The 41,139-nt window shown below is 66.7% G+C and carries 38 protein-coding genes, 1 other RNA gene and 3 pseudogenes (1 of these 42 cut by a window edge); 9 read left to right on the forward strand and 33 right to left on the reverse strand.

Translation table 11 applies throughout. The annotated features are described in order from the left end of the window. From AB0959_RS39270 to AB0959_RS39335, 14 genes are all read right to left on the reverse strand, one after another. Positions 1-178, reverse strand: partial view of a hypothetical protein gene (locus tag AB0959_RS39270; RefSeq protein ID WP_366831573.1) — the 5' portion only. The gene continues 191 nt to the left of window position 1, outside the view; 178 of the gene's 369 nt are visible here — the first part of the coding sequence; its start codon is at positions 176-178; its stop codon lies off the left edge, out of view. A gap of 295 nt (positions 179-473) precedes the next feature. Continuing rightward, positions 474-1,334, reverse strand: a complete 861-nt coding sequence (locus AB0959_RS39275) for a phosphoadenosine phosphosulfate reductase family protein (RefSeq protein ID WP_366831574.1) — start codon at positions 1,332-1,334, stop codon at positions 474-476. A gap of 113 nt (positions 1,335-1,447) precedes the next feature. Beyond that, on the reverse strand, positions 1,448-2,056 hold the full coding sequence (locus AB0959_RS39280) for a hypothetical protein (RefSeq protein WP_366831575.1): 609 nt from the start codon (positions 2,054-2,056) through the stop codon (positions 1,448-1,450). Positions 2,057-2,160: 104 nt separating this feature from the next. After that, on the reverse strand, positions 2,161-3,564 hold the full coding sequence (locus AB0959_RS39285; RefSeq protein WP_366831609.1) for a DNA cytosine methyltransferase: 1,404 nt from the start codon (positions 3,562-3,564) through the stop codon (positions 2,161-2,163). Between the two features lie 104 nt (positions 3,565-3,668). After that, positions 3,669-4,013: a hypothetical protein gene (locus tag AB0959_RS39290; RefSeq protein WP_366831576.1), complete on the reverse strand. Its 345-nt coding sequence runs from the start codon at positions 4,011-4,013 to the stop codon at positions 3,669-3,671. An 82-nt stretch (positions 4,014-4,095) separates the two neighbouring features. Then, positions 4,096-4,932, reverse strand: coding sequence for a hypothetical protein (locus tag AB0959_RS39295; protein WP_366831577.1), 837 nt, complete (start codon positions 4,930-4,932; stop codon positions 4,096-4,098). Between the two features lie 562 nt (positions 4,933-5,494). Beyond that, entirely contained in the window at positions 5,495-6,475 is a 981-nt protein-coding gene (locus AB0959_RS39300; protein ID WP_366831578.1) for a hypothetical protein, read from the reverse strand. Between the two features lie 115 nt (positions 6,476-6,590). Beyond that, the gene (locus AB0959_RS39305) at positions 6,591-7,049 is read right to left on the reverse strand and encodes a hypothetical protein (protein WP_366831579.1); all 459 of its coding nucleotides are present in this window, start codon (positions 7,047-7,049) and stop codon (positions 6,591-6,593) included. A 444-nt stretch (positions 7,050-7,493) separates the two neighbouring features. Further along, positions 7,494-8,204: a TIGR02391 family protein gene (locus AB0959_RS39310; protein WP_366831580.1), complete on the reverse strand. Its 711-nt coding sequence runs from the start codon at positions 8,202-8,204 to the stop codon at positions 7,494-7,496. Positions 8,205-8,234: 30 nt separating this feature from the next. Beyond that, positions 8,235-10,565 carry a site-specific integrase gene (locus AB0959_RS39315; RefSeq protein WP_366831581.1) on the reverse strand — a complete coding sequence of 777 codons (2,331 nt, stop codon included), beginning with the start codon at positions 10,563-10,565 and terminating at the stop codon, positions 8,235-8,237. A 136-nt stretch (positions 10,566-10,701) separates the two neighbouring features. After that, positions 10,702-11,727, reverse strand: coding sequence for a site-specific integrase (locus AB0959_RS39320; protein ID WP_366831582.1), 1,026 nt, complete (start codon positions 11,725-11,727; stop codon positions 10,702-10,704). Positions 11,728-11,922: 195 nt separating this feature from the next. Continuing rightward, a complete protein-coding gene (locus tag AB0959_RS39325) occupies positions 11,923-12,273 on the reverse strand; it encodes a hypothetical protein (protein ID WP_366831583.1) in 351 nt (116 codons plus the stop codon). A 412-nt stretch (positions 12,274-12,685) separates the two neighbouring features. After that, positions 12,686-13,456, reverse strand: coding sequence for a hypothetical protein (locus AB0959_RS39330; protein ID WP_366831584.1), 771 nt, complete (start codon positions 13,454-13,456; stop codon positions 12,686-12,688). Between the two features lie 151 nt (positions 13,457-13,607). Continuing rightward, positions 13,608-13,937, reverse strand: a complete 330-nt coding sequence (locus AB0959_RS39335; RefSeq protein WP_366831585.1) for a hypothetical protein — start codon at positions 13,935-13,937, stop codon at positions 13,608-13,610. A gap of 1,471 nt (positions 13,938-15,408) precedes the next feature. Between AB0959_RS39335 and AB0959_RS39340 the strand changes: the two genes are divergently transcribed. Beyond that, entirely contained in the window at positions 15,409-16,572 is a 1,164-nt protein-coding gene (locus AB0959_RS39340) for a hypothetical protein (RefSeq protein WP_366831586.1), read from the forward strand. A gap of 513 nt (positions 16,573-17,085) precedes the next feature. On the opposite strand, the gene AB0959_RS39345 is transcribed toward AB0959_RS39340, so the two are convergent. The 8 genes from AB0959_RS39345 to AB0959_RS39380 form a co-directional block, all read right to left on the reverse strand. Further along, entirely contained in the window at positions 17,086-18,069 is a 984-nt protein-coding gene (locus tag AB0959_RS39345) for an alpha/beta hydrolase (protein WP_366831587.1), read from the reverse strand. A gap of 35 nt (positions 18,070-18,104) precedes the next feature. Continuing rightward, complete coding sequence (locus tag AB0959_RS39350; protein WP_366831588.1) at positions 18,105-18,695, reverse strand: hypothetical protein; 591 nt, start codon at positions 18,693-18,695, stop codon at positions 18,105-18,107. A 265-nt stretch (positions 18,696-18,960) separates the two neighbouring features. After that, the gene (locus AB0959_RS39355; protein WP_366831589.1) at positions 18,961-19,584 is read right to left on the reverse strand and encodes a GNAT family protein; all 624 of its coding nucleotides are present in this window, start codon (positions 19,582-19,584) and stop codon (positions 18,961-18,963) included. Next, on the reverse strand, positions 19,581-19,706 hold the full coding sequence (locus AB0959_RS39360) for a hypothetical protein (RefSeq protein ID WP_366831590.1): 126 nt from the start codon (positions 19,704-19,706) through the stop codon (positions 19,581-19,583). The genes AB0959_RS39355 and AB0959_RS39360 overlap by 4 nt, the downstream gene beginning before the upstream one ends. Before the next feature lie 234 nt (positions 19,707-19,940). Then, a complete protein-coding gene (locus AB0959_RS39365; RefSeq protein WP_366831610.1) occupies positions 19,941-21,047 on the reverse strand; it encodes an MFS transporter in 1,107 nt (368 codons plus the stop codon). A gap of 380 nt (positions 21,048-21,427) precedes the next feature. After that, positions 21,428-22,576: a 2-deoxy-scyllo-inosose synthase gene (locus AB0959_RS39370; protein ID WP_366831591.1), complete on the reverse strand. Its 1,149-nt coding sequence runs from the start codon at positions 22,574-22,576 to the stop codon at positions 21,428-21,430. Positions 22,577-23,251: 675 nt separating this feature from the next. Next, positions 23,252-23,452 carry an SH3 domain-containing protein gene (locus AB0959_RS39375; protein WP_366831592.1) on the reverse strand — a complete coding sequence of 67 codons (201 nt, stop codon included), beginning with the start codon at positions 23,450-23,452 and terminating at the stop codon, positions 23,252-23,254. A 501-nt stretch (positions 23,453-23,953) separates the two neighbouring features. After that, positions 23,954-24,298, reverse strand: a complete 345-nt coding sequence (locus tag AB0959_RS39380) for an SH3 domain-containing protein (RefSeq protein WP_366831593.1) — start codon at positions 24,296-24,298, stop codon at positions 23,954-23,956. A gap of 314 nt (positions 24,299-24,612) precedes the next feature. Here AB0959_RS39380 and rnpB point away from each other — a divergent pair. Then, an RNA gene (gene rnpB / locus AB0959_RS39385) (RNase P RNA component class A) lies at positions 24,613-25,010 on the forward strand. Positions 25,011-25,076: 66 nt separating this feature from the next. Here the strand turns inward: rnpB and AB0959_RS39390 are convergent. The 4 genes from AB0959_RS39390 to AB0959_RS39405 form a co-directional block, all read right to left on the reverse strand. Further along, a complete protein-coding gene (locus AB0959_RS39390) occupies positions 25,077-25,616 on the reverse strand; it encodes a hypothetical protein (protein WP_366831594.1) in 540 nt (179 codons plus the stop codon). Between the two features lie 21 nt (positions 25,617-25,637). After that, complete coding sequence (locus tag AB0959_RS39395; RefSeq protein ID WP_366831595.1) at positions 25,638-25,994, reverse strand: hypothetical protein; 357 nt, start codon at positions 25,992-25,994, stop codon at positions 25,638-25,640. Positions 25,995-26,100: 106 nt separating this feature from the next. Then, positions 26,101-26,940, reverse strand: a complete 840-nt coding sequence (locus tag AB0959_RS39400; RefSeq protein WP_366831596.1) for an IclR family transcriptional regulator C-terminal domain-containing protein — start codon at positions 26,938-26,940, stop codon at positions 26,101-26,103. 143 nt (positions 26,941-27,083) lie between these two features. Then, positions 27,084-27,980, reverse strand: coding sequence for a zinc-binding dehydrogenase (locus tag AB0959_RS39405; protein WP_366831597.1), 897 nt, complete (start codon positions 27,978-27,980; stop codon positions 27,084-27,086). A gap of 766 nt (positions 27,981-28,746) precedes the next feature. Here AB0959_RS39405 and AB0959_RS39410 point away from each other — a divergent pair. After that, positions 28,747-28,881 (forward strand): hypothetical protein, encoded by a 135-nt coding sequence (locus tag AB0959_RS39410; protein WP_366831598.1) that lies wholly within the window; start codon positions 28,747-28,749, stop codon positions 28,879-28,881. 34 nt (positions 28,882-28,915) lie between these two features. Here the strand turns inward: AB0959_RS39410 and AB0959_RS39415 are convergent, their stop codons facing one another. Continuing rightward, positions 28,916-29,674: a hypothetical protein gene (locus tag AB0959_RS39415; RefSeq protein ID WP_366831599.1), complete on the reverse strand. Its 759-nt coding sequence runs from the start codon at positions 29,672-29,674 to the stop codon at positions 28,916-28,918. 563 nt (positions 29,675-30,237) lie between these two features. Here AB0959_RS39415 and AB0959_RS39420 point away from each other — a divergent pair. From AB0959_RS39420 to AB0959_RS39435, 4 genes and pseudogenes are all read left to right on the forward strand, one after another. Then, complete coding sequence (locus tag AB0959_RS39420) at positions 30,238-30,597, forward strand: hypothetical protein (RefSeq protein WP_366831600.1); 360 nt, start codon at positions 30,238-30,240, stop codon at positions 30,595-30,597. A gap of 667 nt (positions 30,598-31,264) precedes the next feature. Then, entirely contained in the window at positions 31,265-31,897 is a 633-nt protein-coding gene (locus AB0959_RS39425) for an MFS transporter (protein ID WP_366831601.1), read from the forward strand. Between the two features lie 57 nt (positions 31,898-31,954). Beyond that, positions 31,955-32,211, forward strand: a pseudogene (locus tag AB0959_RS39430) (IS256 family transposase); the annotation flags it as partial. After that, positions 32,209-32,400, forward strand: a pseudogene (locus tag AB0959_RS39435) (hypothetical protein); the annotation flags it as partial. The pseudogenes AB0959_RS39430 and AB0959_RS39435, both read left to right, overlap by 3 nt. Before the next feature lie 103 nt (positions 32,401-32,503). On the opposite strand, the gene AB0959_RS39440 reads toward AB0959_RS39435, so the two are convergent. Genes AB0959_RS39440 through AB0959_RS39450 form a run of 3 tightly spaced genes read right to left on the reverse strand, consistent with a single transcriptional unit; the run spans position 32,504 to position 35,582 of the window. Continuing rightward, on the reverse strand, positions 32,504-33,904 hold the full coding sequence (locus AB0959_RS39440; protein ID WP_366831602.1) for a helix-turn-helix domain-containing protein: 1,401 nt from the start codon (positions 33,902-33,904) through the stop codon (positions 32,504-32,506). A gap of 41 nt (positions 33,905-33,945) precedes the next feature. After that, positions 33,946-34,740 (reverse strand): SAM-dependent methyltransferase, encoded by a 795-nt coding sequence (locus tag AB0959_RS39445; RefSeq protein ID WP_366831603.1) that lies wholly within the window; start codon positions 34,738-34,740, stop codon positions 33,946-33,948. After that, entirely contained in the window at positions 34,737-35,582 is an 846-nt protein-coding gene (locus tag AB0959_RS39450) for a helix-turn-helix transcriptional regulator (protein ID WP_366831604.1), read from the reverse strand. The genes AB0959_RS39445 and AB0959_RS39450 overlap by 4 nt, the downstream gene beginning before the upstream one ends. Before the next feature lie 1,236 nt (positions 35,583-36,818). Between AB0959_RS39450 and AB0959_RS39455 the strand changes: the two genes are divergently transcribed. Beyond that, a complete protein-coding gene (locus AB0959_RS39455) occupies positions 36,819-37,223 on the forward strand; it encodes an HAD family hydrolase (protein WP_366831605.1) in 405 nt (134 codons plus the stop codon). A gap of 548 nt (positions 37,224-37,771) precedes the next feature. On the opposite strand, the gene AB0959_RS39460 is transcribed toward AB0959_RS39455, so the two are convergent. Next, on the reverse strand, positions 37,772-38,635 hold the full coding sequence (locus AB0959_RS39460) for a transposase (protein ID WP_366831606.1): 864 nt from the start codon (positions 38,633-38,635) through the stop codon (positions 37,772-37,774). Between AB0959_RS39460 and AB0959_RS39465 the strand changes: the two genes are divergently transcribed. Beyond that, positions 38,618-38,761, forward strand: a complete 144-nt coding sequence (locus AB0959_RS39465) for a hypothetical protein (protein WP_366831607.1) — start codon at positions 38,618-38,620, stop codon at positions 38,759-38,761. The genes AB0959_RS39460 and AB0959_RS39465 overlap by 18 nt on opposite strands. Positions 38,762-39,125: 364 nt before the next feature. Here AB0959_RS39465 and AB0959_RS39470 read toward each other — a convergent pair whose 3' ends face one another. Together AB0959_RS39470 and AB0959_RS39475 are read right to left on the reverse strand one after the other, a co-directional pair. Further along, positions 39,126-40,583, reverse strand: a complete 1,458-nt coding sequence (locus AB0959_RS39470) for an MFS transporter (RefSeq protein ID WP_366831608.1) — start codon at positions 40,581-40,583, stop codon at positions 39,126-39,128. Between the two features lie 476 nt (positions 40,584-41,059). Then, positions 41,060-41,139, reverse strand: a pseudogene (locus AB0959_RS39475) (DUF5324 family protein); the annotation flags it as partial.

Genomic DNA, 41,139 nt, shown 5'->3' on the forward strand with positions numbered 1-41,139 from the left:
CGGGCGCCGCGGCCCAGCCCTGCGCGACGTTGCCCTCCCCGTCGATCTTCGTGCCGTCCTCGCCGACCCAGCGGAGGGCGTAGGCCAGATGAGCGTGCCCGCGCTCCGCCGGCGTCGACTTGATCAGCGTGGAGTAATCGGTGGGCGCCTCGATGTCGAGAGGTCCAGTGAAGTCCATGGGTGGCTGCCTTTCACGGTTGCGGGTTCGGTGCCGGAGCGCGGTTTGCCCTTCCGCACTCCGGCCGGGAATCGAGACAGTCGGCCCGGACGGCTTGAGAAAGACGAGAGGCCGCCTCCGGACACCGTGGCCCCGTCTCGACATAGGTAAATCTATTCTTCTGTCGAGTTGGGGTCAACGGTGTTTCGGCTCTCTGGATCCCCGAACTGGCGGTCTTTTTTTGGGGCTTTCGGGTATCTGTCCTGGCCGGCCGGAACCAGGGTGTTTCCGAAGCCGGGTGGATCCCGCGGGCCGGTCAGCTTCGGGCGAGTTCGATGATCTGCTTCAGAGTGAGGTTCTTCTTGAACGGCTTGACCAGACGCTTCTCGGCGTCGGCCCACTCCGCGAAGATCTCCGGGTTGATCCGCGCAGACGCGATCAGGTCGGCCCGCTTGGCCAGCGGGCAGGCACGGCAGCTGAGCCGCCCCACGTGCTCGTAGGCGGGATGCCACGGGATGCCGTGCTCGCGGTGCGCCTTCCAGACTTCGTCCGTCTTGAGGTGGTGGACCGGAAGCCACGTCGTGACGTCACGCAGCGTCTTCGCCGTCATACGGTGCTGCTCGATGACCGGTTTCCTGGCGCGGGCCCGGGACTCCTCGGCCCGCATGCCCATCGCATACCCGGCCCGGATGGGACGGCCGAGCCGCAGCTCGGCGGCGACCTCGTCGGCGTAATCGCGGCCGACGGCCGTCTTCAAATCCGAGGTACAGAATCGCGCAAAAAAGCCTGGCCAGTTGCCGTGATCCATGATCCGGTCCCACAAGGACGGCCACCGCCGACTGCGGCGGACGACGAACGGCACGCCGTACAGGTCGGCATGGCTGCGGGCCACTTCGAGCGCGCCGGGCCACTCGATCAGGTGCCCCTTCGGCGTACGGCCGAGATCACAGTGCAACACCCTGACCTTGTGCAACTGACCAGCCTGGTCGGCCTGTGTGCAGACCTCGTGCACGAGGACACCGCTGTCCTTTCCGCCGCTGTCGCCGACGATCACGACGTCGTTGCGGTCCCAGTCGAACTCGGCGGCCGACGTGGGCGGGGGCGGCGGGGCGAAGAGTTCGAGCTGCGCGCCGCATGCGCTGCCGCACGGCGGGGCGGTGATGAGGTTTTTCGGCATGGGAATCTCCCGGGTTGAGGTGTTGGGTGGGGCTGTCCGGATCGCGGGCAGCAAGGTGGTCAGTCCGGCTGCCCTGGCCGCGCCGATGCGCGCCGCCGGGGCAGCCGGCTGAATCAGCGGAGCGGGATGCGGTCCGCGTACGCGGTGATGACCGCGTGCGCCGCCGCCTCGCTGAGGCGCAGGATCTCCAGGTTGCACACGGCGGTCATGTCCGGGCCGGACAGCTCCAGGAGGGCGATCCCCTCTACCTGCCAGCGCCCGGACAACTCCGAGGTGTAGATCGGCGTGTCGGACGCCTCCTCGTCGTAGCCGGGCAGCGGGCGGCTGTCGACCGCGCCTAGCAGACCTGCGGTCTGCTCGTCCAGCCACCGGGCGGCGTCGCCCTCGAAGTCGGTCGGGTCATGGAAGGTGGCCAACATGCTGTCCGGGGCGCTGCCGACGGCAGCGAGGACGGTGGGTGCCAGGGTGAGCGGCAGGAGCTTGAACCGGAGGCTGTGGCCGTTGCGGTAGTAGGTGTTGGACCACCTGACGGAGGTGGCTCCGTGGGTGAACGTGACGTCCACCCACGGGGACTCAGTGGGGCGGGAACGGGTCACCTGGGGGCGGATGCCCTGGGTGAGCAGGAGCCGGATTGCCATCTGGGCGGTGCGGGTTTGCTGGATGGTGCGGGCGGTATGAGCGATGCGTTCGCGGGCGTCGTGCTGGGGGTCTGAGAAGGCCATGCGGCGCTCCCTCGGCTTGTGGGCGCCGGGCCCGGTTTGCCCTCCGGGCCCGGCTGAAAGGGGAAGTGTGCGGTGGGGCCGCCTCCGGGACGGCCCCACGGGGTTTACAGAACGGCGGCCACGCGCTCGCCCAGCCACTGGGCGACGTTGCAGCTCACCGCGTTTCCGGCCTGGACTGTCCTAGCGGCGTCACTGGTGCCCGTGACGATGTAGTCGGGCGGGAACCTTTGGGCGTTCATCTGCTCGCGCCACTTGAGCATCCGGAAGTGACAGTCCTCGATCCGTGCCGCCTGCCGCAGAAGTCCGGCCGAGTCGTGCGTGGAGAGGGTGTGCAGCGGCTCGGACGTCGGCTTGGCTTTCGCGCCCTTCCGGTACGGGATGACCAGCCCGTGGTGATTGCCGCCCGCCATGACCGCGGACAGCGGCCGGTTGATCTTCCGCGCCTTGCCGTGGTTGCGCAGCTCGATAACGAACGGCGGAGCCGCGAGATCAGGGGAAGACGTGGCGTACGGGTGGACCCCGGGCGGGAGGAGCAGCCCTTCCCCGATCTTCGCGCACCGGGACGGAAGCGGGGCCGTGTCCGGCCGGAATGCCCTGCCTTCGTGTCCGCTGTGGTTCAGGGTCACCACCGAGGGGGCCTCGGGGAACATCTCCAGCCCCGCCTCAATGCGAGCAACGGTGCTCTCGGCCAGCGGCTCAAGCCCGTGCTCGGCACGTTCTGCGATGCGAATGCCTTCGTCGTCCCAGTTGATGATGGAGGACGCGGGCTGGACGTACGGCTCCACGACCCCGTGGCCGCAGGGGCACGTGTAGTCGTACTGCACGCCGTACTTGCCGACTCCGCTCCTCCGGGGCTTCTGGCCCTTGCGGGGCTTACGGGGCCTACGCCAGGTCTGCACCGCGTGAACGTCCTCGTCGCAGACCTCGCAGAAGGCGAGCGGCGTCGGCTTCACGTCCGGCAGCCGGACCCCGATCCGCGTGAAAACGATGTACAGCCGGTCGCGCCACTGCGGAGCGGGAAGGTTGAACTCGTTCCCGATGTGCGCGGACGAGACACAGACGATCTGGTATTCGTAGCCCAGCTGCGCCATTCCGGCCAGCCACCAGTCGAACAACTCCCAATCGGTCGCGAACTCGATGACATTCTCGACCAATACGGCCTTGTAGCGGTGGAGTTGAACGGCGCGGATGACTTCGAAAGCAGTTGCCCGGGTTCGCTGGAACGCCTTGTCCGGTAGGACCTTCCATTCTTCGTCGTCCACTTGCCCCTTGGTCCGGGGGCGACCCCCAGCGGGACTTATCTCCGTGCATATGGGGCTCGCCCAAAGAATGTCGGTCCTCGGGAGGCGCCTCATGTCGTAGTACTCCATCTCGGCGCAGAGATGCTCGGCGTCGGGATGATTGGCGGTGTGCGTGTCCACCGCGACTTGCCAGTGATTAGCGGCGAGTCTGAGTTCCAGTCCTGCATTGACCAGGCCCGTGCTGGATCCGCCCGCGCCCGCGTACATGTCGGTGAATGTGAGGCTCAAATGCTCTTCCTGCGTGTGTGGGTTCCGGGGCGCGTCAGGCCCGGTTTGCCCTCCGGGCCCGGCGCGGTGGAAAAGCTGCGCAGTTACTTGCCGCGGGTCTGGGACGTGAGCCAGACGGCGGTCTCGATGACGTTCTCGACCGTGACCACCTCGAAGCTGGAGGTCTCCGCTTCGCGGATCAGGTCCCAGGTGGAAGAGGCGCCGAGTTCGGCTGCCAGAAGACGGGCGACACGGGCGCGGGGGTCCTCGGCCTGCGGGGAGTGCCGTCGGCCTGCCGAACTCCAGGTCATCACCCAGGGCGGGGACGCCCACAGCAGCGGCATTGTCTGGATGTGGTCGGGAAGCCTGGCCGGTTCCGGATCGCTGGTGTAGTAGGCAGCGAGCGCCAGGGGCCAGTGGTTGTGAGCCAGGGGAATGCGGGTGGTCATGTGTCCATCCGTGGATGTGGGTTCGCACGCGCCGGGCCCGGTTTGCCCTCCGGGCCCGGCGCGCTGGGATGTGTGTTGGCTGCTAGCCGCCGTAGGTCTCGATGACCCGACGCTCGACGGAGAGGAGGCGGCAGATGCGGGTCACGACCTCGGCCGGGACGGCGACGGTGGCGCCGTTGTAGCCGTCGGCGTCGAAGATGGTCATCACGGCGCCGCCGGGGGCCGTGTGGTCGACGCGTCGCAGGTCCGACAGGTCGGAGAGCAGGCCGTAGAGCTTGTCCGGCCCGTCCTCCCGCTCGCCGGGCACTGGGGCCCCGAGCGGGTGATGGCCGCCGTAGCGGGTGGCCGTTGCCTGGAGGTAGCGCTGGGTGGTGCTGACCATCTCGTGGAACTCGGGGCCGTGGTAGACGACGCCGATGTGCTCGTCGACACCCTCGTGTTGCACGTGCCAGTTCTCGACCTGGTCGGCTCGGCTGGGCAGGCCCTCTTCGCCCCCGATGGTCAGGTACGTGGAGTCCGGGAGCGTGACGTGGATGAGGAAGCCGACCCCCTGAACGGGGACGATGTTGGCGATCACGTTGTGCTCGCGCAGCGTGGCGAGGACGGGCGCGTACTGCGGGCCGATCTCGTCGGCCGAGTAGGCCATGCCGATCGCCCAGTTCACGAGCGGCTTCGGGTCGCTGGTCCAGGGCAGTTCGCCGCCCGCGATCTTCTTGCCCTCCGGCGACCGGCGCAGCCAGAACAGGAGGAGAGGAGAGGTGGGTTGGGGCTTGACGGGCGCGGGCCACAGCGTCACCTCGTCTCCGGAGCTAGGCAGGGTGAAGACGGCGGATTTGCCGTAGAGGTTTTTCGACTCGACCTGTGCGCCTTCCCGGATGGCAATGGCGAGGTCGGTCATGGAAATCGGGGTTTCGGTCACGTAGGTGACTCCATTTCGATGTGAGTTCCGGGGGCTTGCCCTGCCCCTTTTTGGAATTCAGGTTCGTGAAATCACGTCAATGTGCTACGGATTCAATAAATCGCTCTGTGGAGTTTTCAAGGATCGGACGACTGTGGTGGTGCTATTTGCCGTGGGGTTTCCTGTTGGGCGGTGTTTCGCCTTTCATTTCCGCCCCCTTTCGATATAGGTAAATCTACGTTCTCATGGATGGTGGGTCAACCTGGGGACAGGGGTATCGGTAGGGGAATTGAGTGCAGCTTATGAGTCCTGACGCGAGTCGCGGTCAAGGATTTTTCCGGGTATGCGGCCTGCGCTCGGCCGCGGAGCGGAACCGACTGCGGCGTGATGCCGTTGAGTGCCCCCTCCCCTTCCCGGCAAAAAGAAAAAGGGGCCCGAACGGGAGGGTTGCAAGGACGCGGCGGAGCCCGTCCTTGCAACCCTCCCGCCGAGGGCCCCACACTCGGCAAGCCGGGAAGACGGGATGCCCCGGCCGGCTCATCACGGCGACGGAGACGCGAGCCGGGGAGTTCCGTTTGCGGGGTCAGACGGGGAGTCGGAGCTGTCGGCAGGTGTTGCGCCACAGCTTCTCGAAGTTCTTCTTCTGCTTCTCGATCACGCCGCTGGGGGCGATCGCGTGGAACTCCTCGACGGTGGGGAAGACGGTACCGCGCGAGAGGGTCTGGCTGCGGAGGTGGCCAAGGGGGTGCAGGGTACTTTCCTCAACATGATCGCCGCCCTCCTGGGCGCGACGGCGTATGAGGCGGGCGACCTGCGCGCGCGTTCCCGTGATCACGACCTCGACGGACCGGCTCGCCTTTCCCTTCCGGGACGCGTCTCGGCACGCTGGCTGCGGCTCGCGGCAGGCGCGTCCGTGCCACTGCACGCACGGCAGGGTCCGCTCGCCGGTGTCCGGATCGAGGCAGCCGGGCCACGGGGAGGAGCAGGAGTCGCCGTGGCGCTCTCGGCAGCTGTCAGTTCGGGCTGCCGGGAACACGCGGCGTACTCGGTACAGCGCCCACTCCGCCGAAGCCAAGTGGTCGTCCAGCGCCCGCAGCGCCGCGGTGTTGCCGTCCGCGGCGACACGCTCGTACAGGGTGTCCTTCGGGTAGAACGAGCCGTTCTCGTTCAGCGCCATCGACGTGTATTCCAGTGCCAGTACCTCGACGGCCTGTGGGGGATGGTCGCGCAGTCGCGCCATATGGGCTGGTCCAGCGGCACACGAGCCTGAAAAGACACAGAACGTGCAGTAGGACTTTGGCCACATGAAGCCGAATTCGGTGAACAGCCGGGCCTCCACGATGTCACGGTCCCAGCCCTGCTCGATGAGGGGATACTCGACCGTGCAGATTGTCCGGCGCGCTTTGATGTTGTCCTTCTGTTGGCAGCGGTCGTATCCCACGGCTCGTTTCCCCTCGCGGGCGTGATAGCCGACGATCTTCCGGAACGTCCTGTCGGGGAACTCGACCAGCCCCCACTGGTCCAATGGCCACCCCTTGTACTTCAGCGAGCTTCTCTGCACCAAGTCAAGGGGGACCCTCGATGCCTTGGTCGGCGCCGGGAATGGTGGAGAACCGCGATCGTGGAGACGCGGCGAAGACCGGGACGGAGTTTCCTGCGTCCCGGCCTTCGCGCTGCCCTTATAGAACTGGTGGACCGGTAGGACCAGTGGTTGGTGCCGAGCTGGCGACAGGCGCGGGCTGGGGGGCCGGGCCGTTCATGGTCTGTCGGAGGCCACGGAAGGCACCCGCGACCCCCGATCCGATCAGGTTTGCCTCCGACGTGGTGACCGGCCGACCGAGGAACTTGGCAACCACCACCACAGTCGGAGGGATGAGTGCGACTGCGACCCAGACGTGCCCGCTTTGGGCGAGCCAGACGACAGCCAGGAGCAATGCGATCAGCGCGAGGAAGCCCATTACACTTTCGAAGCGCTGTTGCTTCCGCTCATCTGCCCGCTGCTCCCGTTCGTGCTTGCGCTGTTGGTGAGCGTTCCATGCCTCCAGGAACGCGGCCTTGCCGGGGCCGTCCAGATCCGTCCGCTGCAGCGCGAGCTGATAGATGTCCCGAAGATCTTGATCCCCCTGGTCTCGCTTCATCGGCCCGGCCCTTCGAGTCGGCCCATGTCTCGCGGGGCCTCTCCGGCCCGCAGACCGCGAGCCAGCTCGGCGATGATCCCTCGCTGCCGACTTCGGGCAGCCTCCCGGCGCCCGATTCGGAGCGCGAAATACCTGGATGCGGCTCCAGCGACGATCGCGCCCGACGCGGCGCCGGTGACGAGGGTCTCCAGTATGGAGATCACGAACTCACCCCCCCAATTATGCCTGTTGGTGCGGGAGTGACCGCACCCTCACCAGTAGAACACGACGCGCGGACATGCCTCCGGCCGCGCCGGTCGCTTTGCCTGAGATCCGGCGATGTTCACCCGTTCGGGTGGCGGGCGCCGGGCACGTCGGCCCGGCGCTCGATCAGCTGGTGGCGCAGGTCTAACAACTCGCCTGCAACCCTTGATTAACCTTCTCTGCGCCAAGTCAAGTGTGACCTCAGGACTCCTCGATCTTGTTGAGTAGACGCATGAGCAGGTCTGCCAGTAGGAGGACCTCGGCTGCTTCGGTGGGGTCGGTGTAGTCGACCCGTCGGTGGCTCGGCGGGTTCTTGAACAGGCCGATGGCGCCTTTGAACAGCTCCATCGTGCCGACTGCCTCGCCCCCATCGGCCGTGGTGTCGACCAGTGGACCCGCGTCCTGATCTCCCTTGCCGGGTCGGAACGCTTGCTGCATGAGGGCCGTGCCCGTGAGGGAGTTCGGGAGGCCGGCCATCGTCCGGACGCGAAGTTCGACCTCCTTCATCGCCAACAGCGCGGCGGCCTCGAAGTCGCCCCGCAGGAACTGTGGCCGTGCCTTCGCCTCCAGGACGGGAACCAGTTCGATGTCGAGCCGTTGAACTGCTCTGATCCAGAGCAGGCCTTGGTCGAGTGCGGCGTGTCCCTGGCGGCTGACGAGGAATGAGCCCGCTGAGTCCTGGGCGACGTTCCAGACCACGAGTCCGCGGTTCAGCAGCCACGACCAGGCTTCTGTCAGCGCCAGAACGGCGTCGGGCTTCTCCCGGTAGGCGGTCCGGGCCCGTTTGAGCCAGTTTTGCCAGTTCCACTCGTTGTTGTCCCGAGCGTCTTTGAGTACTCGCAGAGCAAGATCGTCGACCGGTAGGGCCATAATCTCGTCTGCTTCCAAGGTCCAGTCACCGCTGAGGGGCATACGTTCTCCTGTGTGTTGGGGTCCAGCGGCTCACGGAGTGCGGGGTCGGGGAAGTCCCAGGTCCACTGGCCGCCGGGCCGTTCGAGCAGCGTCGGCTTGCTTTGTCCGGAGGAAGGTCAGGGTCATGTTGATGCCATCGATCTCGCCGAGCCATCCCTCCGTCTGGGCTCGCTGCCGCCGCTGGAGAAGATCCTGTTCCAATTCGGCCAGCCGCGTGAGCATTTTCGGGTTGACCTGCAGCATCGGGCATCGGATGCAAGCGTGCTCGTGCTGGCAGGGTGACCCGTAGGGGCGAGCGCAGTTGCCGAGTTCGACCTTGCGCTTGTCGAAGTGTTCCTCGAACTCCGTCCATTCGTCCTGCGTGACGACGATGTACTCGCCTTCGGGACGGAGTGCTCGACGATGGTTGAGGAACTCCTGGTAGTGCTTGACGATGTCCTCGGCGAAGACCGCGACGTAACCCTGGGTGGTCTGAAGGTTCAAGTGCCCGAGCAGGGCCGCGCCGATGTGGATGGGCAGGCCGCCGTTGACGATGTCGGTCGCGAAGAGCCGGCGGAAGTCGTGCGGGGTGAACTTCGTGCCGGTGAAGGCCGGGTTCGTCTTGGCGATCTCCTCGCAGCTGCGTCCGATCATGTTGAGGACCGTGGACGGGGCGATGACTCCCCGGACGGTGCCGAGTTGTCGCTGAAAAAGGAATGGCATGGGCTCCGACCAGGTCTTTTCGTGTCCGTCGTAGCGGCTCAGGAGCGAAATCGCCTGCCCGTTGCGGGTGTGCCGGCGGATGATCTGGGCGACGGCGTGGAACAGCTCGGCGGACATGGGGATGACCCGCTCGCGTTCGGTCTTCGGCGGGGCGACGACCAGGAGGGCGATGACCTCGCCGTTGGGCCGTTCGTATTGACGGATGCTGAGGTGAGTGAGCTCGACGAGTTCCTCGACGCGGATGCCGCTGTGCCGCAGGATCTCGACGGCCGCCCATTCCCAGAACGCTGACTCCTCCGCCATGGTGACGTGGATGACTTCGCCGGTGTCGTGGTCGGTGATCCGGACGGTCGGCTCGGCCAGGATCTTTGCCCGGCGGCGGTCATCGCGGGAATTGGTGCGTGTGTAGCGGCGTCCCCGGTGTTCGAAGGACTCGCCGAGTGGGATGGGGCGGGCGGTTTCCAGGAGGTCAGCCAGGTGTTCGTGGCGGTCCTCGACGTGGCGGACGAGGACCGGAAGCAGAGGCTGGCGGATGCGCGTGCGGTCGGCCATGCGGCGGTTGACCTCGCGGCGTCGTTTGCCGAACCCCTTGAGGTCCCGGGGCAGGATCGGGCAGGGGGCCACCCATGGGGCCCACCGTTCGGGCTCGGCAACTGCCCAGCTGTGGAGATCGACGTAGAGGGCGCGGACGGGCAGCAGGATGGACGCGTGGTCCCTCCGGAGCTTGGTGCGGTCGGTCTTGCCGTTGCGGCGCCAGTACTGGATCTCGGCCCGCCACTGGTCGTAGAGCTCGTGGCTGAGGTTCAGGTCTTTCTGGTCGGGGTTGAGTTCCTCGATGACGGACCAGAAATTGCTGGCCAGGTGGCGGGCGAGTCCTTGGAGAGTGACGTAGTCCGTGTCTGTTTTGCGTCGGATCAGGTAGTCGATCAGGAGCTGGCGGATCTCGGTGTTCTTGATGCTGTAGTGGTCGACGAGTTCTTCGACGCTCCGCTGGCCGTCGTAGATGAACGTCCTCAGAGTCGGGGCAGTCCCGGGAGGAAAGTGCCCCATCCTGTGCAGGATCTCCCAGGCTCCCAGGGCCGCGAAGCGGGTGTGATCGTTGTTCGCGCCGTGGGTGAGGCCCAGGCGCTTGTTCTCCAGCGAGTAGTGCAGCAGTGCCGAGGGGGTCAGATGTTCCAGGGCTATGCCCTGCGTGGTCAGAGCGCAGGCGAGATCGAACTTTGCCCGGAGCCGGTGGCGTGCCGTCAGGTGCCGCTGTGCGTCAACCGTTTCGAAGAACTCGTCCAGGCTGGCGTCTGCCTGGACTTGGCGGAATGGTTCGGCGTAATCGGTGAACCTTTTCGCCCTGAACCCAGAGAGGGACGGCTGAATGATCCGTGCGGCGAACGCCATCCTCAGCGCGGAGGTCATGTTGCTTCTGTCGTAGCGGACCTCCTGTCGGCCCAGAATGCTGACCGGGGGCGCGTTTTCGTCGTCGAAGCCGCTGGCCTCCCAGCGTTCCTGCCAGGTGTCGCCGGGCAGTGTCGCCAGGTGCCGGAACAGCAGCCGGACGCCGGCTCGGCGCTTGGCCGGTCCGGAACGGGTCTGGGTCGGCCAGATCTCGCGGGCCAGCTGGCACAGTTCGGTGATCCCGGCTCGTGACAGGTCTCCGAACGGCACCGGGGGCTTCTCCGGCCGGGGTGCCGGAGCCGCTTTCACCGCGGCGCTGGAGAACCTTGTCGGTTCCTTCTGTCTGGGCGTCTCGTCGTAGTTCTGGCGACGGTTGCGGACTGTGTAGGCCTCGACTGCTGTGCGACTAGGCACCGAACACCGCCTTGATGTCGTCCGCGGCATAACCGGCGGCGAAGGTCCGTTGGACGCGGGGTCGGTTGTAGTGGGCCTGGAGGGCGTCGAAGAGGTCCTCGACGCGGGCGTTCAGGTAGCGGCCGGTGATCGCCAGGTCCGAATGCCGCAGGATCGCGCGGACCTGGGCGAGGGTGAGGTTGGGGTCGTTCGCCATGCGGTTCGCGGCGGTGTGGCGCAGGTCGTGCAGTGTCCAGTTCGTGCCGAGCTTCTCGTTCACGCGCTGGAAGACCCGGCGCATCGCCGAGTAGCTCAGCGGCCTGTCGGGGCCTCGCCGGGCGCGGAGGACCGGTTCGTGGGCCGGCGGGAGTCCGATCCGGTCGAGGTAGGCGGCCAGGATCGTCAGCGCCTGGGGACTCGCGGGGACGGCCTCACGGTCGTCGGTGCCCTTGGTCACCACGTAGAACAGCTGCCTGGCCCAGTCGATGTCACCGGGGGTGACGCCGAGCAGTTCGCTGGCCCGGGATCCGCTGGAGACGTAGAGCAGGACGGCTGCCCGGTCCCTGTCGCAGGTCATGGCCTCGAAGAGCTCGTCCCACATCGCGTCGGGAATCGACCTCGGGTCGGTCTGCCGGACACGCTGTCGCAGCCGGGCCCGTCGGAACTGCGGGACCTCGCCGTCCGGCGCCCGGTGGGCGAGCACTCTGCGCTGGGCGACCGCCTCGGGGACCGGGTTGACCAGCGGGCCCCGGTTGTAGTGGCGGTGGTAGGCATAGAAGCTACAGACCACGGTCAGGCAGTGGTTGATCGTCCGTGGCGCGTAGCCGGCCTTGAGGTAGGGCTTGCCCGTGCGAGGGTTCACCGATCCGGGACGCGGCGAGTCCGGATTCCGTCGGCGACGCTGCGGGTTCGGCGCCACCCGGAGCCATCCCACGAGCGCGGACGCCTCCGCCTCCGTCGCCCGGTCCCACGGGACGCCAAGGAACCACAACAACCGGAACCAGCGCTGGAGATCGTACGCGTAACTCCTGACAGTCAACGGCCGATTGTCGTCCAGAGTCAGGCCCCGGAGGTACGGAACGACAGGCTCGACGACAGCGCCGGCACCGTCCAAGACGGCGTACAGCGGTATGGATTCCAGTTCAACGACCGAGCCGACACGAGGCACATCGGCCTGGCCCTCGATCAGTTGGCGGTACAGGTCTTGCAACACACACTTCCTTGCAGGCGTAGATCATCTCGCTCCGTGATCAGAGACGATGGTGCAGTTAACACACCACGTGTTCCCGCCGGCCGCCTGGACGACGGTGCCATTGAGGGAGAGCTCGTCCATGAGGGTCCAGCGACCGCGCGGGATGAAGCGCTCCGGCTCACGGGAGTCGGCGAGGACTTCCCACCCGTCCGCCTCGTACGGACCGCACCGTGCGACCTGGATGTACTGCACCCTATGGCGCCGGAGGAGCGGGAAACTGTGGTCCTCGACGAGCCGGATGGTGTCCTCCCATTCCGAGCCGACCGTGGACGTGATCACGATCAGGTCGGAGAGATCCGGCTCCAGGCCGTAGCTGAGGGGGTCGCGCAGCATTTCGATCAAGATCAGCGTTGAATCTGCCCCCAGTCCATAAGAGAGGACGGTCATCGGTTTGACGCCGACCGCCGCGGGGGGCTGGTCGGCCCAAAGGTCGAGTTGGATCAGTTCCGGAGCCTGGGCACCCATGTGTGTAGACCTCTTGCCGAAGGTGGGTTCCGGGGGCTTTGCCCTGCCCCCGTTGCGACGTAGGTGAATCTGTGTTCTGTCCCGTGCAGATCGGGCGCGTTCTGGCGCTGCCTGCACTCCGTCAGCCGGAGCAAGCGCGAACGGTCGCCCATTGCACGGGCGTCGGGCACGGGATGCCGCCCGCGCGGGAGGCGGGCGGCATCCAGGCAGAGAACTCGGCCGTGTCAGGTGATCGGCCGCTTTGCTGCTTCGGTGCGACCGGCAGCCAGTTCCGACGGCCTCACGTCATCGGCTGGTCAGCCGTGAACCGCACGCTGCGGATCGTGGTGCCGTCCCAAGCATCTGTATTGCCGTGGGACTTGATGTCGGTTTCGAATCGGGCTTGCGCGACGGCGCGGGCCGCTGCCTCGGTCGGGGCCTTGTCTGCTGGGATCGAGTACTCCCATACCCCGTCGTCCCCGCCGTCGTCGGGGTGCTGGAACTGGATCGCCCACCATCCGGTGGAAGCGAACACGACTCCGCCGTCGAGCGTGATCTGCATCGGCACGGAGTCCTCGCCCCAGAGCCGGATGCCGATCTCGGTGAGCGAGTCCAGGTGGACGGAAACCCGCAGGACTCCGGCTTCGTCGATGTAGAAGAAGCCGGTGGCCCCTGCGATGGTGACGTTCTGGTGGCAGGGCATCTCCGGGTCGCTGTAGTCCGCGGCGGAGAAGTGGGCGTCCAGGTTCAGTTGCTGATACATGGCAGCTTCCTGCTCGCCCTCGTCATCGTCTTGGTCGTTGGCCAAGTGCTGGCGAATGGCCTCGGCGACATCGCGGGCGACGGCTTCGGCGCCGTCCTCGGTGGACGGCTCGGGGAACCGGGCGATCTCGCCGAAGCGGTCGTAGACGGCTTCCAGGCACAGGTGACTGTGGTCGTCGACGTGGAGGGTGAAGGTGTCGGTCTCGGGCGCTGCCAGGCGGCCGTTGACCCCCCAGGGGCCACGCTCGGCCGCCCAGTTGCCGCCGAGGATCCCGGCGGTGCGCTGCGCGATGGCTGCGGGAGTACGCAAGGTCTAGCTGATCCCTTCGCTTCCGGTGGGAGCTCGTGAGGGGGCGCAGTCGGCACGGGCATCTCGTTGAAGTGGAGTGCCGGGCCGAGAAGCGGACTCCGCCGCCGGGGGCCGGTCAAGGCGACAGCCCTGGCCCCCGGCAGCGGTGTTGTCAGTCGAGGACGATGAAGCTGTCGGGGTCCTCGATGGCCAGTTGGAGCAGCATGGCGTCGGGACCGCCCTTCGCCATGATCAGCATGCCGCCGAAGCGGGTCATCTGCTCCTCTGTCAGCGGGCTCTTGCCGTGCTCGGTGAGGAAGTCATCGACTGCGTCGAGCACGTCGTCGGGGTGGGTGAACTCGCCAGCCATTCCGAGCAGTCCGGCCGGTGAGCCGTCCTCCCACAACTGCGCTGAGAACGAGCGGAAGACCGGGTCGAAGACCGCCTTGAGTTCGGTGGTCTCGCTCAGCCGGATCGGCGACTTCAAGTCGTTCAATTCCACGGAGAATCCTAGTCGGTAGTGGGTTCCCGGGGCTTTGCCCTGCCCCGTCCTTACATAGGTAAATCTATCTTTCTTGGGTGGGGTGGTCAACCTGAAAAGGGGCCCTGTACTGGGCAAAAGAAACCGTTGATGATGGTCTGCGATTCCTCCCCGTCCTGTGTCCCGCAGTCGGGTGGCGGGCTTGACCAGGTGTCGTGGGTTGCCGTGGAGATCGACCCCCGGCCCCTCCCGGCGAAGAGAGATTTTGGGGGGCCGCCGGACGGAGTGCAGGGGAGGACGGTCAGCCTTTCTCCGTGACGTAGGAGCGGAGAAAGGCTGAGCAGCCGACCTTGCGCGCAGTCCGCCGCGGCCTCCCACAATCGACAGCCGGGAGGGACACCACCCGCACTCGGCCACGTGCGCCAAGCATCCGTCGGCCTGGGCCCATTGCATTGAGGGCCGTGCGGCGTCGAATATTGATCCGGCACCAAATAAGGACATTCGGTTGGCGACGGGACGATTCCCGGGCCGACGTTGATGGCGATATCTGAATCTCCCCATCAGGTGCTCGGGGCGGTCTCAGAGTTACTCGGCTGGACTGTCTAGCTAACTCACAGAATTGGCGGTCGAGGCCGCTCCGTGTCGGGAATCGGGACAGGGTTTGAGAACGGCCAGAGCCGGAAAGTGTCACTATTCGCCAGGGTGCGTCGGGGTGACAGGTTCGCAGAATGCGAATGTGTCACCTGACCGTCAAGACGTTGATGCGCAGAACAGTGCGATGACCATCAGTTGCGTACGAACCCGGCCACCTTTGCCTGCCGATCATCTGCACTGGTTCATCTGGGCCTCAGACAGTGCTGCATCCAGCTGCCCGTGAAGGGCCCCCTCAAATGAGGGGGCCCTCATTTGAGGGGCCCTCAAACCCAACAGTCGGATTCGCAACAGTTGGATTTCATGGCAACCGGTAGCGCCACGCACATCTCCATGACACGATCCACCTGGCGCGCGCTCCACCGACGTGATGCACAGAAAGGTCATGCCGAAGTGACAGAGCCAACTCCCGTCCGTACGCCATACTTTGAGCTGCGAGTGGGCACCCTGCACGTCAAGGCGGGGCGGACCGAACGCCTCCTGGCCAAGGTCGTAAACTCGGTGCTTATTGCGAGCGTTGGCTCGGCCATCACGTGGCTCGCGACGCAGAGATAGAAGTCAATCCCCCATCGCCGATGGGTGGGGCGGTCAGGGGCCCCCGTGTGGTGGGGATCGAACCCAGGCTCCGACCGTGTTCCCGGTGCCCTCCCCAGGGCGTGGTACGAGCTAGGCAGCCCTGCGCTGACCTGCGGTGGCGCAGGCGGAGGGTGTGACAGCCGGATTCCTCCGGCGCGGCTCGGACACTGAATGCGGGCGGCCTCCGCTTCACCCGAGCCCGGCGCTCACCGAACCTCCCCACTCCCTTGAGGACGTGATCAAGTGAGGCGAGGAGTAGCCCTGGTTGTTTTCAGGAAAGCCCATCAGCGTTCCGGGAGCCGTATCACACGCCGCACTGGCGGCCAACTCCGATGCGGGCAAAAGCCAGGAGGGCTCATACTCCCTTACCATGACGACCGCACAGCCGGCTCGCCGGTTCGGCCCTGACTTCGTGGCTGAACAAAGGCGCCGATACGGCCACCGCCGTCCTGAGGGCCGGCCTCTGTCCTACGACCTCGCCGTGGAGGACGAATACGAGCCCTGGCGGGTCCGGCTGGACGCACAGTTGGCGCTGCTGCCGGAGAAGGACGCCGAGACGTACGCAAGGAACCTCTGGCGGGATCAGAACTTTTGGAGCGATCACATTGAACTTGCCGCCGGCGAGGCACTGCGAGCATCAGGCCTCCGGGTGGAGTACGAACGACTCTGGGCCACACAGACGCCGGACTGGACCGTACTTGACGAAGCTGGCGAGCCGCTCGCCCTGGTCGAGGTCCTGACACACAGCCCGTCGAAGGAGATGTACGGGAGAATGCGGGCCTGGCACAACCTGGTCGAGCGCGTCAAAGAGATCCCGGTTCCGGTGGTGCTGACCGTGGCCGGCCCTCATGACCGCCCTCTGGAACCGCCGGACGCACGCACGGCGAAGAGGATCGCCCAGGAGCTGCGCCGGTTCCTGCTGTCTCCGCTGCATCGGACCGAGTTCCCGAGCCAGGGCTACACCTTCCTCCTGCAGGCGGATCGGCAGACGGGGACGACGATGCGTGCGCCGGCGATGCGCACGATCCTGGTCCCGCCCAGCAGCATGGCCGGAGTCGTCTCGGCTCAGCCACTGGTCGCGGGAATCGACGAAAAGGTGCGCAAGTACCGTGCCCTGGCTGAGGAGACCGGCCTGCCTCTGATCGTCGCCGCAGGCGCCGACAAGTTCACAGGCCTCGGCATCGAACAGCTCGACTGCCTCCTCAACGGCGAGTACACGGTGACCGTGCAGTTCAACTACGGCGACACCTTCATCCATGCCCCCATCGATCTCCAGCCCGGCAGCCCGCCCCGGTGGGCTATGCCCCCCCCCGAGCTGGCCGGCGTGCTCTGGGTGGACAACGCCCTCCCGTTCACGGCCAAATGGCGGCCGAACGCGACAGCCCTGACACCTGCACCACGCCGCCTCACAGGAACCTGGAAGCGTTGAGGCCTGCGGCGTGAAGAGCCCCGAACATGCTGATGGGATCCTGCTCGCCGTCTACAAACCGTGCCGTGATCGTCGAAACATACGAAGCCTGTTGCTTCGCCCGGCCGTTCCACCTTCATCCGCGGATCACAACAACCCGTTGGGGGAGCCATGCGCCCGAGACCAGGGAACGCGGCGGCAAAGGCAAGCAAGGCGGCATCCTGTTGGGCTGTCCAGTTTTGTGCCAGTCATCCAGCGCGCTACGGGCATGTGGCTGCAGGGGCTCTCCGATCCGCAGTGATCGAGAAGACCAAGGAGTGAGGAATCAGCTCGCTGCTGGCCGGGACCGATCGTCCACCGTCACCACTCTGCCGGTGAGCGCCGAAGGACCCGGGCTCGCCCCCTACCTGCGCCCCGTATCCGGAGCCGGCGCGCGTCCCCGCGGTCCGGACTCGGCGGGGCGGCTGGAACCCTGACCGCGGTCTCCGCGCCGGCGACGTGGCTCCGTCGGCTCGGAGACGAACCGGAGCGTCATCACCGTGTCGGGCCCCAGCCGGATGGACAACGGAGCGGCAGGTGGTTGACGGTCTCGACACATCTGCGTTCACCTCGATAGAGGGTCTGTCCCGTGCTCATCCCTTCGGCCTCGCCGAGGGCCGACTCGGCCATCCGGATCAGAACCTGGGTGACCACGGCGTGCCCGACCCTGTCGGAGGGCAGTCTGTGCCCGGCGCCCGACACGGGCTCGTGGAGGCGCGCGTTCGGCAATTGCTGGGCGAGTTCACGAGTCTGGGACAGGGGTATCCAGTCATCGGATTCACCCGTGATGATCTCGACCCGGTCACCGAGGTCCTCAAGAGCGTGGAGTCGCTCCGCCGTGGTGTAGGAGCGCAGCGACTTCCACAACCGTGCGACTTGCTCCGTGGGCGTACGACGGATTGCCTGCCAGCTGGGAGGCGGGACGTCGTCACGGTGCTGAGCATCGTGGCGAAGTACCCACGGATGACGGCTCGGCAGTCGACGGCGTACGACATCGGCGGCCGGGGGCAGCCAGCAGACGGGATACGAGTAACTCGCACGGGCAGCTGCCTTGGCCCAGTGGAGCGGGTGATTGCCCGGTAGCAGCTGAGCCTTGCTGCATGCTGTCGAGATCAGCGCTACCCGAGGACGGCGGCTCTTGATGACCAGCGGCTGACGGACGGCCATGGCGAGTGTGGCCATCCCGCCCATGCTGTGTCCGGCAAGGACGACCGGACCGTGAGGGGACGTAGTGCTGATGACGCTGGCGAGGTCGGCGCCGAGGCGGTCGATGGTGGGGGCGGTTTCACCGCCTGTGGAGTGGCCGTGGGCCCGCTGGTCGTAGCGGACCACCCGGAGGCCGCGAGCGGACAACTGGCGGGCCTGAATTCTCCAAGCGTCCGCGGTCACCATGAACCCGTGGCTGAGCATCACCGTCACTTCGGCTCGCGGGGGACCATCGGTGTACACCGTCAGCCGGGCGCTGTCGTCGGTCACCACGGTAGACCGCTCCGTGCGGGACAACGTAGCCGCCCTCACAACGCGATCCGGAGCTCGATCTCGTCGGCCAGGTCCAGGCCGGCGTTCGGCAGCAAGCCAAGCAGCGCCATGTTGCGCACATACGAGGTCTGGGGCAGGACCGGGCCGCCGAGGTGCTCGACGATGAGCAGCATCCGCCAGTTCGCCCACAGCGACCTGACGGCGAGAAACTTGTATCCCGCGTCGCGGGCGAGGTCGGCGACGACGTCGGCCAGTCGCGTGCCGAGCCCACGCGACTGGTAGGCGTCCGGAGGTTCGTCGGCGACCAGCATCGCCACGTCGCATGCCTCCGGTGCATTGGAGACCTCTACCATGGATGCCATGGCCACGACGTGATCGGGCCGGTTCTCCGGGGTCACGAGGAGCACGCGACTCCGCGGGCTGCCCGCCATGTGCTGCCACTTGGAGATGGACAACCTGGGACGGTGAGCCCTGTAATGACCGGCGAGGCTGACCGCACTACAACGGGCGTGCAGGTCCTCCACGAGCCGGTAGTCCTCGATGGTCGCCAAGCGGGTGCACGCGATCGTGCCGTCCTCCAGAACGAAGGCGGTGTCGCGTCTTACAGCGATGAGGAGCGCAGGCACAGGATCTCCAATTCGGCGTTGGGTACCTTCATGAGCAGTCGGCTGTGTCGCGCGATATCAGCCCCCGAGATGACGCCTCCCGCCGCGAACACGGCCTGGCTGCGAAATTCTCCGAGCCGGTGCGCCATGTCCTCGCCGGCTGCTGCCCCGGTGGTGGCGGAAGACGATGACCGGTGCGTGAGGCCGCCGATCTCTATGCCGACCGTCCTGGTTGGTTCCGGCACGATGGGCAGCAGCGGCCTGGCGGATGCTCTTGGGCATGGGCCTACGCCGCCACGCGGATGAGAGCGTCGACGGTCGGCCCGCTCGTGCGCTCGACTCGGGCATGCAGCCTCCGCAGGATGGACAGCATCCGTTGATTGCCGCTTCCTGTCATGGCTGTGATCGCTCGGCAGTCGAGGGTGTAGGTGCGGGCTAGGTTCACCATGTAGCCCGTGAGAGCCGTGCCCAGTCCTTGTCCCTGCCAGGAGTCCTCGACGAGGATGCCGAGTTCTCGGACATGCGGGGCCGATGTGCGCAGCAGGTGGGTGACGGCGATGACGCGGGACGGGTCATGGAGCGGGGTGGTGATCAAGGTGGTGCCGTTCGCCCGGTCGCAGAGGTGCCACCACTCGCGGGTCGTCACGGCCCGTCGAGCGGCATGGTAGCGGGCATAGCGGGAATCCAGCGAGCACCTGGCATGCATCTCGTTGACCTTGTCGAGGTCGTCTGCCAACGCCGGCCGGGACAGCGTTACCCGACTTGTGCGCGTGACGATCTGGAGCATCGGAGGGTCGAGCAGCAGGCAGGAAGTCGGAAGCTGCGGCACAGGGGGCAAGGGGTCTTGGAGGTTCCCAACGCCGATGTCATCCAGCGAGGGCGTCCTCTGAGCGTTCTCGCCGTGTCTCATGCTGTGTCATCCGACAGTGGAGGCATGCCGATGCGGCATGCGGGCGGGTCGGGGGCGACGAGGGGCATGGTGCGGAACTCCTGGAGGTGGTAGCCGACGTTGACGTTGGGCGGCGCGACCATGCGATTGCCGACCTGTTGTGCCCACCGGAAGCGCACGGTGCAGGGCTGCGGAGGCTGTCTTCGGCAATCCGTGCCGGGGAGCCTTGGAAGGCCTTGGTCTCGTGCGGGTGCCATCCGGTAAGCCCGACGAGCTGTGTTCACTGGGAGGGGCTCGCTTGTCTGCTGACGAACTGTTGTGCTCGATCGTCACAGCCTCAAAGTCGCTGCTGATCTGGGTAGTTGGCGTGACGGAGGTCACTGGGGCTCCAGGGCTCGGTAGGAAAGGATGGCGACGGCCGCCGCCATTGCGACGACAAGAACCAACGCGGCGGGCAGGCTGGTGATCGAGGCGAGCGCGCCGATGGCGGCGGGGCCGGTGAGCAGGCCGACGTAGCCGGTCGCGGCGACCGTGCCGACGGCCCGCGGCCCTCCTCGTCCGGCAGCTGTGATCAGGGACGGCATCGCGGTGGACAGGCCCGCGCCGAGCGCCATCCAGCCGACCAGGGCGGCTTGGGAGCTGCCGACGGCTAGCGCAGTGCCGAGTCCACCAGCGGCAAGAGCGGCGCCGACTCGCACCAGCGCGGGCGCTCCGTATCGGGTGGCCAACCGGTCACCCACGAGCCGGCCTGCGGCCATGGCCGCGCTGTAGAGGGCATAAGCGATCGCGGCCGTCGCTTCGGAGGTACGCAGGGAGTGCAAGTGCGCCGCCGACCAGTCCGCGGCAGCGCCCTCGGCCCACAGGCACGCAGCGGCGAGAGCGCCGAGGAGCCACACAGTGGAACGGGAAAGCATCGGCGTCACGGACTCGCCTATGGCTGGGACGGTGCTCTCGGGCGCGCGGTTGAGAGATGCCGCCCCGCGGATAGCCGGGGAGGCCGCGAGGGCGACGAGGACGGTGATTGCGCCGACAACCGCGAACAGCGTGTCGTGTGACAACCAGGCAGTGACCGCCGCGAGCAGGGCGCCACACAGTCCGCCGATCGAATATGCCGCATGCAGCGAGGACATGATCCGCCGCTGAACGGAGAGCTCGCAGTTGACCGCCGCAGCGTTGGCACCAACATCCAGCAGCCCGTGGGCGGCCCCCCAGAACACGGCCCCAAGAATCAGGGTCGGCAGTGTCCGGCACTGTCCGAGCAACGCCAAGATGATCCCGAAGACGACCATGGGCGCGATCAGAAGGCAGGAAGCACCATGGCGGTGAGCGATCCGCCCGCCGGCTTGAACTCCGGCGACCATGCCGACAGCGGCACCGAGCAGAACAAGAGACAGTTGCCCCGGCCCGAGATGAGCCGCGGCCTGGACCGCGGGCATTCGCGCTCCCCACACCGCCATGACCATGCCCGGGACGGCGAAGAACACCAGCAGCAACCGTCGGTCGGCTCCTGGGGGAGTGGTCCGCTCGGCCAGCGCGATCGTAGTCATGCGCCCTCCCCCGGGGCCCGGGCCACCTGGAAGGTGAGCCGGGTCCCGTCGCCCTTAGAGCGAGACAGCCAACCGAAGTCTGCGGTCGTCACCTGCCCTTCCACTCCGCTGTTGACCAGCACCCGCGACTGCCGGAGGACCTGTACGCGCACACCGCCGCATGCATCGAGCTCCACCGGACCACCGGCGAGGCACTCGTGGCGAGAGAAAGGGATGAGCAACAGCACAAGAACTCCACGGTGGACGACAGTTGGTAGGAAACGGCGCGGGTGGCCGGGCACACCGGCAGGCAGCCGACCTGCCGGTACGGGCCCCGGCTACGCCGCAGTGGTCTCGGCGGCCGGGCCCGCGCCCGGCGCGGTCGTCTCGTCGACGACCTCCTCCAGCAGTGCCAGCGGGACGGGCACGAGTGGTAGCACGCCCGTGTGCAGTACTTGGCCGGGCGCCTTCAGCAGCACCATCGGGGTGTGGCGGGGCCGGGTGTCGAGGTAGCCGCGTTTGTTGTCGTACGCGATCCGCTCCTTCACCAGCGTGATGTCGGCGTCGGCGGGGACCGCTGGATGTACACCGGCTGCGGCAACCAGTTCACGGTGCAGGCTGACCAGGTCCGTCTGTGCGTGGCCCAGGCGGCGGGAGACCTCGGCGGCAACGATCATGCCGACGGCCACGCCCGCGCCGTGTGCGACCGCGCCGCGCGAAGCGTGCTCGATGGCGTGCCCCGTGGTGTGGCCGTATTCCAGCACCAGCCCGGAGCGCCGCTCGTGCATGTCGGCTGCGGTGACCAGGGCTTTGGCGGCCAGGCTCTCGAAGATGATCCACTGAAGGGTTTCGTCGTCGTAGGCAGCGTCGGCACGCAGCGAGCCCCCGAGCCGGTCAAGCATGGAGGGCCGGATGGCGAGAGCGTTCTTGATGACCTCCCCCATGCCGCTGCGAACCTCGCGGGCCGGTAGCGTGCGCAGCATCGCTGTGTCCGCGAGGACCTCGACGGGGGCGTGAAAGGTTCCGATCATGTTCTTGCCGGTGGTGGCATTGACGGCTTGCTTCAGTGACAGGACCGAGTCGAGCATGGCCAGCACGGTGGTGGGCACGTGGACGAGGCGGACGCCGCGGAACAGCAGCGCTGCCAGGAGTCCGGCGATGTTGCCGGTAACGCCGCCGCCGAGCGCGAGAACGACTGCACGGCGGTCGATGCCCTGCTCCAAGGCCTGGTGGGCGAGCGCTTCGACGGTGGAGAGGCTTTTGTGCGGCTCGCCAACCTTGTGGATGAGCAGGTGGGCCGGTGCGACCTGCTTGTCGATACGGGCGGTCAGGTCGTGGCCGTAGAGTCCGGCTACCGTGGTGTCCGCCACAACCAGGTAACTGCTGGCATCGTGTGAGGCGAGTCGCGCGAGGATGTCCTCGGTGCAGTCGGTTCCGAGGCGGTAGCCGAACGCTACGTTTTCCATCGCTATGAGCGTGAATTCCATGCTTTCCGGTTCCTCCGGCAGTTTGAAGACCTGGCGTGTGGCGTGGTGCTGTTCTCGGTGTGGGGGACGTGGGTCGGACGACCGGCGAGGCCTTGAACGGGCACGAGCCCTTGCCGTCGTTGTTCCGGCCGGACTAGCGCGCCGGTCCTCGACGCCGATGTCATCTGTGAGGCTGAGGTGAACTGAGCGTTCTCGCGGTGTTTGACGCCATGTCGTCCGCCGGTGGGCTCACGGCCGTGTCACTTTCCTAGCTCCGGCGTAAGGGCGCGAGCCGCTGACTTGGGCGTTCTCGGAACGTGCCATCCGTGTGACACGGAGGCTGAAGAAGAGGCACAGAGCTTGAGACCTACGGTTCTTGTTGGTTCCGCGTCGGACTACCCGCTGGAATCGCTTGACCAGCAGGTCTCGTGGTCGTCCCCCTCGGAGCCCACTTCCTCCCGCGGTGCTGCACCTGGCTCGGCAGGGCTCGCTTCACCTTCGGATTCCCATCTCCGTGTCCTGTTTGGCTACGCGGTGGACATCGCCGACGGGAAATGGACACGGGATCCGGGATCCCATCTCGTGTACATTCAGGGGTCGGGCGCCGAGGCCAGGTTCCTGAGCTGCATGTCGGTTTCATACTTCCGAACGCCGGCGGTTATCGGCGGGGCGGCGCTACCCGCACCATGGCCCGGCCTACCTCACCCTGAGATAGGCCCCGTACACCCATCCCCACGTGCCTGCGTGGGCCCCGCTGAGGACCTTGCCGTAGAACCACTTGTGGTTGTTCTTGCTGCAAGACGGGTCGAAGCGGGTTCCCTTCTTCAGGAGCCCCTTGGAGTAGTAGGACGTTGACGGCCCGTTGCGGAGATTGACGAGGGTCGTGGCCTTGGACACGGGAGTGTATCCGGGGTGGGAGTCGCAAGCCGATGAACCGACCGCGGATGCGGGCGACGCGGCGACGACGGCTCCACCGAATATCAACGTGGAAGAGACGGTCAGGGCCGAAGCACGCGATTTCAACTTCATGGCCAAGTTCCTTACGTGAGTGGTTCCAGGTGGTTCAGGACGAAGACCGGCTTGTTTATCCGGTCACGGTGAGTGCGCTGCTGCTGCCGAGCTCGTGATCGCTGCGTGATTTCGGACTAGGCGTATTCACGCCTCGGGCCCCGCGGGCCCTGGCACGCAGTAGCCGCCGCACTCTGCAGCCGAGACCGAGCCCCTTGCTGCCCCCAGCCCCTCTCGGCGAACCTGTGCCGACACCGGTGGGAGGGCAGCACGGACGCCGTGATCGGGGGGGACTCCCGAGTGCCGTGTCGGATCCGGCACCGCCCCGAAATTGGGATCGGGATTCCGACACACGGCCGCGGAAACTACATCTCGTCTTCCTCGCGTCGCTCAGCCGGCCAGCTGGTAGAGCATGTCGCTGCGGATCCAACCGGTGACCCCCTTGGCCAGGCCCCCCTTCGAACGCTTGGTCAACTTGGTGTAATACCAGTTCCCCTCGCCGCAGTAGACGCGCAGGCGGTCGCCGTCGTAGAGCCGTCCCTTCGCCGTGTAGCCGGTGCTCGGGCCGGTCCTGTAGTTGACGCCGTCTCCGTCCACCGTCCCGGTGAAGTCGGTCAGGTTGTACGTGCACTTGGGGGAACTGGCCGCGGATGCGGTCGGCGCCAGCGCTATCGCGCCCCCGGCGAGGAGCGCGGTGGACAGGGTCATGGCGGCGGTTCGGCGGAGCACAGTCATGGGCGAGGACTCCCTCTTTTGATGCGTACGACCTCAGGTCGCGCGAGACGACCAGTCATCAACAGGTGTTTATATTAGGTCGCCGCTCGTTCGAAGGGATGGGATTCCTGTGAGTTAGGTCTATCAACATGTGTGCATGCATGTGACGTCGTGGAGGCTGCAACCCTGGAGGCAGGCATTGAAGGGCGCCGCGTCGGCGTCTCGGGGGACGGCCACGATCGCGCGCTTCTGTGACGCTCAGCCACACAGCCATGCAAGCGGCACGAATGGCGCAGGCCAGCGGTTGAGTCCTCTAACTTGGTCAGCGCGGCAGACGAGCCGAGTGGACGGCCGCGTCGGGCCAATGCGTCCCGCCGAGGAACGTCCGGACTCCGCAGCGCAGGGTGGTGGCTAACGGTCACCCGGGGTGACCCGCGGGACGGTGCCACAGAAAACAGACCGCCGGGGATCTTGGTCCTCGGTAAGGGCGAAACGGTGGTGTAAGAGACCACCGGTGCCCAGGGGACCTGGGCAGCTAGGTAAACCCCACCCGGAGCAAGGTCAAGAGGGGACACTCCGGTGTCCCTGCGCGGACGTTCGAGGGCTGCCCGCCCGAGTCCGCAGGTAGACCGCACGAGGCCGACGGCAACGTCGATCCTAGATGGATGGCCGTCTGCCAGGCCGCCGCGAGGCGACTGGGCGACAGAATCCGGCGTACAGCTCGACTCGTCTGCCGCTCCTTACGTGTGGACGCTACCCATGTCCATGATCCTTGCCAGGGCATGGGCGAGGACATGCACTATCGCTGATGCCGCGGGCCCGCCGAGGTTGGACGAGGCTGTAACCTCTGGTCTTCCTGGGCTCGCCTGCTTCGCTCCTCAGCGCGCCGCCCGCGGCCTTGAGGAGCGGGGCGTGCCGGCTGGACTGTGCGCTCTCCGGCTACCTCAGGGCGAGCGAGCCTGGAGACGGCTCGCTCATAGGCTTCAGCCTGGTAGCGCGGGCCGACCGCGAGGACCTGTAGTCGTGGCCGCCGGTCGCGATCTGCGGGGTCAGGCAGGGGGTCGAGGAATCGATACACGATGCGATAGCGCGGGGCCTGGCGGTTGAGCCGCTTCCCTTCGTCATACTCCTGCTCGTCGAAGTACAGCTTCCAGCAGTCCCTCAGTTCCATCGGCCAAGCGTCGGACATGCGTTCCAAGCGGGTGCCCTTGGCTTCACCGCTGGTCAGCTGCGCGATGCGGATAAGCGCCAGCTTCTGTAACTGGAGGCTCTTCAGTTGCAGGATGTCAGCGCCGACCTGCGGTAGGTGGTCTCCGCGGAAGGGGTCGGACGCCGCCATGAGTTCTCCGTCCTGCTGTCATCAGTCCTCACGCGCGGACGCGCCGCCGGCTTGGAGGAGATCGTCGGCGTGGTCAGGCTGCGCCTCGGCGACCAACCGGGCCAGAGCCGCGGTGTCCAGCCCCGCTCCAGGAGCGGGGGCATCGGCCACACGATTCGCTGCGAGATCACTGATGTCGAGGTCCTCGGCACGTTCCAATTCCCGGCAAAGGCTCATGAAAAGGTCGTAGGGCAGGATGACGGCCTCCGGCTCGCCCCCTTCCCGCTCGCCGACCAGCAGGGGGAGGGCTCGCTCGCCGCCTTCACGGAACCCCGCCAGGACCGTCCGGAGAGTGGCGGCAACCCTGGCGGCGGAGTGAACTTCCTGGTGCTCGCTCATGTGTTTCACCCTAGCGACGGGCGATGCCGGTCGGCGCTTCGTTTTCTGCCGCCAGCCCATCCGGCTCTTCCTGCACGTACGCCCCTTGCGCTGAGATGGGCTCTCGTCACGATCCGAGCATCATGGCCATGGGCTCCGATAGGTGGCTCAATTTGGCGCTCAGCTTGGAAGCCGCTGTTTTGGTGGCCTCGATCACCGATTCCGGCGCCTCAGGCATGACCGTGGCGGGCTTGAGCAGGAGGACAGCTCCCATGATCGCCTCACCCCAGACGATGGGGGCCGCGCATGAATTCCACAGGGGCATGCACTCTTCGTAGCCGAGGGCGTAACCGCGGTCGCGGACCTCTTCGAGCGAGGCGAGGAGCTCCTTGTCGTCACGGTAGACGCCCGGGCCAGCTTCGGCCGGAATCGGTTCGGCCAGAACCAGTTCCTGGAGGGGCGCAGGGAGGTAGGCGAGGATGGTCCGGCCGCTGGCTCCGGTGCGGAGCGAGCGAGTGATGGACAGGATGTCGAGGGCGGTCATCCCGAGTTCCACCAGGTCCGAATCACCCACGGCCATGTCTATGCACTGACGCTGGGCGCCCCCGAAGGGGGCCATCATGTACTGGAAGATCAGGCCGCCGCCGGTCGCCTCACGCAGCTCTTCCAGGATGGCGTGCGTGCTTTCGTCCTTGGCCGGGGCGTGGGCGAGCGCGTGCATGCCGACATGCGCAGCGGTAACACCGAGTCGGTACTTGCCGTGGCCAACGCGCTCGAAAAAGCCGCTATAAACGCCGGACTGCAGGATGCGGGAGGTAGTGGAGTCGTCCAGGCTGGCCGCCTTGGCTATCTCACCTGTGCCGTGCACCTCGCCTCCAAGCTGAGCGAAGGCCTTCTGGACGCGGATGAATCGGTCGACGAGCCGTGATCCCGTCTCTGAGGTGTTCGAGATTTCGTTGCCGGTCATGCAGCCGCTACCTCCCGCCGGGTGGGCCCCTCCCCGCCGGAGAGCGGCCCACCAAGTCCCTTATATGGATGACTAGTTGAACGAGTCTCGCGTCGCACTCTCGTTCCAGCCGAGGGTAACCTGACGGTAACTTGAGATTCTGACTACCCGGCGGTATCCAGACAGAGCTTCCCGGTGTGCGTGCGAGCGGCCAGAGCAGCGTGGGCAGCACCTGCCTCGCTCAACGGATAGACCTGGCCGAGGACCGGGCGCAGCGAGCCGGTGCGCACGGCGTCGAACAGAGCGTTCATGCTGGTGGGCAGGGCGTTCCGATCGCCGTACAACAACGGCAGCCAGAATCCAGAGACGGTGATCGAGCGCTCCATCAGGACCTTGGTCGACACGTCCGTCGTCTCGCCCGACGCATATCCGTACACGGCAAGCCGTCCGCGGGGGGCTAGGGCGGCGACGATTGAGTCGAAGGTCGTTCCGCCGGTCATCTCCAGCGCGACCTGGACCGCGCCGCCCGCCACCTCCTTGATCTCCTCGGTAAGGTTCTCGCTGGTGGAGTCGACAACGGCGTCCGCGCCGAGGTCTTCGGCGAGTTGGCGCTTCTCCTTGGTGCTCGCCAATGCGATCACCTTCGCTCCCATGCCCTTGGCCAACTGGACGGCTATGGAGCCCAAACCGCCCGCGGCGGCCGGAATCACCACGGTCTGACCCTCCTGGACACCGGCGACGGTGTGGAGCAGGTGGTAGGCCGAGTTGCCCTGGAGGCACAGTGCCAGAGCCTGCTCATCGCTCACGTCGTCGGGCACTTCCCAGGAAGTTCGGCGGTGGACGTGGGCCTGCTCGGCGTAGCCGCCGCCCTGGGTGAGCCCGACGAAGCGCTTGCCTTCCGCCGTGCGGCCGACCACTTCGTTGCCGGGAATGTAGGGCAGCGTCACCGGGGCGAGATAGGTGTCTCCCCGTACGTGCATGTCCGCGTAGTTCACCCCTGCACGACTCACCTGCAACAGGTGATGGGCGCCCCGCGGTTCAAGGTTCGGGACCTCGACCACCTGTAGCACCTCCGGGCCACCGAACTGGTCCATCCTGATGGCGCGCACGTTTCTCCCTGCGGTTGTGGGTCTGGGTATGCCTTCCTCGCCAGGCTATTCGATGGAGTTGCCGCCTCCGCAAAGGGCTCGCAAATCCCCTTCGCTTCTCATGTGGTGAGAAATGAAACCGCATTATCACCACATGACATGTGTTCTAAAGGCCCGTTTCTCACTACGTGAGAAACGCAGCATCGTAGGCGACTCTCTGTGTTTCGTCGTTGACGTAGACATATTTGCAAGGGTAGGAATCGAGACGCGGGGAGGGTGATCCTCCGCATCGGCTGGGATCCGGTGCCGTGACCGGCAGCTGACCTCCAGCCGAGCGAGGTTTCGCCCAGCACTGGCAGGGAGAAGAGACGCGTGTACTTATCGGGGAAGAGCCGCAGTCGCGCTGCACAGAAGGTGAACAAAATAGACCGCGGGGGCGATAGCAATGACGGTGCCGGGCGGGAGCCGGCAGGGAAAACGGAACGGAGTACTGGAGGGGGATCCGCAAGGTGCGGAATCCTCCCTGGATAGTTCTCACGAATTCGCAGACCTTGCCGGAAATGGTGAGGTCCGTCGTAAAGGCAAACAGGGTGACGGCCTCGTTAAGGGCGGCGGGGAGAGTGGGCGCGATGCTCCGAGCGGGGTATGGCTCTCCGCTAAGGACGGAACCGTACTCTTCCATCCGGTCTCCGCAGGCACGGAGGGGCTCCAACACTGGTCGGCGCCGGAGGTCAGCTCCGTGGAAGAAGCGGACGAGATGACACTCGATGCAGCATGCCGGCTGATGCCTCTGCTTCCGCGTGAACTGATCGCGGAGTACCTTGAGTTGGGCCCGTATCGCGATGGCGACGACGGTTCTTACTTCGATGTCTGAGTGCGGGGCCGTCCCTCCGGGAACGGCCTAACTCCTACGCCTTACCGCTTTCCAGGCGCCCGAGCTGCGCGATCATCGACAGGACGGCTTCCCTGCTCGACGGCAGCAATTCGCGGCACTGCCGCGCGATCTCGCACACGCCCTCGCCCTGGAGCGCTTGGAGAACGTCGGGCTGGCCAAGGACGCGGGTGGCCGAAGCGATCTGCTCGTCATTGAGCCCAGCTGCCGCTTCGATAATGCCAACCGTACGGGGGAGAGTGTCGAGCAGTGAGGGGTTGCCGACGAGGCTGCTGAGGGCCTCACGCTGCTCGGGCGTCAAGGCGGTCACCTGCAGGGCGATGTCCCGGACGTCTGTGTCACGCAGAATGTCGAGTGTCTGTAGCCGCCCGAGGAGGTCCGTGATCGTCTCCTGGCTGGCGTCACCTTCCATGTTCTGCAGCCGGATCTGCGTGATACCCAGGCGGCGTAGCTCCTTCAGGAGAGCCAGTTGCGCCTGCGTGTCGTCCTCGAAGGCCACCTCGTCGTCGACGAAGTAGGAGATGCGCCGGTTGAAGAACGCCTTGAAGGCCTTCAGGTGCTTCAGGGTTACGTTGGTTCCCGGCTTGCCGGTTCCCAGCTCCCAGAGGTACGCGCCCGAGACTGCGACTCCGGTCTCGTCGGAGATCTGCTTTGCCAGCGCTTCCCAGGACGGCGGCTTCCCGCCTTTGGGCGCGCGTGCTTCACGGAGCCTTGACAGTTTCTCCGCGAGCGTGCGCGGCGGCTCGCTGGCGCCGTCACCGCCGGTTCCTGGCATCGTCGGCCCCTCCCCCTTCCCCCTGTGTGGCTTGATCATTATGCGGGAGATGCGCGAACCCTGTCGCCACCCACGCACGTGAATATCACTTCGCAGGCAGGTGGCGTCAAGCACCCTTGCGGTGCAGCTCCGCGCCTGCAGATAGGTCCAGTCCACTCATGCTGATCCTGCTTCCTATGAGCCTCTCACAAGGTGAGAAGCCGTGGGCTGACCTTGCCCTTTCCTCTACGGGTGTTTATTTGAATCTAGCACATATAGGGCTAATGCATAGCTCGCGCATCCGGCGCCGAGGGGCCTGGGTGGCGGGGTGTCCTCGCGTCCCGCGCGCCCGGCCGCTGGGTGCTCCCGCGTCTCGTTCCTGCAAATCTCTTCATGTGTTTATGAGAGGGGGTCGACCTGCCGGGGGTTGACGGCTATGGTCGCGACCTGTCATCTACGCGCGTTTATGGATGCGAGCTGAGGTGCCCGCATGCCGCCAATCGCCATGCGAGCGGGGCTGTGGCGTGCTCTGAGGACGACTCCTCATCCATGAATGCCGCCCGAGCAGCAGTGAGGGGACCACCTTGATAGTCCTGAACCGTCGCAGGATCGCGGCAGGAGCAGTCGGCCTCGCGCTCGCCGGTGGGGCCCTGGCCGCTGCGCCACCAGCGCAGGCCTACGACACCGGGACCATGAAGGTGTCGCGCAACGCCGTGAAGTTCCACAAGAACCCGAGCAAGGGCAGCACGGTCGTCGGCATCGGATACAAGGGCGACAAGGTCCGGGTCGACTTGTTCGCATACAAGGTCAAGGAGAAGACCCGGTACTCGCGCGGGACCGTGACACGTCGCTCGGACGGCAAGCGCGTGCGCGGGTACGCGATCTACTACTGCGTCAACCCCTACGAGGTCCCCCCGCCCCCGGCTTACCCAAAGCGCCCGTAGACCACCCGTGGCGCCGCCCGCCCAGATCGGTGCACCGCTGGGCGTGGACTGGACCCGCCGGCCGCACAGACCAGTCGAGGACCCCACCCCCCGTAAGGTCCTCGACTCCCTAGAGGGGCGCCACTGCAGGCTGCGGTGGCGCCCCTCTGCCGTCCAGCTCATTGCCTGGCCTCGACCTCGCGGTACCCGGCGCCCGTTATGCGCCCGTCGAGCCGAACCGCGGACGGCCCCACCAAACCAGTACAGCCGCTGAGCAGCTTCGTTCCCCCTTTCGGAGAGATCCGTGGACATCCTTCGACACCGGCGCACCACTCGCTTGATGGCCTTCTCACGACTCCGGCAGCGGCGGCCCCAGCTCTTTCGCGAACTGCCCGGCGTCCCCCTGCAGGCGCTGTCCGATCACCGGGAGCAGGTGCCGTCAGCGAGTGGAGTGTCGGGATCCCCAGGGGGTCGCCTGTGCAGTGCCCGGCTGCGGTGACCGCCCCGGACCTGCAGTCGGGATTCCCGGCAGTCAGTCGCCTGTGCGCGACCTGGCCGAAGCCGATCACCGAGGTGAGCTGGGGGTCTCCGCTCCAACGCCCCTTGTTCCTGAGGGAGTTCAACCGCGTGCGAGTTCCGCTCGCGACGACGGGAGCTGACCGGCCGCCCCATTCCGGTTCCCGCCCCGGTGCCGAGAGGCGCCGCAGCCCTTCGGCTCCAGGAGTTTCCGTGCTCGCCACAGCCTCATCCCCCCCAGACACTGAACGCCCCACCCCTGTCCCCGGCGCCGAAGCGGTGGCCACCGGTCATCTGGGCGCTGCTCATCGGGACGTTCGCCGTGCGTGCCCCAGGATTCGTCTACCCGTACTTGCCCTACCGCCTGGATGAACTGCACCTGGACACGGTGGCTGCGAGCACTGTCCTGGCGCTCTGGGGCGCCGGCTGGTTCACCGGCCAACTGCTGTGCGGCTGGCTGGCCGACCGGATCGGCCGCCGGACTACCCTCGCGAGCGCCATGACGGTGGCCGCGGCGGGCTTCCCCCTCCTCGCCGCACCCCGAAGCCCTCGGAATCCCGGCTGCCGTCTCCGGTCTCGTCTACGACGCGCCACGCCCGATCGTGTCTGCCCTCGTCGCCGACACCGTCCCGGACGAACCGGGTCGCGCACGCATCACCGGCTGGCGGCACTTCGCCGTCAACCTGGGCGCCGCCACCACCGGGCTTGTCGGCGGAGCCCTCGTGTGCGGAGCAATGCTCAAGATCTTGGATCGGACTCGGGAGGGGTGCCTCGCGGAACGCGAAGGGCGTACCTTCCTGAGTGATCGACTTCTGGTCATCGAGTAGGCCCGCGTTGCAGCGCGGGTCGGGAAGGCACGCCCGTGCTGAGCGTAGTCAACGAGGACGGGCACCACCCAGAGCGGCTCCCTGATAGACGACAACGTCCGTGAGGGTGCCCGTCGGATGCTCGCTGCGGCCCTGGAAGCCGAAGTCAACCAGTACATAGCCGAGTTGGCTGGCGCGCGGGACGAGGCCGGTCGCCGTCTGGTGGTCCGCAACGGCCACCACCGCCGCCGGGTCGATTGCGGTGAAGGCGCCGCGGGTGAACGACACGCGGGTCGATGCCGAGACGGGCGAGACCCGCACCCTGGCGGCATGGGCAGACGGACGCCCGTTCGTCTGGGTCGACGACGAGATTACCGACGCCGATCGGGACTGGGTGTCCACCCACCACCCCGCCCCGGCCCTCCTCCACCGCATCGCCTCGTCCCGCGGCCTCACTGCCGAAGACTTCGCAGTCCTCGATCAATGGCTGCGGGCCACTTGAGGCTCTTCGCAGTGATCCACGAATTGACAATTGCTTGCCCACTGGTCGAACTCGTCGGCCGGCTCCGGCTGCTGGTCCCGGGCGGCCTATCGCAGCAATCTTTTCAGGGCTGTTGTCCCCGATATGTTCTGCCTCCTCGCCGCGGCAACCGAGCCGGGGTGTCCTCGGGTTTCGCGATCGTCTCGGCGGCCAGGTGGAGTTCCGCCCGCACTGTCGCGGACGACAGGTCGAGGGACAGTGCCCCGCCGCACTTACTCAGCCAGTCGGTGAGCGTACTCCGGCTCAGGCCTAGCTCGGAGGCAGCGGGTGCCGTGCGGCCACGGCGTTGGAGCCAACATCGAAGGGCGATACGCAGCGGCTTGTCCAGAGGTCTGAGGAGGGTGGAGGCCCAGCGGTGGGCGTCGTCGGGGCCGAGCAGATCGGTGGGCAGAGGGGGGTCGGGGCCAAGACGTGCGGATGTGCTGACTCGTTGGGAAGGAGCCGGGGCTCGCAAAGCGAGCAGGAGTTGTGCCTGCACGGTGGGGTTGTCCAGTTCGGCGGCCAGGAGAGTGCCGATCCAGCGCAGGCGTGCCCGAACCGTGCCTTCGGACACGTCGAGCACTGCTGCGGCGGCCTGAGCGGACCCCGACCGCAGGTATGCCTCCAGCGTCCGGTGCTGCTCGCGGTTGAGGGGCTTGAGGATTGCAGCGGACCAAAGGGCGAGTCGATCGGCGGGTACGACGCGGAGCAGCCCGTGCGACCCCAGGAAGGTCGCGGACGCCAGGCAGCCGGACGTTGCGCCGTGCCGCGCGGTGCCTGCCTCGGCCCACGCCGTGGCGACCATGTCCAGCGGCAACGGGTCTGAGACGCCGCCGGCCAGTTGATGTCGGTCTGCGATGCGCGCGACGACGGGGCGTGCCACGTGGCGGTCATGGTCGAGGCCGTGGAGCGCGACGACCACCAACTCGTTTCCCTCCATACACACCAGCATGCGGGGGGCTTTGGGAGACACGCTGGGCTGCGCTGCTCGCCAATGAGCCTGGTAGGCGGCATGCACCAACTGACCGGCCAGCCGGAACACCGTGGCGTGGGTGGCAGCGGTGCCCAGCACGTCGGTTGCCAGGTGAGACTGGCCGCTCAGCAGGAGATGCAAAACGGCGGTGTGCAGTCTCTGCTCAGCGTGGTGGGTTTCCTCCTCCCGACGGACCCGCGCCCGCATCCTGAGCAGATCGACGCAGGTCCGCGCGATCAGGTCGATGCGGGATGCGGGCGATGCCGTGCCGGGACCGACCACGAGGACGGCACCCGCCATCTTGCGGATCGTCAGGTGCGGGTAGAGCTGGGGGTGCGCGGCGGCACGCACCCCCTCAGGTCCGGCGGTGTCTGGGGTGCTGCAGACGACGCCGCCCATGAGGTCCGCCAGGACCGCCCAGCCCTCGGCCAGGACTGCGGCTTCGGCAATCAGCTGGGCGTCCGAGTGGGCCGCTGCACGGGTGAGCCGTCGCACCACCTGGTGCCGGGTCACCGTCACAGGTAGGGAAGGCGTGGGCCCCGCACTGCCCGTCGTCATAGGATCCGCGCCACCCCGCCCCAGCCCGCACGGTCGGTGAGAGCACCGGTGTTCGCGTCGGGGCGCCAGCGCGGCCAGCTCGTAAACCCGGGTTCGACCAGTTCGGTGCCCTCGAAGAGCTCGACGGCCACCGACGGCTCACGGAAGATGTAGGGAATCGCACCGGAGCTGTTGTACTCGTCCTGCACCGCTTGGTGTTCCTTGTCCGCGGCTGTGGAGTGGCTCAGTGACAGGTAGCTGCCCGAGGGAAGCTGCTCGACCAGCCGGCGCACAAGACCCCGGGCTTCTTCCCAGTCCACGATGTGGCCCAGGACATCGTTGATGACCAGAGCGATTGGCTTGGTCATGTCCAGCGTCTTGGCCGCACCCGTTAAGACGGCGTCCGTGTCCCGCATGTCCGCCTGCACATAGGCGGTGGCGCCCTCGGGGGTGCTGGTGAGCAGCGCATGGACGTGCAGCAGCACGATCGGGTCGTGGTCTATGTAGACCACTCGGCAGTCGGGCGAGACCCGCTGTGCGACTTCATGGGTGTTGTTGCTGGTCGGCAGCCCGGCACCCAGGTCGATGAACTGCCGGATCCCTGCCTTGGCGAGGAAGGCGGTGGTGCGACGAAGGAAGTCTCGCGATTCCCCGGCGAACGGGACAATGTTGGGGTACTTCCTGCTGTAGGCGTCGCCGGCGGCTTGGTCGGCGGGGTAGTGGTCTTTTCCGCCCAGCCAGTAGTTCCAGACGCGCGCACTGTGCGCGACGGACGTGTCGATCGGCTGATGCGGGCGGGTCGGTTCGGTCATGCCAGTACCGCTTTCGATTCGTCGGGATGGGGTGCGATGACGCAGGTGTGGTCCATCAACAAGTGATACGCCGACACCGCGTGCAGGCTGTTCAGGACGTCAGCTGTTCCGCGAAGATCTCCTTCACGGACTACGTGGTCGGGGATCTCCTCCACGTCGACCCGGTACAGGGTCACGGTCGGCATGCCGGTCATGGGGTGGCAACGACCGTCCAGAGGGTGAATCTGCAAGGTCACATCGGGGCGCTCGACGACTGCCCTCAGTGCCTGCCGCTGCTCGGCCATCACATCCTCGTCGCCTACGGACGTATGCAGCGCCGCGGCGGACATGATGGCCCAGATGCGCGTGTTCTGGTCACGCAACCGCTTCTGGCGTTCCATGAGCAGCTCAGTGCGCCGGTCCTTGTCCGCAGGGGACAGGTCAGGCCTGCGGACGTTGTCGACGGCGCGAGCATAGGACGGTGTACGCAGCAGGGCAGGAACAAGTGCCGGCTCCCACACGCGGATGATCCGGGCCGCGGATTCCACGCTCATGAGGTCCAGCTGCCATGAGTCCATGACAGACCGCCACGGATGCCACCACCCCGGGAGGTTGGCAACCGCGAGCTGCCCGAGGAACGCCTCGATTTCGGCCGTGCCCGCACCGTACGCCGTGAGCAGGGCATGGACCTGACCCTCATCCAGGGATGTCTCGGCCTGCTCGATGCGGCGGACGGTTGCGGTATGAGCCCCCAGTGCACTGGCGGCCTCGCCTCGGGACATCCCTGCCGCCTCACGCAACGTCTTGAGCCGGGTGGCCAGAACCAGGTGCGCGACAGTCCTGCCAGACCTCTCGCGAGCCACAGAATCCCCTTCCGGCACTTTCTACAACCTGCTGCTAATGCAAACTCTGTACCTTGCAATCTTCGCTCACAACCCTTTGAGTATGTCTAACCCGCTTCAGCCAGCGCGCAGTTGCCGGTGACGGGAAGCCGCGAGATCGCGGCTGGCCGCCGAAGGGGGCTCCGTTCACGTACGCGCCGTCGCCATGGGGATCGGGAGGACGAATGGACAGGCGTGATCTGAGGAAAGACGCCGCCGGATCAGGTTCGGCGGCTATGCGTGCCACGCGGCTCAGCAGCCACAGCCACGTCCGCACGACGTAACACGCACAGAGGTGGCCGCTCCCAGAGGGAACGGCCATCTGGTGACTCATCCGAGTCAGGCACACCAGGCACGAACCCATCCATCACTGGGGTGCTCCGGTCGGCGTGTTCGCGGCACGCTGCCCGGGCTCAGGACAGACCGGCTCGTGCACAGGTTTGAGACGTCCTGTGCCATCCGGCCGGATTCCGATTCTGAGCCCCGGAGTGCCCTGCCCTCACAGAAGGCATCTGACATGCAACCTGCATTCTTATGTTTTGCGGGCAGGCAATCCCCCGCACGCCGCTCCCGGCATTACACGCCGCACCCCGGCCCAGCTTTCCGGCCGCCGCAACAGCCCCCGAAGAGGTCATCGACCGAGGCCCGGTGGCTGCTGGTCAAGCTGCCGCGCTCGTCCGCGTCGACCTCGGCCTGGCTGACCCACAGCTGCCCTGCGGTCTCGGTCATCGAGTCCCTGGCGACCTGGCCGACCGGGAGATCACCGCTCCGGCACCGCCGAACGACCTCAGCCTTGAACTCCGTCGTGAACGAACGGCGAGGCCGAGGCTTCTTTATCCCGTGCTCACCATGACGCACGTCCTTCCGGGGCAGAACCCCCGATCTCAGACGTTCGCCAAAGCGGATCAAGCCCGCCCTTCATCTGATCACGAGAGGAAGCCGCGTCCCGTGCCACGGAACTTCAACCGGCCACACCTGGTGTGGGGATGGAGAGGCACGCTCGCCGACGACGCTGGGCGCCAGGTCAGCGCAGCGAATGCAGCCCTGGCATCTCTGGGCGCGCAGCCGGTCGATCTCGACACTGTCCGACGTCACTTCGCCACATCGGTCCCTGCCCTGTGTTCCGCCGTTCTCGGTCGCGCTCTGACCGATGGGGAGCGGATCCGGGCGAGCGTGGCGTTCGAGACTTGCTACTCCCGACGACCGCCAGCCCAGCTCATGCCTGGAGCCGAGGACCTCCTTGCGAGGCTGATCCGCAGCGGTTGCAGCCATTCCGTGCTGTCACTGAGCGCCCACAACGGGTTGACCCAGCGCATCTTCGGCCTGGGCGTCGCTCCCCTGTTCCTGCGGGTCGACGGACGCACAGGCCCGACCGCCAGGAGCAAGAAGCAGCCCCTTGCGAAGCACGTGGAGATGCTGCGACAGAGCATCGGGGGCCGGCCGATCGTTCTCATCGGCGACGCCGTTGATGACGTCCGCGCTGCGCTCGCCAATCACGTCCACCCCGTGCCGTACGCCGGCGGCCTGACGCACCCCGACGTCCTCCGCCGCAGCGGCGTACCTGTCGCCGAGACCCTCGCCGAGGCAGCGGCGCTGGCGGTGGCTCACGCCCACACGGCGTGAGCCGGACCATGCAGGACTGCACCGAGCACGCAGCAGGCCCGAGCACTTCACCAGAGGGTGAGTGGGTGGCCTGCTTCCTCGGCGGCCTGGATGCGGTGCTCAATCTGCTCGGCGGACTCACCCGCGCAGAGCCCTGCACGAATCGCCTCAGCAATGGCTCGTGTCCGCCCAGCAGCCCCGCGTGTATCCGCAAGCGGACTGCGGGGATTGCCCCGGCGCAGCGACCACTCCACGCGGTTCTCCGCTGCTGTCCCGAGCCGAAGATGGGCAGGATTGGTACAGCCGTGGAAATCGCACGTATGACACACGACCGGGTCCTCGGCACCGGTCCATCCAGTTCGGCTATCACTCCATGAGCGAGCTGGTAGGCGAACAGATGAGCCGGCATGGTTCCGCGCCGGGACGGCCCAGGAAGGCTCGCCGCGCGGAAAGATCCGTGGCCCGTTGAACTTACGGCTCCGCCTGTCGGTAACGGCTGAATCGTGGTTCTGGATCACTTTCCGTGCCAGGGCCACGGAGGGTCACCGAAACCGCGATCATGAACGGCCTCATGCCGCGAGGAGGACGCGCTTGCGCAGGAGGTCGAAGTTGGCGCGGCCGAACATCTGCCGTTTCAGCATCTTGATCCTGTTGTTGTGGCCCTCGACGGCGCCGGAGCTGTAGCGCATGCTCAGGCCGGCGACGACAGCGTCGAGGTCCTGGCCGAGACCGGCAGTGAAAGTGTGAAGGGACGGGACGTCGTCGGCCTGGACAGCTTCGATCCACTGGCCGAGGCGGTGTCCGTTGCGGTTGTTCATCAACTCAGCGAATGACCGGACGTGTTGGGCGGCCTGATCGAGTTCCGGGCAGCGGGAGAGGACCGTCTTGAGCTGCTGTGTCCTGTCCTCGTCGAGGTGGTCGGGGTGCCGGGTGAGCCAGCTGGTGACGTCCCGGACCGACGGAGGTCTGCGCGGGGGGTCTGCCTGGGGGAAGGCTTCGCGTAGTTGGTGGACATAGCGCCGGACGACGGTGAGGCCGCCCCGGTAGCCGCGCTCGCGCAGTTCCTCGAACAGCCGGGTGGCGTTGGTGCAGCCCTCCTGCCACCGCTGGTGGACGTGGGGTTTGTAGGGGTCGAGGATGCTGGTGCGGCCCTGACCTCGATACGGTCGCGAAGAGCTGCGAGATCTCCGTGGGCGTGCTGGCGGGATTCGACCTCTGCCGTGATGTGGACCGTTGCGCAGGCGCTGTCCCAGACGTCGACGGACGTACGCGAGTGCGCGCGCCTGTCCAGAGCGCATCGCGATGTTCTGCGTGTGCCTGCCGCCCTCGTGATCCGGGTGCATGAGCAGGTGTGTCAACTGGTCGACGGTGCCCCCGGCGCGGGCGACGTGACAGGCGATGGCCGCGGTGATCCGGTGACCGTGCTCGGCCATGCCCTGCCGATCTACGCGATGGACGACCCGTCCGCCGTGATCGAGCTTGCTGTAGCTCCCCGCCGCGTAACGGCCCGTGAGGTCTCCGAGAAGAACCAGATCAGCTCCGACCCGGGGGGAGGCTAGCGAGTCCCTGCAGGGAGGCTTGGGTGCCTGTGACTGCCTCTGGTTGGGAGTTTGCTGGACGTGAAGCCTTCTGCGAGTGGTGCGGAGAGGGTGCGTCGTATGGCATTCTGGGGTCGTCTCGCAAAGACATGGACGCCACCTAGGCCCGCAAAAACCACGGGTGGTGTCCGGAACCGACCTCCAATCGGTGCCAGCGAAGCCTCCAGGATGGCCGTCCTGGGGGCTTTCGTATGCCTGGCTCCGGTGGAGGCAGGCATCCCCATCGCGGCTGCGGCGTCCGTAGGGTACGTCTGCGGGCAGTGCCCAGGGCCCCGGGGCTCCCGCCGCGCACTGCGCGGCGGGAGCCCCGGGTCGATCACAGCGATCAGGCGGCCTGGCCGACATCGGCGTCGTCGAGCCGTTCGGCCTTCGGGACCAGGGCCACGAGCAGTGCGCCGAGGGCGCAGCAGCCGATGACCAGCCAAAGCCCGTTAGTGAAGCCCTTGTCGAGGTAGAACTGGGTGCCCTTCAGGACCATTCCGTGCTGCGCCATGACCACGTAGGCCAGCTGGGAGACGACGATCTGGGCCACGCCCTGGACGAGGGTCTGCGCGCCGTTGGCCAGGGCCTGTTCTTCGGGGCTGACCACTTCGATGACCATGATGGGTACGACGGCGACGACCATGCCGGTTCCGAGTCCCGCGATCACGCCCCAGGAGATGATCTGGCCGGCGGTGTGGTGGTACTGCGTGGCGATGCCGTAGCCGAGGATGGCGAGTGCGGCGCCGGCGGCCAGGAGAATGCGGCTGTCCATGCGGCGGGCGAGCGCGCCGGTGCCGACGGCACCCACGATGATCATGGCGCTGATCGGGCTGGTGACGATGGCGTTGTGTGTGCCGGACCAGCCCAGTCCGTCGGAGACGTGAGGGATCTTCGGCATCAGGATGAGCAGTTGGACCACGACGCCGACGGCACTGAGCGAACCGGCGATCACCGAGGCGGCCAGCAGGGCGGACCACACCGTGCGGCGTCGTGTCATGGTCAGGGGGAACAGCGGTTCGGCGACCCGACGCTCGACGAGCAGGAAGGCGATGAGCGCGATCACAGCGCCGATGACGAATCCGGTGAACCTGCCGCTGGTCCAGCCCCAGTGCGGCCCCTGGCCCACGGCGTAGATGATGAGGGTGACGCCCCCGCCGAGGAGGAGTCCGCCGGCCCAGTCCATCCGGCCGCCCCGCTCGCGGACCGGGCTCTCCGGGACGAGGGCCAGCACCAGCACGAAGCTCACGGCCGTGCTGACCACCATGAACCAGAGAATGCCGCGGAAACCGTGGCTGTCGAGGAGCCAGCCGGACAGGAAGGGCCCGCCGAAGGCGACGAGACCCACGCCGCCGGCCATGATGCCGTTGGCGAGTCCGACCCAGCGGCGGGGGAAGACGTCGCGGGTGATGGCGTAGGAGAGCGGAGTGGCTGCCGTGTAGAGGCCGGCGATGCCGCGCCCGATCAGCAGGGTGCGGTAGTCGGTGGCCATGGCGGCGACGAGGTCTCCGACCAGGCCGAAGCCGGTGGCGACGAGCAGGGCACGCTTCTTGCCGAAGAGAGCCGCACCCTTGACCACGAAGGGCAGGAAGAAGGTTCCCGTCAGCAGGGTCATCAGGGTGAACCAGGCGATCTGGGTGGTCTGGAAGTGGATCGCGATCGCGGCCTGCGTGGTGCCGGACAGCGCGGCGACGAGCGACACCAGCTGAACCGTCCACAACAGGGCGGCGACGATGAGCCCGTTGTGCGGCGCGGAGCGGGATCGCTCCGGCGTCTGCGCCGGTGTGATCTGTGTCTGGATCATGGATGGGCCTTCCGTGGGTGAGCGGAGGTCCAGGGAGCGGCTCTGGTCCAGACGGCCTGAAGGACGTCCGGCGCAGGATCGATCCCTGCGGATGCTGCCGTTCCGAGCGGGCGCGGACCGGGAAGGGAGAGCGGCTCGGCTGCGGCCTTTCGTTTCTTGAATCAGGGCGCCCTGTGACAGGTACCGCGCGGAGCGGGCCTGGTGGCGGGTTCCGGCCGGGTGGCCCGGGTGTGGGGAGCCGGAGGCCGGGTGCGGGAACGGCGGTCGGGGGCACCGTCCCGCTGATCCTCATTGAACATGCGGGTCTCTCCTGGCAGCAGCGATGCGGCTGCCGGTAAAGTAGACCTATCGGTCGGTACAATCAATGGCCTGGTCAGAAAACGTGTTGCGCAGCCGGTGGAAGTCAGCGGCGGGGCGCCCCCGACCACCGTTGTGAACTGCTGGTTCACCGGTGCTGAGATCGGAAAGTGCACCGGAGAATAGTGCACGGCCTTGTCCTTGGCTGTGTCCGCGTAGGGCGCCACCACGTCCGCGGCGTGCCGCACGCTTCCCTTCG

Source organism: Streptomyces sp. NPDC046862 (assembly GCF_040704615.1).
In the GTDB taxonomy this organism is placed as follows: Bacteria; Actinomycetota; Actinomycetes; order Streptomycetales; family Streptomycetaceae; genus Streptomyces.

Excerpts from the sequence above, each read along its gene's own strand:
- AB0959_RS39275 (WP_366831574.1), bottom strand. The coding sequence starts at position 1,334 with ATGCCGAAAAACCTCATCACCGCCCCGCCGTGCGGCAGCGCATGCGGC.
- AB0959_RS39415 (WP_366831599.1), bottom strand. The coding sequence starts at position 29,674 with ATGCCAGGAACCGGCGGTGACGGCGCCAGCGAGCCGCCGCGCACGCTC.
- AB0959_RS39310 (WP_366831580.1), bottom strand. The coding sequence starts at position 8,204 with ATGCCCCTCAGCGGTGACTGGACCTTGGAAGCAGACGAGATTATGGCC.
- AB0959_RS39290 (WP_366831576.1), bottom strand. The coding sequence starts at position 4,013 with ATGACCACCCGCATTCCCCTGGCTCACAACCACTGGCCCCTGGCGCTC.
- AB0959_RS39370 (WP_366831591.1), bottom strand. The coding sequence starts at position 22,576 with ATGGAATTCACGCTCATAGCGATGGAAAACGTAGCGTTCGGCTACCGC.
- AB0959_RS39355 (WP_366831589.1), bottom strand. The coding sequence starts at position 19,584 with ATGAGACACGGCGAGAACGCTCAGAGGACGCCCTCGCTGGATGACATC.
- AB0959_RS39470 (WP_366831608.1), bottom strand. The coding sequence starts at position 40,583 with ATGATCCAGACACAGATCACACCGGCGCAGACGCCGGAGCGATCCCGC.
- AB0959_RS39380 (WP_366831593.1), bottom strand. The coding sequence starts at position 24,298 with ATGACTGTGCTCCGCCGAACCGCCGCCATGACCCTGTCCACCGCGCTC.
- AB0959_RS39455 (WP_366831605.1), top strand. The coding sequence starts at position 36,819 with ATGCCTGGAGCCGAGGACCTCCTTGCGAGGCTGATCCGCAGCGGTTGC.
- AB0959_RS39360 (WP_366831590.1), bottom strand. The coding sequence starts at position 19,706 with ATGGTCGCGCCGCCCAACGTCAACGTCGGCTACCACCTCCAGGAGTTC.
- AB0959_RS39400 (WP_366831596.1), bottom strand. The coding sequence starts at position 26,940 with ATGACCGGCAACGAAATCTCGAACACCTCAGAGACGGGATCACGGCTC.
- AB0959_RS39390 (WP_366831594.1), bottom strand. The coding sequence starts at position 25,616 with ATGGCGGCGTCCGACCCCTTCCGCGGAGACCACCTACCGCAGGTCGGC.
- AB0959_RS39280 (WP_366831575.1), bottom strand. The coding sequence starts at position 2,056 with ATGGCCTTCTCAGACCCCCAGCACGACGCCCGCGAACGCATCGCTCAT.
- AB0959_RS39305 (WP_366831579.1), bottom strand. The coding sequence starts at position 7,049 with ATGAAGCGAGACCAGGGGGATCAAGATCTTCGGGACATCTATCAGCTC.
- AB0959_RS39325 (WP_366831583.1), bottom strand. The coding sequence starts at position 12,273 with ATGCTGCGCGACCCCCTCAGCTACGGCCTGGAGCCGGATCTCTCCGAC.
- AB0959_RS39285 (WP_366831609.1), bottom strand. The coding sequence starts at position 3,564 with ATGTACGCGGGCGCGGGCGGATCCAGCACGGGCCTGGTCAATGCAGGA.
- AB0959_RS39395 (WP_366831595.1), bottom strand. The coding sequence starts at position 25,994 with ATGAGCGAGCACCAGGAAGTTCACTCCGCCGCCAGGGTTGCCGCCACT.
- AB0959_RS39445 (WP_366831603.1), bottom strand. The coding sequence starts at position 34,740 with ATGACCGAACCGACCCGCCCGCATCAGCCGATCGACACGTCCGTCGCG.
- AB0959_RS39460 (WP_366831606.1), bottom strand. The coding sequence starts at position 38,635 with ATGGCCGAGCACGGTCACCGGATCACCGCGGCCATCGCCTGTCACGTC.